Annotated in this window: 53 protein-coding genes and 3 pseudogenes (2 of these 56 running past the window's edge); 51 read left to right on the forward strand and 5 right to left on the reverse strand. The window is 39.4% G+C overall.

Annotation, left to right across the window (positions count from 1 at the left end; translation table 11 throughout):
* From QNH43_RS11355 to QNH43_RS11415, 13 genes are all read left to right on the forward strand, one after another.
* A protein-coding gene (locus tag QNH43_RS11355) for a transporter substrate-binding domain-containing protein (RefSeq protein ID WP_283917905.1) crosses the window boundary here: on the forward strand, positions 1-211 show its final stretch. It extends 1763 nt beyond the left edge of the window; the window shows 211 of its 1974 coding nt (coding positions 1764-1974); its start codon lies off the left edge, out of view; the stop codon is at positions 209-211.
* Between the two features lie 19 nt (positions 212-230).
* Positions 231-1586, forward strand: a complete 1356-nt coding sequence (locus tag QNH43_RS11360; protein WP_076368922.1) for a sigma-54-dependent transcriptional regulator — start codon at positions 231-233, stop codon at positions 1584-1586.
* Positions 1587-1936: 350 nt separating this feature from the next.
* Positions 1937-2881, forward strand: coding sequence for a formimidoylglutamase (hutG, locus tag QNH43_RS11365; protein ID WP_283917906.1), 945 nt, complete (start codon positions 1937-1939; stop codon positions 2879-2881).
* Between the two features lie 5 nt (positions 2882-2886).
* Entirely contained in the window at positions 2887-4080 is a 1194-nt protein-coding gene (gene gltS, locus QNH43_RS11370) for a sodium/glutamate symporter (protein WP_076368924.1), read from the forward strand.
* Positions 4081-4450: 370 nt separating this feature from the next.
* Positions 4451-5065: a HutD/Ves family protein gene (locus QNH43_RS11375; RefSeq protein WP_283917907.1), complete on the forward strand. Its 615-nt coding sequence runs from the start codon at positions 4451-4453 to the stop codon at positions 5063-5065.
* Between the two features lie 707 nt (positions 5066-5772).
* The gene (locus QNH43_RS11380) at positions 5773-6960 is read left to right on the forward strand and encodes a hypothetical protein (RefSeq protein ID WP_076368926.1); all 1188 of its coding nucleotides are present in this window, start codon (positions 5773-5775) and stop codon (positions 6958-6960) included.
* Positions 6961-6977: 17 nt separating this feature from the next.
* A complete protein-coding gene (locus QNH43_RS11385) occupies positions 6978-8204 on the forward strand; it encodes a Zn-dependent hydrolase (protein WP_283917908.1) in 1227 nt (408 codons plus the stop codon).
* Positions 8205-8206: 2 nt separating this feature from the next.
* Positions 8207-9382 carry a M20 family metallopeptidase gene (locus QNH43_RS11390; RefSeq protein WP_283917909.1) on the forward strand — a complete coding sequence of 392 codons (1176 nt, stop codon included), beginning with the start codon at positions 8207-8209 and terminating at the stop codon, positions 9380-9382.
* 728 nt (positions 9383-10110) lie between these two features.
* Positions 10111-11349, forward strand: coding sequence for an amidohydrolase (locus tag QNH43_RS11395; RefSeq protein ID WP_434060195.1), 1239 nt, complete (start codon positions 10111-10113; stop codon positions 11347-11349).
* A 118-nt stretch (positions 11350-11467) separates the two neighbouring features.
* Positions 11468-11656: a twin-arginine translocase TatA/TatE family subunit gene (locus QNH43_RS11400; RefSeq protein WP_063236065.1), complete on the forward strand. Its 189-nt coding sequence runs from the start codon at positions 11468-11470 to the stop codon at positions 11654-11656.
* Between the two features lie 87 nt (positions 11657-11743).
* Positions 11744-12466 (forward strand): twin-arginine translocase subunit TatC, encoded by a 723-nt coding sequence (gene tatC, locus QNH43_RS11405; protein ID WP_283917910.1) that lies wholly within the window; start codon positions 11744-11746, stop codon positions 12464-12466.
* A gap of 295 nt (positions 12467-12761) precedes the next feature.
* On the forward strand, positions 12762-13529 hold the full coding sequence (locus QNH43_RS11410) for a DeoR/GlpR family DNA-binding transcription regulator (protein ID WP_283917911.1): 768 nt from the start codon (positions 12762-12764) through the stop codon (positions 13527-13529).
* A 490-nt stretch (positions 13530-14019) separates the two neighbouring features.
* Positions 14020-14421, forward strand: a complete 402-nt coding sequence (locus QNH43_RS11415) for a YybH family protein (protein WP_283917912.1) — start codon at positions 14020-14022, stop codon at positions 14419-14421.
* 161 nt (positions 14422-14582) lie between these two features.
* On the opposite strand, the gene QNH43_RS11420 is transcribed toward QNH43_RS11415, so the two are convergent.
* Both QNH43_RS11420 and QNH43_RS11425 read right to left on the reverse strand, forming a co-directional pair.
* Positions 14583-16016, reverse strand: coding sequence for an aldehyde dehydrogenase family protein (locus QNH43_RS11420; protein WP_076368931.1), 1434 nt, complete (start codon positions 16014-16016; stop codon positions 14583-14585).
* Positions 16017-16043: 27 nt separating this feature from the next.
* Positions 16044-17678: an acetolactate synthase large subunit gene (locus QNH43_RS11425; protein ID WP_283917913.1), complete on the reverse strand. Its 1635-nt coding sequence runs from the start codon at positions 17676-17678 to the stop codon at positions 16044-16046.
* A 432-nt stretch (positions 17679-18110) separates the two neighbouring features.
* Here QNH43_RS11425 and QNH43_RS11430 point away from each other — a divergent pair, with 432 nt between their 5' ends.
* The 21 genes and pseudogenes from QNH43_RS11430 to QNH43_RS11530 all read left to right on the forward strand — a co-directional run bounded on the left by QNH43_RS11430 (position 18111) and on the right by QNH43_RS11530 (position 35077).
* Positions 18111-19094 (forward strand): tRNA dihydrouridine synthase, encoded by a 984-nt coding sequence (locus tag QNH43_RS11430; RefSeq protein WP_283918339.1) that lies wholly within the window; start codon positions 18111-18113, stop codon positions 19092-19094.
* Between the two features lie 1052 nt (positions 19095-20146).
* On the forward strand, positions 20147-20632 hold the full coding sequence (locus QNH43_RS11435) for a peptidoglycan-binding domain-containing protein (RefSeq protein ID WP_283917914.1): 486 nt from the start codon (positions 20147-20149) through the stop codon (positions 20630-20632).
* A 97-nt stretch (positions 20633-20729) separates the two neighbouring features.
* Positions 20730-21356 (forward strand): annotated as a pseudogene (locus QNH43_RS11440) (amidohydrolase family protein); the annotation flags it as partial.
* A gap of 225 nt (positions 21357-21581) precedes the next feature.
* Positions 21582-21785: pseudogene (locus QNH43_RS11445) on the forward strand (IS1595 family transposase); the annotation flags it as partial.
* Positions 21786-21928: 143 nt separating this feature from the next.
* The gene (locus QNH43_RS11450; protein ID WP_283917915.1) at positions 21929-22420 is read left to right on the forward strand and encodes a DinB family protein; all 492 of its coding nucleotides are present in this window, start codon (positions 21929-21931) and stop codon (positions 22418-22420) included.
* Positions 22421-22937: 517 nt separating this feature from the next.
* Entirely contained in the window at positions 22938-23198 is a 261-nt protein-coding gene (locus QNH43_RS11455; protein WP_076368937.1) for a metal-sensitive transcriptional regulator, read from the forward strand.
* Between the two features lie 39 nt (positions 23199-23237).
* Positions 23238-23543, forward strand: coding sequence for a monooxygenase (locus QNH43_RS11460; RefSeq protein WP_283917916.1), 306 nt, complete (start codon positions 23238-23240; stop codon positions 23541-23543).
* A 112-nt stretch (positions 23544-23655) separates the two neighbouring features.
* Positions 23656-24135 carry a DsrE/DsrF/DrsH-like family protein gene (locus tag QNH43_RS11465; protein WP_283917917.1) on the forward strand — a complete coding sequence of 160 codons (480 nt, stop codon included), beginning with the start codon at positions 23656-23658 and terminating at the stop codon, positions 24133-24135.
* A gap of 28 nt (positions 24136-24163) precedes the next feature.
* On the forward strand, positions 24164-24532 hold the full coding sequence (locus tag QNH43_RS11470) for a rhodanese-like domain-containing protein (RefSeq protein WP_283917918.1): 369 nt from the start codon (positions 24164-24166) through the stop codon (positions 24530-24532).
* Positions 24533-24550: 18 nt separating this feature from the next.
* Entirely contained in the window at positions 24551-24847 is a 297-nt protein-coding gene (locus tag QNH43_RS11475) for a rhodanese-like domain-containing protein (RefSeq protein WP_076368940.1), read from the forward strand.
* A gap of 54 nt (positions 24848-24901) precedes the next feature.
* On the forward strand, positions 24902-25474 hold the full coding sequence (locus QNH43_RS11480) for a sulfurtransferase TusA family protein (RefSeq protein ID WP_283917919.1): 573 nt from the start codon (positions 24902-24904) through the stop codon (positions 25472-25474).
* Between the two features lie 28 nt (positions 25475-25502).
* The gene (locus QNH43_RS11485) at positions 25503-25898 is read left to right on the forward strand and encodes a DsrE/DsrF/DrsH-like family protein (protein WP_283917920.1); all 396 of its coding nucleotides are present in this window, start codon (positions 25503-25505) and stop codon (positions 25896-25898) included.
* A gap of 48 nt (positions 25899-25946) precedes the next feature.
* The gene (locus QNH43_RS11490) at positions 25947-27074 is read left to right on the forward strand and encodes an MBL fold metallo-hydrolase (protein ID WP_283917921.1); all 1128 of its coding nucleotides are present in this window, start codon (positions 25947-25949) and stop codon (positions 27072-27074) included.
* A 42-nt stretch (positions 27075-27116) separates the two neighbouring features.
* Positions 27117-27343 (forward strand): annotated as a pseudogene (locus QNH43_RS11495) (sulfurtransferase TusA family protein).
* A gap of 51 nt (positions 27344-27394) precedes the next feature.
* The gene (locus QNH43_RS11500) at positions 27395-28174 is read left to right on the forward strand and encodes a sulfite exporter TauE/SafE family protein (RefSeq protein WP_283917922.1); all 780 of its coding nucleotides are present in this window, start codon (positions 27395-27397) and stop codon (positions 28172-28174) included.
* 532 nt (positions 28175-28706) lie between these two features.
* The gene (locus tag QNH43_RS11505; RefSeq protein WP_283917923.1) at positions 28707-29606 is read left to right on the forward strand and encodes an ABC transporter ATP-binding protein; all 900 of its coding nucleotides are present in this window, start codon (positions 28707-28709) and stop codon (positions 29604-29606) included.
* A complete protein-coding gene (locus tag QNH43_RS11510) occupies positions 29599-30849 on the forward strand; it encodes an ABC transporter permease (RefSeq protein ID WP_283917924.1) in 1251 nt (416 codons plus the stop codon). The genes QNH43_RS11505 and QNH43_RS11510 overlap by 8 nt, the downstream gene beginning before the upstream one ends.
* Positions 30850-31002: 153 nt before the next feature.
* Positions 31003-31305, forward strand: coding sequence for a hypothetical protein (locus QNH43_RS11515; RefSeq protein WP_283917925.1), 303 nt, complete (start codon positions 31003-31005; stop codon positions 31303-31305).
* Between the two features lie 720 nt (positions 31306-32025).
* Complete coding sequence (locus tag QNH43_RS11520; RefSeq protein ID WP_230303800.1) at positions 32026-32364, forward strand: metal-sensitive transcriptional regulator; 339 nt, start codon at positions 32026-32028, stop codon at positions 32362-32364.
* Positions 32365-32380: 16 nt separating this feature from the next.
* The gene (copZ, locus tag QNH43_RS11525) at positions 32381-32587 is read left to right on the forward strand and encodes a copper chaperone CopZ (protein ID WP_283917926.1); all 207 of its coding nucleotides are present in this window, start codon (positions 32381-32383) and stop codon (positions 32585-32587) included.
* Between the two features lie 75 nt (positions 32588-32662).
* Positions 32663-35077 carry a heavy metal translocating P-type ATPase gene (locus tag QNH43_RS11530; RefSeq protein WP_283917927.1) on the forward strand — a complete coding sequence of 805 codons (2415 nt, stop codon included), beginning with the start codon at positions 32663-32665 and terminating at the stop codon, positions 35075-35077.
* A 191-nt stretch (positions 35078-35268) separates the two neighbouring features.
* Here the strand turns inward: QNH43_RS11530 and QNH43_RS11535 are convergent, their stop codons facing one another.
* The gene (locus QNH43_RS11535) at positions 35269-35772 is read right to left on the reverse strand and encodes a DinB family protein (RefSeq protein WP_283917928.1); all 504 of its coding nucleotides are present in this window, start codon (positions 35770-35772) and stop codon (positions 35269-35271) included.
* Between the two features lie 786 nt (positions 35773-36558).
* Here QNH43_RS11535 and QNH43_RS11540 point away from each other — a divergent pair.
* From QNH43_RS11540 to QNH43_RS11550, 3 genes are all read left to right on the forward strand, one after another.
* The gene (locus QNH43_RS11540) at positions 36559-37479 is read left to right on the forward strand and encodes a patatin-like phospholipase family protein (protein WP_283917929.1); all 921 of its coding nucleotides are present in this window, start codon (positions 36559-36561) and stop codon (positions 37477-37479) included.
* A 696-nt stretch (positions 37480-38175) separates the two neighbouring features.
* Entirely contained in the window at positions 38176-38760 is a 585-nt protein-coding gene (locus QNH43_RS11545) for a hypothetical protein (protein ID WP_283917930.1), read from the forward strand.
* 24 nt (positions 38761-38784) lie between these two features.
* Positions 38785-39141: a hypothetical protein gene (locus tag QNH43_RS11550; protein WP_283917931.1), complete on the forward strand. Its 357-nt coding sequence runs from the start codon at positions 38785-38787 to the stop codon at positions 39139-39141.
* A 222-nt stretch (positions 39142-39363) separates the two neighbouring features.
* On the opposite strand, the gene QNH43_RS11555 is transcribed toward QNH43_RS11550, so the two are convergent.
* Complete coding sequence (locus QNH43_RS11555) at positions 39364-39693, reverse strand: DnaA N-terminal domain-containing protein (RefSeq protein ID WP_283917932.1); 330 nt, start codon at positions 39691-39693, stop codon at positions 39364-39366.
* A gap of 188 nt (positions 39694-39881) precedes the next feature.
* Positions 39882-40049 carry an aspartyl-phosphate phosphatase Spo0E family protein gene (locus QNH43_RS11560; protein WP_082352106.1) on the reverse strand — a complete coding sequence of 56 codons (168 nt, stop codon included), beginning with the start codon at positions 40047-40049 and terminating at the stop codon, positions 39882-39884.
* A gap of 477 nt (positions 40050-40526) precedes the next feature.
* Between QNH43_RS11560 and QNH43_RS11565 the strand changes: the two genes are divergently transcribed.
* From QNH43_RS11565 to QNH43_RS11630, 14 genes are all read left to right on the forward strand, one after another.
* A complete protein-coding gene (locus tag QNH43_RS11565; protein WP_283917933.1) occupies positions 40527-42269 on the forward strand; it encodes an alkaline phosphatase D family protein in 1743 nt (580 codons plus the stop codon).
* Positions 42270-42339: 70 nt separating this feature from the next.
* Positions 42340-42552, forward strand: a complete 213-nt coding sequence (locus QNH43_RS11570; protein ID WP_283917934.1) for a twin-arginine translocase TatA/TatE family subunit — start codon at positions 42340-42342, stop codon at positions 42550-42552.
* A 147-nt stretch (positions 42553-42699) separates the two neighbouring features.
* Entirely contained in the window at positions 42700-43401 is a 702-nt protein-coding gene (gene tatC, locus QNH43_RS11575) for a twin-arginine translocase subunit TatC (protein WP_397222494.1), read from the forward strand.
* 591 nt (positions 43402-43992) lie between these two features.
* Entirely contained in the window at positions 43993-44625 is a 633-nt protein-coding gene (locus QNH43_RS11580; RefSeq protein WP_283917935.1) for a YitT family protein, read from the forward strand.
* A gap of 381 nt (positions 44626-45006) precedes the next feature.
* Positions 45007-46419, forward strand: a complete 1413-nt coding sequence (locus tag QNH43_RS11585; protein WP_283917936.1) for an amino acid permease — start codon at positions 45007-45009, stop codon at positions 46417-46419.
* A 169-nt stretch (positions 46420-46588) separates the two neighbouring features.
* Positions 46589-47044 carry a hypothetical protein gene (locus tag QNH43_RS11590; RefSeq protein ID WP_283917937.1) on the forward strand — a complete coding sequence of 152 codons (456 nt, stop codon included), beginning with the start codon at positions 46589-46591 and terminating at the stop codon, positions 47042-47044.
* 93 nt (positions 47045-47137) lie between these two features.
* Complete coding sequence (gene phnX, locus QNH43_RS11595) at positions 47138-47968, forward strand: phosphonoacetaldehyde hydrolase (RefSeq protein ID WP_283917938.1); 831 nt, start codon at positions 47138-47140, stop codon at positions 47966-47968.
* A 175-nt stretch (positions 47969-48143) separates the two neighbouring features.
* On the forward strand, positions 48144-49907 hold the full coding sequence (gene xsc, locus QNH43_RS11600) for a sulfoacetaldehyde acetyltransferase (RefSeq protein WP_283917939.1): 1764 nt from the start codon (positions 48144-48146) through the stop codon (positions 49905-49907).
* 133 nt (positions 49908-50040) lie between these two features.
* Positions 50041-51393: an aminotransferase gene (locus QNH43_RS11605; RefSeq protein ID WP_283918340.1), complete on the forward strand. Its 1353-nt coding sequence runs from the start codon at positions 50041-50043 to the stop codon at positions 51391-51393.
* 149 nt (positions 51394-51542) lie between these two features.
* Positions 51543-52274, forward strand: coding sequence for a PIG-L deacetylase family protein (locus QNH43_RS11610; RefSeq protein WP_283917940.1), 732 nt, complete (start codon positions 51543-51545; stop codon positions 52272-52274).
* Positions 52275-52336: 62 nt separating this feature from the next.
* A complete protein-coding gene (locus QNH43_RS11615; RefSeq protein ID WP_283917941.1) occupies positions 52337-53389 on the forward strand; it encodes a YeiH family protein in 1053 nt (350 codons plus the stop codon).
* Between the two features lie 267 nt (positions 53390-53656).
* Positions 53657-54364, forward strand: coding sequence for a GntR family transcriptional regulator (locus QNH43_RS11620; RefSeq protein ID WP_283917942.1), 708 nt, complete (start codon positions 53657-53659; stop codon positions 54362-54364).
* A 625-nt stretch (positions 54365-54989) separates the two neighbouring features.
* Positions 54990-56402 carry a sigma-54 interaction domain-containing protein gene (locus tag QNH43_RS11625; RefSeq protein ID WP_283917943.1) on the forward strand — a complete coding sequence of 471 codons (1413 nt, stop codon included), beginning with the start codon at positions 54990-54992 and terminating at the stop codon, positions 56400-56402.
* A gap of 440 nt (positions 56403-56842) precedes the next feature.
* Positions 56843-57671 carry the 5' portion of a CitMHS family transporter gene (locus QNH43_RS11630; protein WP_283917944.1) on the forward strand. Its footprint extends 476 nt past the window's final position, so 829 of the gene's 1305 nt are visible here — the first part of the coding sequence; the start codon lies at positions 56843-56845; its stop codon lies off the right edge, out of view.

Genomic DNA, 57671 nt, shown 5'->3' on the forward strand with positions numbered 1-57671 from the left:
GTTCACTGTCGTTGAAATCGAGGATGAAGGCATCGGCATTTCGGAAGAAGACATTGATAGGATCTTTGAACCGTTTTACACCAGGAAACCGAATGGGGTCGGGCTTGGGCTTTCTATTTCGTATCAGCTTGTCAAAGAAAACGATGGTACTATTGAGACAAGAAGTGAAGTAGGAAAGGGTACAGTAGTGACCATTTGTTTACAGCATTAATACAGAAAGGGTGAAGACGATGCACGATATCATGATTATTGATGATGAGCCAACCATTTGCCAGTCACTAACGTTTGCATTGGAAGACCAGTATCGCGTTTATTCGTTTACAGACCCACGTGAAGCGCTTCCACTTCTCGAAAGAGCGGAAATCGCCATCGTTTTGCTGGATTTGAAAATCGGGGAATACAATGGGATGGAAGTGTTAGAAGAAATCAAGCGCCTCTCCCCCTCGACAGTCGTCATCATGATGACGGCCTATGGTACCATTCCATCTTCCGTGGAAGCAATGCGTAAGGGGGCGTTTTCCTATGCAACAAAGCCTCTTCATATTGATGAATTGGAAGTGCTGATGCAAAAAGCAGAAGAAGTGTATACGCTTCAGTCCAAAGTGAAATGGCTGAGTGAAGAATTGGATAAGGTGGCAGGTGTGAACGGCCTTATCGGTGAAAGCTTGTCAATGCGCAAAATATTCTCCCTAATCGAAAAAGTGAAGGATATCGATTCTAACATTCTCATAGAAGGGGAAAGTGGAACAGGTAAAGAAGTCGTCGCCCGAACGATCCATAATCAAAGCAAGCGCAGAAACAAAAAGTTTCAAGCCATTAATTGTGCCGCCATTCCGACTCACCTGTTGGAATCAGAATTATTTGGATACGAAAAGGGCGCATTTACAGGGGCGACACAGCGGAAGTATGGACTTTTTGTGTTGGCGGAAGGAGGAACAATCTTTCTTGACGAAATCGGTGAGATGGATTTGGCGCTGCAAGGTAAAATTTTGCGCGTTCTACAAGAGAGAAAGGTAATGCCCGTTGGAGGGATGGAAGAAGTCAGCATCGATGTCCGTATCATTGCTGCGACAAACAGAGACTTGGTCAAAGAAGTAAAAGAAAATCGATTTCGTGAAGATTTATATTACAGATTGAATGTGATTCCGATTCACCTTCCGGCTTTACGTGAACGAAAAGAAGACATTCCATTGTTGTTGGAATTTTTCATTGCCAAAATCGGCGATAGAATGGGAAAACCTGTAGAAGGAATTTCCCATGAAGCGCTGCAGCTTTTACAGCAATATGACTTCCCAGGAAATATTCGGGAACTCCAGAACGTGATTGAAAGGGCCATTGCGCTTACGAATGAGTCTTATATACAGAAATCCGATTTACCTTCCGATATCCAAAAAAGTTCGCGCGCATTTTTCGGCAACACTTTGATCCCTGTCTATGTCGGCGAACCGCTTGAAGAAATCGAAAAAAGAGTGATTCTTCATAACCTTGCCGCTTTTAACGGTCATCAAAGGAGGACGGCGCAAACAATTGGCATCGGGGAGAGGACATTGCGAGATAAGTTGAAGAAATATCGGGAAGAAAAGTAGGCGGAAATTGCCGAGCGGCAATTTTCGCCTACTTTTTATTTTGAATATATCTTAATTATCCACTGTTTTTAAGGCGATGAACCTGGCATGAAACTTGCTTAATTAATATTGCAGTACAACCATTAAGCAGAATGGAGGGAATATAGATATTACACCATAATGGTTTACAGTGCTGGACTGGGAGTTACTGTGCAGCGGAAGTGGGATGTGCAAATAAGTCACTAGCCTATCAACGTTTAACGAAAACTAAAAGGAAAAGCCATTGCACCAGATCTTTTATTATTGTACAACCCGAAATTGATTGGCGATTGCACATATGAAGTATTTTTATTTATGGGGAGGAAAAATAAATGTATGCGTTACCAAATATGGATTTATGGAAAGGCAGAACAGATAGTCTAATAGATAAAGATGAATTTAGGATTCATCAAATAGTTAAAGATAATCAAATAACTTCAATAAATAATGGATGTGGAATAATAGGGTTCTCTTGTGATGAGGGCGTACGCAGGAATAAAGGAAGACTTGGAAGCAAAGAAGCTCCCGATGAAATACGTAAATCCTTATCTTCTTTGTCTTGGCACGGCCAAGCAGAGGATAGTCTAGTTGATTTCGGAAATATCATTTGTGAAAATCAACAGTTAGAAGCAGCACAAGCTGAATTAGGGAGTCACGTAGAGAAAATATTAACTAAAAATATGTTTCCTGTTATATTGGGGGGCGGACATGAAACCTTTTATGGTCATTATCTAGGGATCAGGTCGAGTGTAGGACCCGAAGCCAAGATAGGCATCCTTAACATTGATGCTCATTTTGACTTACGCTCATATGAAGAAATAACTTCTTCTGGAACGATGTTTAAACAAATATTAGATCATGATCCTCATGCTAGTTATTTGCCTATTGGTATTCAACGTTATGGAAATACAAAAAAATTATTTGACACTGCAACTTCACTTGGTTGTTCTTGGATATTGGAAGAAGAATTGGTGGATGGAATTTCGGAGGAAAATGAAAATGAAATTCTGAATTTTATGAATCAACATGATCATATTATTTTAACGCTTTGTATGGATGTTATTAACGCTTCGGAAGCACCAGGTGTTAGTGCACCTTCCTCATTTGGTCTTTCTGGAAAAATGGTTAGGCAGTTAATTCGTAAAATTATTTCACATCCGAAAACCATTTCATTTGATATCTGTGAAGTAAATCCATCATTGGATAATGATAATCGCACTGTAAAACTAGCTGCAAACTTAATAAATGAAGTATTTTTGTGTGTGGAGAGGAGATAGGCAATATGAACATCGAGATTAATCAAACGATCACTATTTTTTTAGCGGTACTGCTTTTAGCACTAGGCGGGATTATCGTTAGGAATGTCAAAATATTTAAACACTTTTGTATCCCTGCACCTGTTGTAGGGGGATTACTGTTTGCGATAGTCGCTACAAGTCTTAAAACCTTTCTAAACGTAACCATTTCATTAGATACGACACTCCAGGGATTATTTATGTTAACGTTTTTTACGACTGTTGGATTGGGTGCCAGTTTTCAATTAGTAAAAGTCGGCGGTAAATTATTATTAATATATTGGTTGTTATGTGGGTTTCTGGCATTTGCACAAAATCTAATTGGAATATCTTTAGCACCCGTTTTTGGGATTGATCCATTGATTGGTATGATGGCTGGAGCAATATCCATGGAAGGTGGCATAGGTGCGGCTACAGCATTTGGGGGTACCATTGAATCGCTAGGAATTCAATCTGCCCAAGCAATTGGAATAGCAGCAGCTACTTTAGGGTTAGTATTTGGTGGATTAGTTGGAGGTCCAACTGTAAAATATCTAATTAATAAACACAAATTAACACCAAGTAAAAAGGATATTGAAATTCAGGAAAAGAAAGAAATGGAAGACAAAATAGAATTGAATGCAGCTTCATTTATGAAACAAGTTTTAATACTGACATTTTGTATGGCTTTAGGTTCATATTTAGGAGAGTTGTTTTCGGCGAAGACAGGTTATGTTTTACCGAATTATGTTGGAGCAATGATAGTGGCTGTAATAGTCCGGAATATTTTGGATAAAATAAATGGGAAAATCATCGAAATGCCTAGTATAAATTTTATTGGAGATATTACTTTAGGTATTTTCTTATCAATGGCATTAATGAGTATAAAACTATGGGAAGTTGCTGACCTTGCGTTACCTATTATTTTAATTGTGGTGATACAAGTAATCTTCATTATACTTTTAAGTATATTCATCATGTTTCGTTTTCTTGGCAAAAACTACGATGCGGCAGTTATGGTTGGAGGATTTATCGGACATGGTATAGGGGCTACACCAAATGCGATGGCCAATATGTCAACGATCACTGCTAAATATGGACCTTCAAGTAAAGCGTATTTAATCGTTCCGATCGTGGGTGCATTTCTTATTGACGTTTTTGCCATGCCGATTATCATAATAAGTATTAATCTATTGAAATGATAATTTGTTCTTAATGATGGAATGAATTTCAAAATTAATAGTTTATATGCAAAGCCTGATATGGTCAAAGTATAGTTAGATATAGTGTTGATACCGAATGTTTTTAGTAGTATCAAAAACATTCGGTATTGTCTTTTTTCCGAAATTGCCCACATAGTAGGTAATTCACACTGGTTTGTTTAGTAATGCACCGGAACACCATCAATTTCAGGTTATGCTACGATGATCAGAGACCAGTACACCTAAGCTCAATCATGCCTCTCTGTTAATCGTATCCACCCTAATGGAAATGAACAATTTTTTTGTTCTGCACTCTGGTCGAAATTGTTTTCAACTGAAGTAAAGTAATAATTAAAAGGGGAGAAAATAGTTGTCATATTCTCTAAATGTAATAAGAAAAAGTGAACAAACCTCCAGTCTTTGGTCAGGTGGTAAAACAACTCAACTTGCCATTTATCCTGAAGATGGAGATTATTCGAAGCGTGATTTCAAATGGCGGATAAGCACCGCAGATGTCGAGGTGGATGAATCCTTATTTACTCACCTTCCAGGCATTCAGAGGATCATCATGATCCTTGATGGTGAAATGTCGCTGGAACATAAAGGAAAGCACCGGGTGCATTTACAGCCATTTGAACAGGATCGGTTTGATGGAGGCTGGACAACCCGAAGTATTGGGAGGGTTACGGACTTTAATTTGATGTTAGCAGAAGGGTGCGAAGGAGACCTTGGCACGATTCATTTGAATGATGGAATTCATTCTGAAGTGTTGGATAATGGGGATTCTGCGAAAAGATCCGACGCCTATTATTGTTTCAAAGGAAAAAGCAGAATGAGTATCGATGAAAAAGAGTCTATTGTTTTAGGGCAAGGTGACTTGGTGATCTTGAACATGGATCAATTCTGCAACAATTTAAATATAAAGTTATCCAATTACGAAGACGGCTCATCTGCAACAATTATTAAGGTAAGTATTTTTTATTGATGGAAATTCTGGGTTGCCAAAGCATTCATCCTTCTCATATATAAATTGATTGCGCCCCAATGATGAGATTTGACGTCAAGCGTTCACTGCCAAATGGTTTCCATCTCATACCTTTTATAGATTAATAGTGCCAGATACATCCAAGATTATGAGTTACTTTATTCAGATTATATACAGTAAAAAGTAAACAGGAAATTGAATAATCATTAATCAGAGCTGTCTTTAGACAGCTTTTTCTTTTTGGCTCTTTTCGTAAAGATTGTTGTTTTTAAAACGAAACGATTTCAGGTTGATTGAAGCGCAAGTGCGAGGCTCCTGCGGGAGCAGCGGGACAGGTGAGACCCCACAGGCGTTTACGCCGAGGGAGGCTCACCGCCAGCCCCGCGGAAAGCGAGCATCTGGAGGGGTAATCAACCACACCGCTTTACTTGGTAAATAGCAACAAAGTATGCGAAAACAGCCTTCTTTTTAAAATAAATGGTACAGATTAGTTGGTATTGATAAAAAGTCTCTAGAGATAATTTTAAAATTATTTTGAAATACCCAATTTGGGAATGTTCGGTATGTGAAACCAGAATTAAAACACTTACATTTCCTATTATCCGCGAATAATTACCTGAATATATCAAATTATCTTTAAATTCAAACGATTTAATGTTATTATTTTAGAATATTCAAACTATTAAATTGGAAGGTGAGGAACTCATATGTCACAGATGTTGGCTTTAGTTATTGTTATTCTGATTTTATTTGTAGGAGACATTGTGGCGGTCCGGACAAAAGCTTGGGTACCTTCCGTTTTCGTTTCCGCAATCCTGTTTCTATGTGGTTATTGGACGTTCTTCCCGCAAGACATCGTTTCGATAGCAGGTGTTCCACCGGTAGTGGCAACCATGATGATGTACCTATTGATCACGAATATGGGAACATTGCTTTCAATAAGAGAGTTGGTGAATCAATGGAAAACAATTGTCATCTCCTTATCTGGCATTCTTGGTATTGTTGCACTATTATTCGCAATTGGCACATTTATATTTGATCTGCAAACTGTCCTTGTAGCGATTCCACCTTTAGTGGGCGGAATGGTATCTTCAATAATCATGTCAGAAGGAGCGGCAGACGCAGGACTTACGAGTTTGTCCGTTTTTGCCATTGTTATTTATGTAATGCAAGGCTTTGCTGGATATCCTTTAACTTCAATTGTGTTGAAGAAAGAAGGGAAGAAGCTTTTGGGGCAATATCGCAATGGGCAATTAACGGTAAAAAAGAGTGATACTGCAGACGCTTCAGAAGGTATGACGGAACTTAAGCTGTTTAAAAAACTTCCTGAAAAATATAATACGGAATATTTTAAATTTTTCAGACTTGCGATTGTTGCTTTTCTGGCTTACCTTGTTTCGACTGGATTAGAGCCCATTATATCAATAAATGCATTTGTTCTTTGCTTACTATTCGGGGTTGTCGGAAAAAGTATAGGTTTCTTGGAAAAACAGACTCTGCAAAAAGCAAATGGATTTGGATTTGCCATCATGGCCCTTATGCTTTTCGTCTTTGACGGATTGAAAAGTGCAACACCAAGTATGATGATGGAGATTCTTTACCCACTTATTGTTTGCATTTTCCTAGCTGTTATTGGCATGTATATATTCTCATTCATTGCAGGTAAATTGTTAAAAGTCAGCAAAGAAATGGCCTTCGCTGTATCTTTAACAGCATTATACGGATTTCCTGCCGATTACATTATCACCAATGAAGTCGTCAATTCATTAACAAAAGATGAAAATGAAAAAGAAGCATTGCTAAGCCATATGCTGCCGCCGATGCTTGTTGGTGGATTTATATCGGTTACGATCGTGTCGGTTATTTTGGCGGGAATATTTGTACAATTCTTGTAAAATTGGAGGGATTCTAAGTGAGTCTTATCGAACGTATAGAAAAGCAAATAAATGATTTGAACGAATTCACATCAACACCCGGAAAAGGGACAACCAGGCTTACGTATAGCAAGGAAGACTTACTTACACGCAATTATATTAAAAATAAAATGATGGATTCCGGTCTAACAGTAAAGGAAGATGGACTTGGAAATATTTTTGGAAAGCTTGAAGGTACTTTAAAAGATGCACCAAGCATTTTGATCGGTTCACATTTTGATTCCGTACCAAATGGCGGTGCGTATGACGGACCAGCCGGTGTAATTGTCGCTCTTGAAGTGGCCGCCCTATTTGCAGAAAATCAATTAACACCTAAATATCCATTGGAAATCGTTGCCCTGATTGAAGAAGAGGGTGCTCGTTTTGGCGGAGGACTAATGGGGTCGAGAGGAATAGTGGGAACACTTAGTGAGGAAAGTTTTAAAAACTTAAGGGATAAAGAAGGTATCACAACAATTGAAGCGATGTCAAAAATTGGTCTGGATTCATCACTTCCGAAAAGGAGAAATCCTAATAGCATTAAAGCATTTCTCGAATTGCATATAGAACAAGGGCCAATCCTTGAAGAGAAGAATATCCCCATTGGTGTTGTAGAGGCTATTGTTGGTTTAACTCAATTTGAAGTAACCATTGAAGGAAAGGCAGGACATGCAGGCACAACCCCGATGGATCGCCGTACGGATGCATTGGTTGCAGCCGCCCAGATTATTTCTCAATTACCGAGCTTTGCAATTGAGGAAGGTGAAGGAACGGTTATCACGACAGGGCGACTACATGTTTTACCAAATGGAGCCAACGTCATCCCAAATAAAGTCGAATTTTCGGTAGATATCCGATCTAGCAAGGAAGAACATATTAACAATGTCATCAAGCGAATGAAAGAATTAATAGAATCCTACCATGAGCAGGGAATCCATACAGCTGCGGAACAGGTGTTATATATGCCGCCAAAGGTATTGAGTGATGAGATAAAAGCTTTATTAAAGGATAAAAGTTCTGATTTGGAAATTCCATACTGTTCCGTTAATAGTGGAGCAGGTCATGATGCGATGGTTTTTTCCGATGTGACTGATGTTGGCATGCTCTTTGTTCCAAGTAAAGCAGGACTAAGTCATTGTCCAGAAGAATGGTCTGATGCACGTCATTTAGCAAATGGAGTGCAAATATTTTACGAAGTGGCTAAATGTTTAACGGAGGTAGAATGAGGATGATTAATCAAACGATAAAAGAAGCGATTCAAAATAATAGTGATGAATTAATTGAAATACGTAGAAAACTTCATAGCGAACCTGAGTTATCATGGGAAGAAGAAAATACAACGGCCTTTATTTGTGACTACCTTGATAAATTAGAAATACCTTATCGCAAAGCAGAACCAACAGGTGTCATTGCAGAAATTAAAGGCGGTAAGGCAGGAAAGACGGTAGCATTAAGAGCGGATATGGACGCCCTATCTGTTGAAGAATTAAATAAAGACTTGCCGTATGCTTCAAAAGAAGAAGGGAAAATGCATGCATGTGGTCATGATGCACACACATCCATGCTATTAATTGCAGCGAAGGCACTAAACGGAATAAAAGAAGAAATACCTGGGAATGTGCGATTAATCTTTCAGCCAGCTGAAGAAGTGGCAACAGGTGCAAAGGAAATGGTTAAACAAGGGGCTGTCAAAGGTGTTGATAATGTTTTTGGCATACATATTTGGTCGCAAATGCCAACAAACAAGGTTGCTTGTACTCAAGGACCTTCATTCGCTTCAGCAGATATCTTTACAGTAACGTTTAAAGGAAGAGGGGGACATGGTGCCATGCCTCAGGATTGCATCGATGCAACCATTGTGGCCTCTTCATTCGTCATGAATGTACAATCTGTCGTATCAAGAACGGTCGACCCACAGAATCCCGCAGTATTGACAGTTGGAAAAATGGCCGTGGGCACACGATTTAATGTCATTGCAGAAAATGCCGTCATTGAAGGGACTGTCCGTTGTTTTGATCCTAAAACACGTGATCATATTGAAAAACAGCTCCAGATTTATGCTGAAAATGTTGCCAATATTTACGGTGCGACCGCACAGGTTGAGTATTACCGTGGAACGCAAGCTGTCATTAATGATGAATACAGTGCCAAATTAGTGCAAAAAGTTGCTTCAAATGCGTTTGGGGAAGACTCACTATATAATGAAAAGCCAACAATGGGTGGAGAAGATTTTAGTTTCTATTTAGATGAAGTACCTGGAAGCTTCGCTTTAGTTGGATCAGGAAACCCTGAAAAAGATACGGAATGGGCCCATCATCACGGGAAATTCAACATCGACGAAGATGCGCTTGCTACAGGTGCAGAACTTTACGCTCAATATGCCTGGGCATATTTGCACGAATAATGGTCTGAAGAAAAGAGGGAATCCAGTAATTACTAAAGGGTGTTTGAACGCCAGAAGGCCGCCAATTGGCGGCCTTCTGGTGTTAAGGTTTAAATTTCACTAAAAGGGCTTTGCACACAGTCAAAAAGGGAATGGATTTTACCATTCCCTTTTTGTTTTCCATTAATAAGGAATGAAACAACAAAGCTTCTTTTGTCGAAAACAAAAGTGAGAAATCAATTAATCATCTACAAAAAACTTAAATTAACTTAAATTAATGCAGAATTCATTGCTATTAAAAATAAATAGACTTATAATTGGATCTATAGGGTGAAATCATGTAAATGGACGAGTGACTATTTCGACAAATATGAAAATGGATTGATATCGAAACAATTTGTTAAAGAAATAATAAATCCAAAAACACCACTAGAAGAGATATGAAAAATTGGAAGATAAGAGAAAACTCAATCAAATACAGGATGGTTGCCTCTTGTTTTCCAATGAAGTCTATTAATCATGATCATCTTAAAATACAAACGTACTAGAGGAGGATTTTACAGGTGAATCAGGATAAGGAAGGTTTGTCCCGCAGAAAGTTTATAGGTAACGTCTGTAAAATTGGAAGCGCTTCCGCGGTTCTCGGTGTCACGGACACGATGGGATTGTTCATGCCTGAGATGGCAAGTGCGGATACCGAGAAGAAGGCTGGCCATAACACCAAAAAACCAGGAAAGAACAGTTCCTACATGTTGATGAATGTTCGATTGGAAAGTGGATACAAGTATAAAAATGGACAGGTCGTCGCAACCGAAACCGTATTGAGGAACCTCCATATTGTTAAAGGCACCATTACCAGAATACTAGATACCAATTCCCCTTATGGAAAAGGTATCGATTGCTACGACGCGAAAGGCATGCTGCTACTTCCATCTTTTAGAGATATGCATATTCATTTGGATAAAACCTATTATGGGGGACCTTGGAGAGCAGCTGCTACGAGGAAAAATGGCATTTTTGACATGATTACCTTGGAGCAGACACTGCTACTGGAGCTCCTTCCAACAGCCCAGGAGCGTGCGGAGAAATTAATTGAACTAATTCTTGGCTATGGCTCGACATATGTCAGAAGCCATTGCAACATCGATCCAGTCGTTGGCCTAAAGAATCTTGAGAAACTCAATCGGGCCTTAGCAAACTATTCAGATAAAATATCACATGAAATTGTTGGCTTTCCTCAACATGGCTTGCTTCGTTCAAATGCTCAGGGACTGATACGCGAAGCCATGCAGCTCGGAGTTACACATGTTGGCGGACTAGATCCAACCTTAGTTGACGGTGATATGGAAAAATCGTTGCAAACAATGGTACAGATCGCAGTGGACTACAAAGCAGGTATTGATATTCACCTTCATGAAGGTGGCGAAACGGGATTGAAGGCAATTCGTCGATTGGCTGACCTGACTGAGGAAGCCGGTTTGCAGGGGAAAGTGACGATCAGTCATGCGTTTTCGCTCGCTTCGTTAGGGGATGGAGCCGATATAGAAATGGCAAAACGCCTTGCATCGCTGGGTATTTCCATTGCCTCAACCGTTCCAATCGGCAAAGACGTAATGCCGATTCCGCTGCTTCAGAAGCATAAGGTGAACGTCATGCTTGGTAATGATAGTATTACTGATCACTGGTCACCATTCGGGATTGGCGATACGCTGCAGAAGGCACATCTCGCTGCAGATTTGTATGGATGGTCAAACGAATACAACCTGTCCCGCTCACTTTCCCTTGCAACAGGCGGCCTTACACCGCTAGACGAGTCCGGTAAGCAAATATGGCCAAAGGTAGGGGATGCCGCGACCGCCGTACTCATTCCGGCAAGCTGCTCGGCCGAAGCCGTAGCCCGCCTGCCTAAGCGTGCTGCCGTATTGCATAAGGGAACTCTGTCTTCGGGTTCTCTGGATAGCGTGAAGCCTAAGCTTCATATCAATTAAAAGGGTATGACATCGTTAGAGAACCTTGTTAAAAAAGAATTGGGGATAAGTTCGATGAGCACATAAACGTTTAACGTTTTAAAGGAATTACAAAATATAAATACCAATGGGGGAAGTTATGCTACAAAATATCGGAATACCAGGATTGATGCTAATTTTAGTGATAGCCCTAATTATTTTCGGCCCTTCAAAGTTACCGGAAATTGGAAGGGCGTTTGGCTCAACATTAAGAGAATTTAAAAAGTCTACCAGAGACCTTGTAGCAGATGACACGAATGCAGATGTGACCAACAAGAAAGAAAGCTAATCAAATAAATGAAGAGGGGATGTAGGACCTGTCTTACATCTTTTTTTCCTGGAGTGATGAAGTTGGAAAATCAAAAAAAAAGCGAGCATGATTCAGCACCTTGAGGAGTTACGTAAACGTATTATTATCACTTTAGTCGTTTTCACGCTGTTCCTCGTACTGACATTTATATATGTTCAAGATATTTATAATATTATAGTTAAAGATTTGCCGTTTAAGCTAGCTCTGTTAGGACCGAGTGATATCATACTCGTTTATTTAATTATTGCCACCGTCGTTGCCATCGCGGCTACTATACCGGTTGCTGCGCACCAAACTTGGCTGTTTGTACGTCCAGCGTTAACACCAAAAGAACGCAAAGTTACTAGCGCTTACATACCAGCACTATTTATTCTATTCATACTGGGAATCAGTTTTGGTTACTTCATTTTATTTCCGCTAGTACTAAATTTTTTAATGTCTCTATCAAACGACATGTTTACAAATTTCTTTACAACGGAGAAATATTTCCGATTTATGCTTCATATGACACTGCCTTTTGGATTTCTGTTTGAAATGCCGGTTGTCATTATGTTTTTAACAAGTTTAGGAATAATAAATCCATACCGTTTGCAAAAAATCAGGAAATATTCTTACTTTATACTAATAGTTATTTCAATTTTGATTACTCCACCTGACTTTCTATCAGATATCCTAGTTACGGTACCTTTATTACTATTATATGAAAGCAGTGTAAGCTTATCCAAATTCGTATATAAGCGACATCAAAGGGAAAAAGAAGGTAAAAATGAGATGTATGAATCTATCTAAAAAGGGCCTGGCACTAAGACAGTATCATCTCCATGTTAGGGTAATTTTATTCATACACCGAATATACCCCTTCCAATGGTCAGGATAATTATATCTATAATTTGGTGGACTAACCGTCATGTTTAATCCTTGGTTAATATCCCCGATATGGAATTCTGATAACTAAATATATTGATTACAGTGTTCAGTATTTACTAATAATCTACCCTCGAAAGCTTAATTATCCTTAATATAATTCAGGTTTCGTTGTGAATAAACTTGGATTAACTTATAATTAAATCTATGAGGTGAGATCATGCTACAGGATGAACGACTAGACGCCATTGTTCAATATTTAAACGAACATGAACGGATTGATATTGAAACAATTTGCAATATAAATAATGTATCTAAAGATACGGCCAGAAGAGACTTAATAAATTTAGAAGAGAAGAGGAAGATCATTCGAATACGGGGTGGGGCGAAAAAGGCTCTGCTTTCAAATGAAGTCCATAATTATGGTGAGCGCATGAACATGGCATCGGAAGCTAAAGGTAAGATCGGAAAATTTGCAGCTTCTTTGATAAACGATGGTGACCATCTTATTTTGGATGCCTCCACAACAGTTCAATTTGCAGCTAAATATTTAACGAGCCGGAATAATACTGTCGTGACAAATTCGATTAACATTGCCAGTGTACTAAGCCAAAGAGAAGATATAAAAGTTAATTTATTAGGAGGAACATTAAGCACTAGACACCAAGCCATTTATGGTTCAAGAGCCATTAGGGATGTCCAGGATTATAAGGTGAATAAATGCATCATTGGCACTTGCGGAATATCTTCTGAAGGACTGTCTACTTCCATAGAGGAAGAAGGCCTCCTCGTTCACGAAATGATTAAACGTTCTGACCAGGTCATTGTGATTGCAGATTCAACTAAATTTAATAAAACTTTTTTTCAAAAATTATGTGACTTAGACGCCGTTGATATAGTGATTACAGACAAAGAAGTACCAAAAAACATGCAGGAAATCCTAAATAAACATGTGGTGGAAGCCATTGTGGTTCCAGGTCAAGATTGAGTATTAGAATTTTGGGCTCGAGTTTAAAAACTACTCCTCTGATAAAAAAGTATCAGTAAACCTTGAATTTCTTGGTTTCAGCCTGAGATAGTGTTGGACGAAAAGCAACAAGATATGTTTGTGAATCACCTTGAAAAATAATTCATGAAAAGGAGCGCCAAGAGGTGCTCTTTTTTCTATGTATTGATTGTAATTAACTTTTTTAAAGGTGAGAAGCTGTTTACTCCACATTGCTGATAAATGCAAATAAACCTTTTGGTATTTACGTTCTGTAATCATTTCACTTTGCTTCAAGTTGAAAGTTGCATGAAACATACCGTAATGAGAATGAACCATGGTAATCCATTATCTATAACCCTAATGTGCATTCAACTTTTATTTAAATGATTTAAACATACTCTTTTCTCTTAATGAGCAGGAAACCCCGTCATGGCAGTCGAACATCAATTAGTAACAGAGCGGTCTAATTAAGCTGAATAGGAGGGTGAATATGCAGAATCATGAGCTGGAACAAGTCATAAAAAATGCGGACAGGGCAATAAACAATGAGGATTTCGATCATTTAATGGAGTTTTATTCAGAGGAAGCGACTTTAGTTGTCAAACCTGGAACATTCGCAAAAGGGAAAGAGGAAATTCGTCGTGCATTCATTGCTATCGCTGAATACTTTAATCACAGTTTAATCGTCAATCAAGAAAAGATGGCAATAATCGAAACGGGTGATACGGCATTGGTTGTGGCAAAAGCCCAGCTTAGTGCCAATCAAAAGGACGATTCCGAATACTCAATGGAAAGAACTGCGACTTATGTTTTTAAAAAGTATTCCACGGGTACATGGCGCTGCATAATCGACAACTCTTATGGTGCTGAAATAATTGAAGAATTGAAGTAATTGGTGAAAGCTGCCGTTATGGTGGCTTTTTATTTTTTCAAGACAGCAAATATATATCTTCTATAACTACAACAAAAAACAATAATTTACGAAAAAACAAGAAGGCGATATCTTTAAGATATCGCCTTCTCATATACTTCGGTTTAAAATTTTTCTTGTGTTCATTCGTCGCTTATTTTAAAGCTGATAAACTTCTGCTCCATCATTTCCTGCATCGCATATTTGACGCCTTCCCGGCCAACACCGCTGTCCTTCCAGCCGCCATAAGGCATATTATCAATTCGGTAAGTTGGGATATCATTGATTACGACCCCACCTGTTTCCAAGCGTTCCGCCGCATAAAAAGCTCGTTCTATACTCGGTGTCATCACTCCTGAGTTCAATCCGTAACGCGAATCATTTGCATCATTGATGGCATCATCCAGCGTATCGAAGGGGAAAATGCAGACAATTGGACCAAATACTTCGAAACGAAATACCTTTGAGTCACGATTTACATTGGTTAAGACGGTAGGCAATAGTACATTGCCTTCCACTGTACCGCCGCACTCAATTTTTGCTCCTTCCTGTACTGCCTCGTCGATCCAACTTTGTAACCGTTCCAATGATTTTTTTGAAATAACCGCTGTAATATTTGTATTTTCCTCCAGGGGGGAACCGATGACAAGCTGTTTTGTGGCACTGACGAATCGATCTAAAAATTGTTGGTATAGCGATTTGTGGACATAAATTCGTTGAATCGAGATGCACACCTGCCCATTATTCGTAAATGAACCCATCACACTTCTTTGAATAATTTTATCGATGTCGACACCTTCATCAACAATGAAAGGCGAGTTGGATCCGAGTTCAAGTGTAAGCTTGCGGAAGCCTGCCTGCTGCTGGATAAGGTGTCCGACCTCTACACTGCCTGTGAAAGTCACTTTTTTTACATATGGATGGGTCGTCAACGCTTCACTTAAAACATCCCCTTTGCCCGGTATGATGTTCAAAACTCCATCCGGCAACCCTGCTTCTTTAAAAATATCGGCAAGAACCAGTGCACTCAACGGGGTTTGTTCGGCAGGTTTTAACACAATCGAATTTCCAGCCGCAATAGCTGGACCAACTTTATGGGCGACCAGATTAAATGGAAAGTTAAAGGGTGTGATCGCGGTAACGACGCCAATCGGGGTGCGAACCGTGAATCCAAAACGGTTTACCCCACCAACTGCAGCATCCATCGGGATTTGTTCTCCATAATTGTTCTTTGACGCTTCTGCAGCAAAACGATAGGTCTGAACCGTACGATTCATTTCTTCACGAGCATTTCGAATCGTTTTCGCAGCCTCCAGAGAAATGATTTTCGCAAGTTCTTCACTGCGTTCTTCCATGATTGCTGCAGCTTTAAATAAAATTTCCGCTCGTGCATGAGCCGGGTAGGATCGGTATTTCTGAAAAGCTGCATTTGCCTCGACAATCGCTTCAATGGCATCTGCTGGTTCAGCCTGTCCGATTTGTGCAATTTCTTCGTTTGAATGGGGATTATATAATGGCTCATATGATTTAGCCTCCCGCCATTTACCACCAATCCACAATTGCCACTTTTTCTTCATCTGAAATCCCTCCAATAATATCTGCCTTTATAATTTACAAATATAATCACCTAATGTTTTAGAGAGCTTTACATTTTCCGAATAATCGACATCCACATCAATCAAGACAATTTCCTGACTCGAAATCGCTTCTTCCAATGCATGAAGCAATTCATCGGAGTGGGTTACTTTCACTCCTTTAACACCAAAACTTTTTGCGAAGCTTAAAAAGTCTGGGTCTGTAAATTCAATCGCATTCGTACGATCAAATTTATTCAATTGCTTCCACTCAATTAGGCCGTATTTTGAATCATGGAAAATGACTATCACGAAGGCAATACCTAGACGTTTTGCAGTTGCCAATTCAACCCCATTCATCAGAAATCCGCCATCTCCTGTAACCGCAATGACAGGTTTATCAGGTTTTGCCAGTTTGGCTGCAATTGCGCCAGGAATGGCAATTCCCATCGATGCAAAGCCATTAGAAATGATGGTGTGATTAGGCATTTCCGGCTGATACATCCGGGCCATCCATAATTTATGGGCTCCCACATCCGAAATGACAATGGCATTGCCTTTTTCCGCCCTTTTCAAATCGGCGATAATTCGCTGAGGAATGATAGGACTTCCTGAAACATCATCCGAAGAATGAAATTTTTCTATGATTTGAGACCTTAACCTTTTCACTTCAGGCCAAAGCTCCTTTTCCACTACACCAGTGGACAACGCTTCAAGTCCCTCCGTAACGTTCCCGACCAATTCGGCTTGGACGGGGTAATAAGCATCAATCTCAGCAGGTCGAGCATCAATATGAATAATCGGATTCATTGCCTCATCGTTCCAATACTTTGGCAAATACTCGACGAAATCATAGCCGACGGTGATAATAAGGTCGGCCAAATCAAACCCGCATAGAACATAATCCCTTGCTTGCATTCCTACTGTAAAAAGGGTCAATGGATGGTTGGAAGGTAAAACTCCTTTGGCCATGAACGAATTCACAACGGGAATTTGCTTCTCTTCTGCAAATTTCCTCAAGGCCTCAGCAGCTCCATCGCGGACTACGCCATTACCAGCTAGAATAATAGGCTTTTTTGCGCGATTTATTAATTCGACGGCTTTTTTGATTTCTTCCTCTGCAGGGCGGGATCTAGGAAGTGGTGTAACCGGAAGAGGTTCACCTTCAGTATCCATCATCGCAACATCTTCGGGGAGTTCGATATGAACAGCTCCCGGCTTTTCTATGACTGCAGTTTTAAATGCTTTACGGATAATTTCCGGAATCGTATGCGGCACCTTAATTTGTTGATTCCATTTCGTTACTTCCTTAAAAACCCCAATAATGTCCACATATTGATGCGACTCCTTATGAATTCGATCAAGGCCCGCCTGACCTGTAATCGCGACAACAGGGGAATAATCCAGATAAGCACTTCCTATCCCTGTCAATAAATTTGTTGCCCCCGGTCCCAATGTACCCAAGCAGACGCCAGGCTTTCCAGTTAGCCGGCCATAGATGTCTGCCATAAAAGCTGCAGCTTGTTCATGATGAACCAAGATGAATTTAATATCAGAGCTTATTAGAGAATCAATAAGATCCGTATTTTCCTCACCAGGTATCCCAAAAATATACTGAACCCCTTCATTCTCCAAACATCTTATAAACAAATCAGATGCCTTCAAATTATTCCCTCCTCGACGATTTCGATTTCTTCATTTCTTTCCCTATATGTTGGCTTTGTCTACTGGAAATTATGTACTTGCGTATTGTTAAAACCATTTAGAACATTGGCAACTCTATAATACTTTTGCGATTTCGGGGGCCTTTTTCTGTTAACCCCTTGTCAATCCAGTGTTCTTCCAATTTTCTTTTCAGTCTTTTTTAGCAAAACTTTATTTTTACTCGAACAGTGGAATGTTGGTTGATGGGGTGGATTCAGCAGAAGATATTTTGGTTTTACAGAGATTGTGAAGTTAAAATAAACATTTCCGCAGTTTGATAAAAAGTGCTTAATCATGGTATAAGTGTAAAAGAAGCAGGGACATTTTGCTTTTTAATTTTGGGATAAGGGGTTGGCCTGGTATCCCACATCATGAGAGGATTTGAATTTGAAGATGATAGATAATTTTTGGCGTGATTTACCACGACCATTTTTTATATTGGCACCAATGGAAGATGTGACGGATGTAGTTTTTCGCCATGTAGTGAGTGAAGCAGGCAGACCTGATGTGTTTTTTACAGAGTTTACAAACACGGAGAGTTATTGTCACCCAGAGGGCATCCGTAGTGTGCGTGGGCGTTTGACTTTTACGGAGGATGAACAACCAATTGTAGCCCATATATGGGGGGATAAGCCTGAATACTTTCGGCAAATGAGTATTGGTATGGCGAAACTAGGCTATCGGGGTGTGGATATCAATATGGGCTGTCCTGTTCCTAATGTGACACAGAATGGGAAGGGAAGTGGCCTTATCCGTCGTCCAGAAGTTGCAGCAGATTTAATACAAGCAGCAAAAGCAGGAGGATTGCCCGTAAGTGTAAAGACTAGGCTTGGTTTCACGGATGTAGACGAATGGCACGACTGGCTGACACACATATTGAAACAAGACATTGTTAATCTTTCCATTCATCTGCGTACAAGAAAGGAAATGAGCAAAGTAGATGCTCATTGGGAACTAATCCCGGAGATTAAGAAACTTCGTGACCAGGTGGCACCAGATACACTCTTGACGATCAATGGGGATATCCCTGACCGTCAAACTGGCTTAAAGCTCGCTCATCAATACGGCATTGATGGGATTATGATTGGGCGTGGTATTTTCAATAATCCATTTGCCTTTGAAAAGCAGCCGAAAGATCATAGTAGTAATGAATTGCTAGATCTCTTAAGGCTGCATCTGGATCTCCATGATAAATATTCAAAATTGGAGCTGCGTCCGTTCAAGGCTCTTCATCGCTTTTTTAAGATTTATGTCCGTGGGTTTCGAGGGGCAAGTGAATTAAGAAATCAATTGATGAGCACGGAGTCAACAGATGAAGTGCGTGCATTGCTCGAAAACTTTGGGTCAAAGAATCTTGATGGAATGGGGGAACAGTAGAAATATCCCAATTCAAGGTAAAAGCGAAGTAGGATGTTAAACTGGCCTGCCCACAAAAAGTAGGGTTTATACTAAGCAGTTAATTGGCTAATGTGAAGGCGGTACTCATTCCCGCCAATTTTTGCTTTATATGTTTGTTATTATAGTAATCTATGTAAGGTTATGAATTTAAAAGGAAGTAAATGGGGTAGACGATTATTTTCTTCAATATTTTAGATGAATTATCAGCTTACAAGTATAAAACACAGATAAAATGGCGTCTTAAATGAAATATTGCTAACGGAATCAGGTGATACTGGTTCCGTTAGTTTTTTTGTAAAATCACCAACACCACTTGTGTTGTCAATTACAGTCCACGCACGTGGAGGTATAGTAAAAAAAAACCCTACCTTTCATCTCATTAATATTTATGATTGCATAGAATTTCTATGAATCTATTTATGCAAAAGTACTGTATAAAAGATATTTTAGAAAATTGACAGGGAAAGGGTCGTGGATTCGAATCCCTCACAGGTCATCACCTACCAAAGGCTCAAATCCTTGATATAACAGTGGTTTGTGCCTTTTTTATTTTGTCTTGTTGGATGCGTTTAGATCAACTATAGTGATTTGCTCACATTTTGCTAACGGGACCTCTTAAAGGAGTTGTGGAAAATATCAGCCACTTCCATCTTGGTTTGGCATCATATGGGCGTAATGCTCTAACGTGATGCTAGGTTTCGGATGTCCTATAGAGTTTGTACGTTGACGATATCTACCCCTTCAGAAATCAAGACGGAAGTGTGTGTGCCGGATATCGTGAAACCGAATGGGTGTTACGTTAGCCTCTTAAAATGCCATCTTTATTTCCTATACAATTATTAATTGCAAGACCATGATCCCGTTATCATTGGCCCGAATAAAAGGTTTGATCGGGATGTCGGTGATTAGCTATGGTTCATTACTGTTTGTTTAGCATGTTCAAAACAGGACATTGGTCGGAAGGGAAATATAAAATCCGAGGGGAAATGGTAAGGGAGTTCGGATGTACAAAAGAAGAGGGAGATGGAGCTATGAAGAAATTACTTACTAGTTTAGTAGTATTAGCAATGGCCCTTGGGATATCTTTTTCCACTGCTTCAGCATCAGCTGGAGGGTTTCACCATCCCGAAAGCTGGGATAAAAACTCTATTTTGCGGAAGGACTCTCATGGGGTGGAGATCAGAAATATGCAGTATATCCTGAATGTCATGGGTTTTTATACGGATTCAGCAGTGGTTGACGTTGATGGAATTTTTGGACCAAAAACCGAAGCTGGTGTAAAGAAATACCAAAAAGAAAACAACTTGAAAGTGGATGGTGTGGTTGGCCCCCGGACTTGGGATAGCTTCTCGCAATATATTAAGAAGTTTGGTAATGAAACATATGGAGCAGGCGGAAACATGGGACTAAGAATTAAATGGAAGTACGACAATTCTTCCTATACATCCGGTTCTAAAGCCTATATTTACGGTAATGGGGATACATTAAGCGACCAATATCGCTTGTACGCGAATTGAGATACGTGAAGGACCAATGAAGCTCCCCCTCATATGAAAAACGTGCCTATAAATAGGCACGTTTTTATTTTTGGCTTTCACGAGTTGACTTTTATGTTCTACACATGCACTCATAGAACTTGCAGCTGAAGCGGATGCAGATATAGATTTGCATTTACATGAACCTGGTCACCTGGGAATTTATACGATGAAACGATTGGCAAAACTTACAGAAGAAGCAGGCTGGCAGGGAAGAGTTACAATTGGACATGCGTTTGGACTCGGGGATGTTCCCGTTGAAGTGGCAGCCGATGCGGCGGAAACTTTAGCTCAAGCGGGTATTTCAATTGCTTCCACTGTACCTATCGATATTCCCACAATTCCAATCCCATTGCTTCATGAAAAGGGTATAAATGTCTCGCTTGTAAATGACAGCATAACGGATCATTGGGACCCATTTGGCACAGGGGACGTGCTTTACAAAGCTAGTCTGATGGCTGAACGTTTCGCTTGGATTGATGAGTGGTCTTTAGGACGAGCCCTAGGTTTTATCACTGGCGGGAAAATGCCTCTTAATTCAGAGGGGGAGCGAGTTTGGCCGACCATTGGTGATAGAGCGGATGCTGTTTTTGTGGAAGCTAGTTGTTCAGCGGAAGCAGTCGCAAGACGTGCAAGGCGCCGAGCGGTAATGCACAAAGGGAAAATTGTTTCAGGTTCTTTCAATCAAATCTTAGCAAAAAATTAACATAAAAAGCGTAAAAACGCTATTCTTTTTGTAGAAATATACAGAAATGATGGAGTTTATGAGTTTTGCTGTTCTTAGATGAAAAATTGAATCTATTTTCAAGAAAAACCTCTTATGGTGCCAAAATAATTGAAGAATTGAAGTGATTAGTGAAAGCTGCCGTAAATGGTGGCTTTTATTTTTTAGGCTTTGATAAAGAATAATTTGCTCAAACGGTTTTTCTGTAATGAACTAAATTACCGAGAGCGAGTGAGTTTTAATGGTGTAGCGGCTAAATATCTAGACCATTATTTGAGCTGGTTCCAATTCTTAGACACCATCAAACATATAAAAGATAACTTTACGATAACCAAAATGGTTTTAGACAGTTGTTCTTTCTCAGTTAACACAACTTATGATAAACTAAGGTTATCAGAATTTTCCAAATAACGGAATGTTCATTGTTCCGTTAAAGGGCCAGTTTAATTGAATTGGCATGACACCTTAATTAGTGACCTTTCTTCAACAAGCCGCAAATGAATTTTGACCAAAGGGATTATCCAGTAAAGGGTTTAAATTGGAGGGAATAGAAAATGGATGTAAAAACACTTTTATCACAGCAATGGGCAAGCTGCTTAGATGAAGAAGACTGGTTTCCACCACTTGAAAAAGTGCTGGAGGACATCACTTTTGAACAGGCAATTTGGAAACCAGCTGATGGGGCAATGAATTCCATTTGGGAATTAGTTTGTCATTTACTTTTCTATGAAAAGAGATATCTGATGCGATTTCTTGGTGAAACAGCGAATGAACCACAGGCAGAAAATAATGACTCTACATTTCGATTACCAACTGAGACGTTAGAAAATTGGAAGGAAACAAAACAAGAATACTATTATGTTCATCGTGAACTTGGAAAAATTCTAGCAAAATCAGAACATGAAGATTTGTATAGACAGATTCCAGGAGATAATTCATTAGTGCTTGAACTGAAGAGTTTAGCAATGCACGACGCATACCATATTGGGCAAATTGTATTTCTTAGTAAAATGCAAGGTGCTTGGGCAGGGAAACGAAGCTTTTAAAAAAGCTTCATTAGCTTTACAGTTATTCCATTATAGGGGGCTTTAATGGAATAAGAACATAGGGGGCTTTAATGGAATAAGAATGGGAACGTCCAAATCGGACGTTCCCATATTTGATACCTGAAAAACAACAATACTTACCAAAGCCATTTTTTAATAAAGGTGTGAATTAAACGGCTTGACAATATACCCCTATAGGTATAATATGAACTCACAAGTTAAAAATGCGCAAATTCACGAGTAAAACGTGCAAACTTACGAGTAAAATGCGCAAATTCACGAGTAAAGCACTCATACTCACGAGTAAAATGTGCAGACCCACGAATAAAGCACGCAAATTATGGATATTAGGGCTCAATAGCGTGAGAATGTTGATAAAGAGGCTTTGAATATTCCTTAAGACTATTTGAAGCGTTAATTTGGACATGAACTTGGGGCTGCTTCTTAATCGGATAAGGTAATAAGGTAATCAGTTGAGTTTAGTAATTTCATTTGTAAAAAGATGGGTGGACAGATTATGGAGTATGATAAAAGTGTCATTAATCGCCTGAAGAGGATTGAAGGACAAATCAAGGGTGTTCTTGGTATGATGGAGCAGGGACAGGATTGCAGGGAAATCGTCACTCAATTGTCGGCTGCACGTAATGCCATCGATAGGACCATGGGTGTTATCGTAAGTGCCAATCTTGAGCAATGCGTTCGGGAAAACGTTGAAAAAGGCGAAGGCACTGATCATCTAGTCAAGGAAGCGGTTGAGCTACTGATAAAAAGCAGGTAAAAGAATTTGACCTGACCTTTAGAAAAAGGAGTGTTATTCATGACTTATATTTTACAAGTGGATTTTAAAATGGAGGGACCATTTGGCCACGAAATGGTAAAAGAATTTACTGTTTTAGCAAAAAGCATTAATGAAGAAGAAGGCTTGATCTGGAAGATTTGGACCGAAGACAGAGGGGCAAAGGAAGCTGGTGGCATTTATCTGTTTGAAACGAAGGAATCCGCATGTAAGTACTTGACTATGCACACAGCTCGGTTAAAAGGGTTTGGTATCGAGAAGGTTAACGGAAAAATTTTCGAAGTGAATGAAGTTTTGACTTCAATCAATCATGGACCAATAAAATAAAGAAAAACCTTCATTTTTTTAGTGAAGCAGGTTGACGAATTATATTTTTTAGAATAATATATACCCCGTAGGGTATAAAAAGAAGCGGACTATCGATCAGGGGGAAAACATAATGACTGAAAAGAAAAGAACGACGATCATATTATTTAGTGGTGATTATGATAAGGCAATGGCTGCTTATATCATTGCAAATGGGGCGGCGGCTTACGATCATGAAGTGACCATTTTCCATACCTTCTGGGGATTGAATGCCTTAAGGAAGGATGAGACGGTTTCATTGAAAAAGGGTTTTCTGGAAAGAATGTTTGCAAAAATGATGCCGCGTGGTTCAGATAAAATGGGTCTATCCAAGATGAACTTTGCTGGGATGGGTCCTAAAATGATCAAACATGTGATGAAAAAGCATAACGCCATGTCACTCCCAAATTTAATTGAGTTGGCCCAAGAACAGGAAATCAAACTAATAGCCTGTACGATGACAATGGATTTATTGGGCTTGCAGCAAGAGGAATTAATGGATGGAATTGAGTATGCAGGTGTTGCGGCTTATTTAGCTGAAGCAGAGGATGGAAATGTAAACTTATTTATATAATTTTGGGTTCGGGAGGGATGATGTTCAAATGGGAACTATATTTAATCTCATCATATTAGGTTTCATCGTTTGGTTATTATATCAGCGATTTGTCCCGGCAAAGGGGATAAAAAATATAAATGCGGCAGAGTTAAAAGCTGAGCTGAGTAACAAAGGAAATAAGCAATTCATTGATGTCCGTACTCCTAATGAATATAGGGGCAATCATATTAAGGACTTTAAAAATGTACCTTTAAGCGAACTTGGCAAAAGGGCACAAGAACTTTCTAAAGATAAAGAAGTGGTTGTGATCTGCCAAAGCGGGATGCGGAGCAGTAATGCATGTAAAGCATTGAAAAAACTAGGATTTAAAGAAGTCACTAACGTAAAAGGCGGCATGAGTTCTTGGCGCGAATAAAAGGAGGATCTTAAAAATATGAAAGATATTTTACCGAATGAAGTGAACGCATTATTGAAGGGAAACTCGCCAGTCCACATTATTGATGTGCGGGAGGTGGAGGAAGTAAAGGCAGGGAAAATACCCAATGCTTTGAATATCCCGTTGGGTCTAGTGGAATTTAGAATGCAGGATCTGGATAAATCAAAAGAGTATATCATGGTCTGCCGGTCAGGGGGCAGAAGTTCAAGGGCCGCACAGATACTTGAGGATCATGGATATAAAGTGTTGAACATGGTGGGTGGTATGAATGGATGGGAAGGTCCCACAGAATAAATTTTAAATTAGAATATACCCCCATACCTATTAAGGGAACAAGGAGGATATAAAATGATTAAAACAAATTCCGTTTTGGATGCTAAAGGTTTAGCTTGTCCAATGCCAATCGTAAAAACGAAAAAAGCCATGAGTGGCCTGGAAGCAGGGGAAGTGCTGGAAGTTCAAGCGACTGATAAAGGGTCAACTGCCGATATGAAAGCGTGGACGGAAAGTACAGGTCATCAATATTTAGGTACAGTTGAAGAAGGAACCACACTAAAACATTATCTTCGGAAAGCGAGCGGAGAAGAAACAGAAGTGAAGAAGCATGAAAAAATCATTTCAAATGAAGAACTTCTTCAAGTCATGGAAGAAAATCGAAATATGATCCTTCTGGATGTACGAGAATCCGCAGAGTATGCTTTCCATCATATTCCAGCATCAATATCCCTTCCAATGGGTGAATTGGAACAACGTATGGGTGAACTTGATAAAGAGTCAGAGATCTTCGTGATTTGCCGTTCTGGCAGCCGAAGTGATCTTGCTGCACAAAAGCTGACGTCGGCTGGATTTGAACAGGTATTCAATGTTGTACCTGGCATGAGCCAATGGAACGGACCTACACAAAAATCCGTTAAAGAATAAAGGTGACTCTAAAATGGAGGAAAATATCATGACTAACAAAGTAGCTATAATCGCAAGTAATGGTGGTGTATTTGACGCATATAAAGTGTTTAACATCGCAACGGCAGCAGCAGCAACAGATCAAGAAGTGGCCATTTTCTTTACATTTGAAGGCTTGAATTTAATTCATAAAGAAATGAATGGACAGCTTCCTTTGCCTGAAGGTAAGGAGCATTTTGCCAAAGGTTTTAAAAAGGCTAATGTTCCTTCCATTCCGGAATTAGTTACTATGGCACAGGAAATGGATGTCAAGTTTATTGGGTGTCAAATGACCATGGACGTTTTGGGGATGGAAAAAGAAGCTTTAGTTGACGGTATCGAAGTAGGTGGGGCAATCACATTTTTAGAGTTCGCTAAAGATGCCGATGTTACATTAACCTTTTAATGAAGGTAAAAATTTTTGGAATTTTTAATACTATAGGGGGTATACAGGATGACGTTTAAGCAAATGACAGCCGCTGAGGTTTCAATGAAGGTAATCAAAAAAACAGACTTATTTATTTTGGATGTTCGAAATGAAAGTGACTTTAATGATTGGAAAATTGAAGGGCAGAACTTTGAATTCCTTAATATCCCTTATTTTGATCTACTGGATGGCGTAGAGGAAATCCTCGATCAAATCCCGGCCAATAAAGAAATCCTGGTAGTATGTGCAAAGGAAGGCTCATCTGTCATGGTAGCTGAAATGCTATCTGAAGCTGGATTGGATGTTTCTTATTTAAAGGGCGGCATGAAAGCATGGAGTGAACACTTGGAACCAGTTAGGGTCGGCGAATTGACCAATGGCGCAGAAATTTACCAATTTGTTCGACTTGGTAAAGGCTGTCTATCTTACATGGTCATCTCCAATGGTGAAGCAGCCGTTATTGATTCTACAAGAATGATAGATGCCTATCTTGATTTCGCCGATGATATCGGAGTGAAAATTACACATGTTCTGGATACGCACTTACATGCCGATCATATTTCTGGTGGAAGACGAATAGCGGAAGTAACAAATGCAGCCTACTGGCTGCCGCCAAAAGATGCGGCTGAAGTAACTTTTGAATATCAGCCATTAGAAAGCGGTAAAGTGATAACGATCGGTCATACAGCGATTGATATCCAAGCATTATACTCACCGGGCCATACCATTGGATCCACTTCATTTGTGGTCGATCAAAAATACTTGCTTTCCGGGGATATACTGTTCATTGATTCCATTGGAAGACCGGACCTAGCTGGATTGGCTGAGGATTGGGTAGGGGATTTGAGAGAAACACTTTATACACGTTATAGAGAATTATCGGACGAGTTAATTGTATTGCCATCACATTTCATGATCATCGATGAATTGAATGAAGACGGAAGTGTCGCTAAAAAGTTGGGTGCGCTGTTTGCTGACAATCATGGATTGAACATTACAGATGAAACGGAATTCAGAGAGCTGGTAACAGGTAATTTACCGCCTCAACCAAACGCTTATCAAGAAATCCGCGAAACCAATATGGGAAAGGTCGAGCCTGATGATGAAAAACAACGGGAAATGGAAATCGGACCAAATCGTTGTGCGGTTCGCTAATACTGATAAAAATAGAATCCAAGAAAATAGGAGAGATGAAATATGAATTCAGATAAAGTGTTAGACGCTAAGGGACTTGCATGTCCAATGCCGATAGTTAAAACGAGAAAAGCGATGAATGATTTGCAAACCGGGCAGTTCTGGAAATACATGTAACCGATAAAGGAGCTAAAGCCGACTTAGCGGCTTGGTCAAGATCTGGTGGCCATGAACTGGTGGAAACGGCTGAAGAAAATGATATACTGAAATTTTGGATCAGAAAAGGCTGATAAAGGGAAGGGAACCATTAGGGTTCCCTTCTTTTAAGGGAGGCACTTATAATGGATATCACCTTTATTTTGACCATCTTTTTGATTGGTTTTATAGGTTCATACATTTCTGGAATGCTCGGCATCGGCGGCTCGATAATAAATTATCCAATGCTGCTGTTCATTCCTCCGATCTTTGGTTTAGCGGCATTTAGTGCCCATGATGTGACAGGCATAAGTGCTGTACAAGTCTTATTCGCTTCCATCGGAGGTATATGGAGTTATCGGAAGAGCGGACATTTAAATACAACGCTTATTCTCTATATGGGGATCAGTGTGTTAATCGGAAGCGTGGTAGGAAGTTTTGGATCACAATCGATGTCGGAAAACGGAGTGAATATCGTCTATGGCGTTTTGGCGTTGATAGCGGCTGTCATGATGTTCATACCGAAGAAAGGGATAGATGACATTCCTTTGGATCAAATTACTTTCAACAAATGGCTTGCGGCCATCCTTGCCTTAATCGTTGGTTTAGGCGCTGGTATAGTCGGTGCCGGAGGGGGATTTCTATTAGTTCCGATCATGCTTATCGTTTTAAGAATTCCAACCAGGGTAACGATTGCGTCTTCATTAGCCATCACTTTCATTTCATCCATAGGTGCAACAGTAGGGAAAATCTCAACGGGACAAGTCGAATACTATCCGGCATTAATCATGGTTGTTGCTAGTTTAATGGCATCTCCGCTTGGGGCAATGGCCGGTAAAAAAATGAAGGTAAAAGTTCTGCAAGTCATACTGGCCCTATTGATTTTAGCGACGGCTGTGAAAACCTGGGTGGGTATCATGTCTTGAGGCACTTTCTTGCAGGAAGTGGTGGGTCCTGGGGAGAGTTCATCACGGTCATCAAATTTTTTATTTATGAACCAGTTATATAAGGGTTACCAAGGATTGTACCACTTCTAAAGAAGTGGTATTTTTTATTGACATTTTTTGTGATTGTAAGCTCTTGTTAGGGATCTTCAAAATAAGTTTAATCAAGTTTGAATATTTGGAAGCAAATCTTGATTTTTCCACTGTTTTGTCTTTTTCAAGGGCGTCCTGTTTGTGCTGCGAATTCAACTCTAATGTTTAGGTTGTATCAATTTTTAGTATTTACCCATTAATTAAATATAAATTTCGTGAGTAATTGAAAATACGCATATGGGTACCTGCAGAAATCAGCTAAGGTATTTTGGATCTCCATGCAATCTGGGGATAGGGCATTTTATGAGGAAATTTGCATATAATCGAAGGGAAAAAGAGTTATATAGTCCTGTGTGATAGTTGAAATTGGAAAACCTTTCCGGTAACATATAATGAGAATCATATAATAGGAGGTTGTCCATTGGCTTTACAAATTAAAGAAGTTACGAAAAAATTCGGGGAATTCACTGCTGTCAACAAGCTTGATTTAACTATCCCCGAAAAAGAAATGTTCGGCTTTTTAGGCGGGAACGGAGCGGGGAAAACGACTACGTTCCGAATGATACTCGGCCTGCTTGACCCGACTGAAGGGGAAGTGACCTGGGATGGTAAAAAAATCGATTATACGACCAGTTCATTGATTGGCTATCTTCCTGAAGAACGCGGACTATATCCAAAACTGAAGGTGCGCGATCAAATTGTGTATTTGGCTAGATTAAGAGGGATGAACAAAAGGGATGCTTTGAAAGAATTGGAGTATTGGCTGGACCGCTTTATGGTTCCTGAATATATCGATAAGAGAGTTGAAGAGCTTTCAAAGGGAAATCAGCAAAAAATCCAGCTAATCGCATCCATGATCCATAAACCTGAATTACTTATCCTTGACGAACCCTTCAGCGGCCTGGATCCAGTGAATGTGGAAATACTGAAGAAAGCCGTCATCGACTTAAGGGACAGCGGTACGACAATCGTTTTCTCTAGCCATCGCATGGAGCATGTTGAGGAGATGTGTGAGCATCTTTGCATCATGCATAAAGGTTCTCCTGTTGTGGCTGGAAAATTAAAAGAAATCAAGCGTTCTTTTGGTAAAAAGAATGTGTCAATTAAAGCTGATTTTGATTTATCCTTTTTGGATAATTATTCAGGTGTAACAAAAGTAAAGAACACGATGGAAGGAAAGATTCTTCAAGTCACTGGTGAAGATGTGGCTGAGAACATGATTCGTGATCTTGTTCCAAGAGGTTTCGTCAGGAAGTTCGAATTGGAAGAACCATCGCTGACGGATATTTTCATTGAAAAAGTGGGTGCCGTCTATGAATAACTTTTGGATTGTCCTTTCCCATACATATCTATCAAAATTAAAAACGAAATCCTTTATCATTTCTACAATCATTATGATGGCCCTGATTCTTGTCCTTACGAATATTTCGAATCTTATTGATAAATTCGACAGTGATGATCAGGAAAAGGTTGCCGTCATCGATCAAACTGAAGGTAGCTTATTTGATTCTTACAAAAAAGCGGTAGCAGGTGTGAACGACGACCTATCGATAATATCCGCCCAGGATGAAAAGGAAGCGGAGAAAATGGTCAACGCGGAAGATATCGTTGGGTATTTGTTAATCGAAAAGGATGAAACCGTCGGCTTCAAGGGAACGTATAAAGCGAATCAAATTTCAGATTCTGCGGTAAGTAATGATTTGCTTTTAGCGCTTACCCAATTGAAGGGTCAAATAACTGCGAAGGAATTGAATTTGACAGAGCAGCAAATCGCTCAATTGAATACGCCGCCAGCATTTGATACGATTGCGCTTCAGAAAAATGCAAAAACGGAAGAGGATCTCAATCAAGCACGAGGTCTCGTGTATGTGCTCCTATTCGTCATTTACTTCGGTGTATTGATGTATGCAACGATGATTGCAATGGAAGTGGCTACGGAAAAAACATCACGGGTCATGGAAATCCTGATTTCAAGTGTCCCGCCAGTAACACAGATGTTTGCCAAAATAATGGGTGTTGCTTTGCTTAGTCTTACGCAAATGATTTTATTTTTTGGAGTGGGCTATTTCTCGATTAAACAAAACTTGACAGGTATGGATGAAGGATTCTTTTCATTTTTCGGTTTCGGAAGCACCGATATCTCAACTATCATTTATGCAATCATCTTCGCTTTGCTTGGTTATTTTCTTTACGCGACTCTTGCGGCATGCCTTGGGTCCGTTGTCAGCAAAATTGAAGATGTCCAGCAAATGATTTCACCGATGACCATGCTAGTCGTCATTGCATTCATGATTGCGATGTTTGGACTGGGGAATCCGTCAGCGAGTTATATTACGATTACATCTTTCATTCCATTTTTCACGCCTATGATCATGTTCTTGCGCGTAGGGATGCTTGAAGTTCCATTCTGGGAAATCGCCATCAGCATTGCTGTGTTGATCTTAACCATTGTTTTACTTGGAATTATCGGAGCAAAAATCTATCGTGGTGGAGTCTTGATGTACGGAAGCTCAAAATCACTGAAAAGCATCAAGAATGCATTGCAACTATCAAAGAAAAATTAACATGCAGCCTGGATCCTTCATTTCTGATGGAGGTATTCAGGTTTTTTACTAAGTTAATAATTTCAATTTATGAAAAAGGAACGAAAAGCAACATAGATATAAAGGAACATTAATATATTCCAGTTAGGCAACCACGATTAGGAGTGAATTATTATGAGCAATCTGGTAACGTTGACGATAGCTTCAGAAGCGTTTCTCTTGCTATCCTTCATCATTATTATTTTATCAAGCAGGAATCTGAAAATGAATGTTCTCTGGGTCATCCTCCTCATAATTGGAGGTGCACCGCTTCTATATTTAGCCATTGATCATGTGAAAAACGATTATATGGATGCAAATATCGGGTTGGGCCTCGCCTTTATGTTTACCTGGATATATAGCGCTGTAGCCTTTATCATTGCCATCATTCTTTTAGTGAAGAAGAAAAGGAATAATAATATTTCAAAAGAACAGTAAACATTACATTTTGGCATCGTAAATTAAATGAAAATAAAAAGGCTGAGGATGCATGAGTATCCTCAGTCATTTTTTTTGACATTCCTGGTTCGGAATGCTCTCACCCTGAACCAGGAATGTTGATTTCCTCTCCAGGCACTCGCTTTCCGCGGGCGGTCCGGGAGCCTCCTCGACGCTTCGCGCCTGTGGGGTCTCCCTTGGACGCGCTTTTCTAAGCAGGAGTCTCGCACACCCGCTCCAATCAACTTATTCAGATAAAAACACTTTTGTCTAAAAAAGGGGGCTGAAGTAGCTCACCCCGAATCCTTTTTTAAATTGTTTGTCCTTCATGTTTTTACCTTTTTATACGGGGTGAAATCTCATTAGATTGAAAAAATTTTCGACACACCTGTCGAAAAACTGGCTAGCCGAGACACCACAGTCGCTTGCTTTGATGAGGCTTGGCAGACAGTCGACTTCTGTAATCAACTGAATATTGTTTGTCATCAGTGTTTTTATGTTAACTGGTTGAATAAAACATACTATCCTTTTCTTAGGCAAATAGGTTCTTGGCGGTCTATGTCCATGATAGTACAACTCATAAAATGTCCGTTTCTTAGCTTAAGAATAGAAAACATTATTAAACGAATAGTAATAAATAAGGAACATAAATCTTTTTCTTTGCATAGGGTAGTAGGGTATGGTATATTAATTTTCGAGGAGGGATGGGAAATGGATGAAATGTTGAATGGTAAAGATTCTGTGAATGAAGAAGAATGCTGTACGACCTCTTCCCACGGCCGAAAGAGTCATCACTCAGAAGCAGTAAAAAAGAATTTAACGACCCGGTTGAATCGAATTGAAGGTCAAATTCGCGGTATAAAGGGTCTTATTGAAAAAGATACGTATTGTGATGATGTGATTACCCAAATAGCAGCTACACAAAGCGCGATGAATAGTGTAGCCAAGATATTATTGGAAGGCCATCTAAGGAATTGTGTGGTCGAACGCCTGAATGAAGGGGATACAGAGGTTATAGATGAAGTGCTTGTAACGATACAAAAATTAATGAAAAAATAAAGGAGCAGATGTTGAAATGGAAAATGTAACATTGAGTGTAAGTGGAATGTCTTGTGGTCATTGTGTGAATGCAGTTGAAGGGAACGTAGGAAAACTTGCAGGTGTTGAAAGCGTAAAAGTGCATTTGGACGCAGGAAAAGTAGATGTAGCGTTTGATAAGGAAAAAGTATCACTTGAGAAAATAAAAGAAAAAATCGATGATCAAGGCTACGATGTCGAATAAGTCATGTGAGTGCTGTTAAGCACTTTTTTTTACAAAAAAATATACCCCATAGCGGTATAGGAAGGCGGGGATGATGTGAGCGGCCAAACAAAAGAAACAACCTTACAGATTACAGGTATGACTTGCGCTGCCTGTGCTAACCGGATTGAAAAAGGGTTAAACCGAATGGAAGGCGTTGAGGAAGCCACCGTTAATTTGGCTCTTGAGAAATCTGTCATTAAATATGATACGGAAAAATTAAGCAACAAGGACTTTGAAAAGAAAATTCAAGACCTTGGCTATGATGTAGTAAAAGAGAAAAAGGAATTTACGATTACGGGCATGACCTGTGCTGCCTGTGCTAACCGAATTGAAAAAGGGTTAAATAGGCTGGATGGAGTAAGCATGGCCAATGTGAATCTTGCGCTCGAAAATGCGACAGTCGAATATGATCCTTCCGAGGCCTCCCCAGTTGACATCATTCAACGGGTGGAGAAGTTAGGGTATGGGGCGATCATCAAGGAAGATAACCAGGAATCCGCGGATTTCCGTCAAAAAGAAATTCAAAAACAAAAGAATACATTCATTTTTTCGGTCATATTATCATTTCCATTGTTATGGGCGATGGTAAGCCATTTTAGTTTTACTTCGTTTATCTATATGCCTGATTTCCTCATGAATCCTTGGGTGCAAATGGCATTCGCCACCCCCGTGCAATTTCTGATTGGTAAGCAGTTTTATGTGGGGGCTTATAAAGCCTTGAAAAATAAAAGTGCCAACATGGATGTATTAGTCGCAATGGGAACATCCGCTGCCTATTTTTACAGTGTTTATCAGGCGATCATCTCGATGGGATCCCATCACAATACGGCACAACTTTATTTCGAAACTAGTTCGATTCTTATCACCCTCATTCTCTTAGGGAAGCTTTTTGAAGCAAAAGCAAAAGGACGTTCTTCCGAGGCCATCAAAAAATTGATGGGGCTTCAGGCCAAAACGGCACTGGTGTTAAGGAACGGGGGAGAACATGAAATACCACTTGAGGAAGTCATCGTGGGAGATACGATTTTGGTGAAGCCGGGTGAAAAGATCCCTGTCGATGGAGAGGTATTCGAAGGGAACTCTGCCGTTGATGAATCCATGTTAACGGGTGAGAGCATTCCGGTGGATAAAACAAATGGGGATACTGTGATTGGCTCAACATTGAATAAGAATGGGTTTCTCAAAATGAAAGCGACAAAGATCGGAAGGGATACCGCTCTTTCCCAAATCATAAAAGTGGTCGAGGATGCTCAAGGGTCCAAAGCCCCGATTCAACGTCTTGCTGACCAAATTTCCGGTGTCTTCGTTCCCATTGTTGTCGGAATCGCCCTTTTAACTTTTCTGGTTTGGATGATATGGGTTAACCCTGGAGAATTCACACCAGCTTTTGAAGCGATGATTGCAGTGCTAGTCATAGCCTGTCCGTGTGCTTTAGGTCTGGCCACTCCCACATCCATCATGGCAGGATCAGGGCGGGCCGCTGAATTCGGTATTTTATTTAAAGGCGGGGAACATTTGGAAACCACACACCATATAGATGCGGTCATTTTGGATAAAACGGGAACAGTGACAAATGGTGCCCCTGTGTTGACCGATGTCCTCATCGAGAACGGTATGGAAGAAGAACAGTTTTTATCTCTAATCGGAGCAGCTGAAAAACAATCTGAACACCCTCTTGCGCAATCAATCGTTCAAGGAATTCAAGCAAGACAGATATCACTTGCTGCGATAGAGGAATTTGAAGCGATTCCTGGATACGGCGTGAGAGCTGTAGTGGATCAAAAAGTGTTATACGTCGGAACGCGTAAGTTGATGAAGCAAAATAACGTGGATATTACTAAGGCATTGACAGCGATGGAAGCATTTGAAGAGCAAGGGAAGACAGCAATGCTCGCTAGCATTGATGGGGAATATGCAGGACTCATTGCCGTTGCCGATACGATAAAAGATACCTCGCTAACGGCGATTAAAAGGTTGAAAGCAATGGATATCCAGGTCATCATGATAACCGGGGATAATCAAACGACAGCAAATGCCATCGGCCATCAAGTGGGCATTGACCAAGTGATTGCAGAAGTCCTTCCTGAAGGGAAAGCGGAAGAAGTGAAAAAACTGCAGTCCGCAGGTAAAAGAGTGGCAATGGTCGGAGATGGGATAAATGATGCTCCAGCGCTGGCATTGGCCGATATAGGAATGGCTATAGGAACCGGGACGGACGTAGCCATGGAAGCCGCCGATATCACTTTGATCCGGGGGGATTTGAACAGTATTGCAGATGCAATCCTCATGAGCCGGAAAACGATGCGGAATATCAAACAAAACCTTTTCTGGGCTTTTGCCTATAACGTAATCGGGATACCAATTGCGGCAATCGGACTGCTTGCCCCCTGGTTGGCTGGTGCTGCCATGGCTTTCAGTTCTGTATCAGTCGTATTGAATGCACTTCGCCTTCAACGGGTAAAGCTCTAAAGATATAATGAAGGCATTTGTACTGACTTAATATAACCATGCCACGAGCGTTTGGATTTTCATTCCAACAAATAAAAGCCGATGATTCCTTGGCAAGTGAATCATCGGCTTTCATCTGGAATAGCCGTGCTTTTATATGTTAATAGCGACTCCTAACTGATGTTCCTTCATACTTTCGGTTGCCAAACCGATTATTTTAAACAATAAAATACATAATCCGTTGGTGCGCCACGCTCGCCTTGCTGATGGAGCATCGCTGAAACATTACCGCGATGATAGGTCCCATGATTCACTACATGATGGATGAGGTCGGCAAGTATAAACTCACAAGCCCCCATTTTGGGATGTTCGGTCACAATGGTCCGTTCAAGATCAGGCTGAGAAGTAAAAAAATTATCATAATCCTTTGCAAGTTCATCATAGGAGGATTCAAGTTCATGTATTGAGAACCCGTCCACTTCTTTCCGCCGCTGTTCAACTTTCTTAAAAGTATCTTGAACGGTGCTTCCTTTCATTATCTCCAACCAGGTAATATCTGTTGCGTAAAGGTGAACAAGGACTTCCTTGATGGATGGAAAGACACTTTTTATCGTGTCGCCATAGACTCCGTCCGGTAATTGTTTTAGGTTTTGGAACACTTGCTGATTAGCCCACACGTGGTAATCATACATTTTCCTTGCACGGTTCATTTCCATTTTTTCACTCCTTCAATTGTTACATATCCTTTTCGACATAATTTAAAAAATACCTCTATAAAAAATAACGGTCATCCTTTAAAGAAAAATTACTTTTTTGATAAGTGAATAAATTGGTTTTTCAGCAAAAAGTACTTGTTTATAGAAAGTTTTTCATATGGGCAGCCTTTTTACTGGATCAGTCTAATAAGTTTAGTAACACAAGCAATAAAATAAAGTTTAGCAGAGCCTTAATAAAAGAAGTAATGGCTAGACACTTTACTATTTTGGTACCCATTTTGAGGCATTAGTTCAACAATCTAAACATTATTTTTGATTAGATGAAGTTTTTTAAAAGGTATCTGATAATTTGTCCATGCAAATGCCTCGTTTTATACATACCATGATAGAAGATGCCATCCTACTAATGTTATTACGTTGATTACCATCAATGTCGCTTTCACCACTGTTAGAATGTCTATCCACTTTAAGATAGTAGTAGAGCCAGAGTAAATGATTAAGGCTTTCCACAAGTAGGGAATCCACAGACATGAAGTAATGGTAAAAGGTGATATAAAATAAAAAAGAAAAAACGGTTGGATATGTAACCAATAGTCATTCAGGGATGGAAAGCATAAACTAGCGAATTAATTTGTTAGAAAAATAGAACCGTCAGCCATCGATAACAAGCGGTTTTTATTCTTCAACTGTCGGGCTGATTTTTGGAATCTAAGAGTGTGCAAGTTCGCTTTATATGAAATTATTGTTAATAATTATAATAACTCTTATCGAGAGAGGTGGATAAAAATGAAAGCAGATGCCGTTTTTGAAGGTGGGGGGGTCAGGGGAATTGCTTTTATTGGAGCGATTCAAGCAATGGAAGAGGAAAAAGTAGAATGGGAGAGACTTGCGGGGACATCAGCAGGAGCAGTAATCGCAGCTCTTTTGGCTAGTGGCTATAAAAGCCATGAAATTAGAGAGCGGTATAGTGAAATCAACTACTCAAAGATTCGAGGCAGGACATTTCTGAATCGAATTCCCATTGTGGGCTTCTTTTTGGAACTTATGGTTCATCTTGGGATTTTCAAAAACGACTATTTGGAAAAATGGGTGGATTCTCTTCTTTCAGAAAAAGGGATTAAGACATTCGCGGATCTTCCAGATGGAAAGTTGAAGATAATTGCGTCTGATGTTTCGAATGGCCAGATGCTTATTTTGCCAGATGATTTGGTACGCTATGGTATGTCACCTGCTGATTTAAAAGTTTCAACTGCCGTAATGATGAGTGCCTCTCTGCCATTTTTCTTCCGTCCGGTTATCTGGAAATCAAAAGACCGGAAAAAATCCTACATTTTAGATGGTGGTTTACTTAGTAACTTCCCAATATGGATTTTCGATACAGAAAATCCTCGCTTTCCAACATTCGGATTCCATTTTGTGAAAGATGAAGTTAACATAGATCCGGTTATACCAACGCCAATCCACCTTTTCAAAAATATATTTAAAACGATGCTTCAAGCCCATGATTTACGACATATGGACGAAGAAACGATTGAACGCACGATTCAAATTCCTACTGGCGGCATCGACGCAACGGACTTTGAACTGAATGAGGAAGAAATCGACTTTCTCTATCAATCAGGCTATACTTCTGCAAAAGAATTTTTGTCTAAGTGGGATTTTGAAAAATATAAGCTCAAACGGATGCAAAGAGTAAAAAATAAGTAGGAGAATCATTACGCTATCGTTTCAAAAGGGTGAAAGAGGGGGACGAGGAGCTGTTACAACGGCTCTTTTTCTTATTGAATGAACGAACCAATCGTTTAATTCAAAAGCAATAAGTGGAATTACAATCATAAAAAATTAATATAATATATTATTTTGATATTGGTTAACAAATATTATAAAAGCATTTAAATGTATGAGGAAATGAGACTTTTAAAAATTATTAGATGACATAATAAATAGTATCTTTTACGACGTCTATGTGAACCAGTCAAAGAATTGACCGAACATAAAAAACTACTTCTTTCGAAAAAAATCTTGACTGAGACATATTTCAAGTCTTGAATGAAGTCATAAAATCCCACAGCTTCTAAAAGAGGTAACGATAATTTGGATAATGATTCTTCAGACCCTTTTTTATATATATTTTTATAAAAATAAAATAAATCTAGTTATATTTTCATACTAATGTTAATATAAAGTGGTAGATAATACCTAACCATGGAAAGGAGAGGATTTTATAAAAAGATATAGAAATCGGAATTGTTCCTGCCTCAGCCTTCAGCCTTCAGCCTTAAACCTTTGTCCTTCAGCCTCTACTTAGATCACTCCATAAACAGCATCTTCTATGAGAGAATTTATTTCTTAAATGTAGGAAAAATGTTAAGAAAAAATCTACTAGAAGGGGAATAGAATATTATGAAAAATATATTTGCCTTTTCATTATCGTTGATTATTTTATTTAGTTTTGTAGCTCCTTCATTTGCAAGTATAGAAGTTAGCAACGAGACATCGACACAACAAGAAGTAAACGAACATGCCTATTCTTTTAATGAACTAGAAATAATAAGTAATACAATTTTAACGGAGCAAGAGATTGAAAATCTATATAATGAAGTTATGAGTATTAATACACTTAACTCTGGTGGTATAACTGCATATGGACCTATTTCAGGTGGATCAACAATAACTGAAATAGCTCCTATTTATAGAACCTACAAAAATACCGGTGTAAATGAAGCCAAAAATCTAATTTTTGCATATATGATGAAAAAGATTCCTAAAAAACTGACAGATAGTGTATTCGCTAATTGGCTTTTTGTAAAGTTAAATAGCTGGTCCAAAATTAGTCCAACTTACGTGGGTTCTTGGGTATCAAGTTCATATAGCACTGCAGAAAAGAAAAGAAATTATCATGCGACAGTGGTTCATTATGGCAAAAGTAATTACACATCACCTAAATCAGTTCAATATTTCCAATGCAATTACTGGTTTGGGAAATAATAAATCGAGGAAATGGGGAATAAGATGAATTTGAAAATATTATTGAGAATAGGTATCTTTTTATTATTTTCTTTTCTAATGATTTTTGATTATTTCCCTCATCTCGTTTTCAAAGACATTCCTAAAACTGCACTGACAATTGGAATGATCTCATTAGCGGTTGTCTATATTATCATTAATCGAAAGACTGAAAAAGATTGTGAAAATGCATTAATTGGAGAAGCAGTATTTATTTTTTATATGTTAGTGCTAATAGGATTATTAACGGTAATGGGCGGAAAATCTACTGTAGGAATTTCTTTGAATAATCCTATGCTATGGTTTGTTTTATTATTGACAATCGTTGATATGACCGTAAGATATAGGAAAATGAATGCTTAGAAAACGCTAAACTTATGAAATTGGGAAATTCCGGACGAAAAAACAGCCAGTTGACTGCCTATTTACTTCATATTATCTCAGACTAAAGCTTTAGGCACATAACATGTACTTTATTATTTTCTTATAACGAACGAAGGAGCCTTTATAGCTTCTTCGTTTGGTTGGTTAAGAGTTCCCTTATTTCATAATAAATCGAATCGTATAATCTTTTCCATTGATACTCTACAGCAAGAATTTAATTAATTCTGCGTACCTTTCCTCAAGCCAATCTCGAGCGAATACATTAGGTGCAACTAATGTCATTCGGTCACTTTCAATAGAAGAAAAGTACACATCTTTCATCCAAGCCTCATAGCTCGGTTTAGAGATCTTTTTCTGCATTTGTAATTTAACAAGGGAGAATATATCTTTATCGTCCAACAATTCATTATGTATTGACACATCTTTTAAAGGAAGTACAGCCTCTTGATCCGGGTTTAAATGATCTATTATTTGAGTGACACGATTTAATTCATGTCTTAGTGAAAGTTTTAGCTTTAGTAACTCCTGCATTAAAAAATCTTAGATTTATCATTACTATCCATTGTACGTCCCCTTGATGTCTGGTTATCTTTCTATTATAACTTTTTTATGTTCTATTCCCATGGCGAATTCTACACGAAATAAGGTAGAAAACTATACTAGGAAGCAATAGGTAAAAGTCCAAGAAAGATCCATGAAGTATTAGTTCATGGATCTTTTTAGACATATTCTAAATCATTTGGTTCTTTTTCATTTGTAAGTAAATTCAACAGTTCATCTAGTTCCTGGCTTTTATGTAATGTTTTTGGGGCAGTAAATCCATAAATCAATCCGGTGGTTATTAGTTCTTTCCTCAATATCTCAATTTTTTCAAATAATGCTTCCATACTCTCCAATGCAGAATCCCTCAAGTACTTTCATTTTTTATTTTGAAACCATTATTACATAAATTAGGATGTTTTTAAATAAAAAGTGAGTAATTACTCATGAATTTTTCAGACATTCGTTAGTCTGATATCGACCATGCTATTATTCTAATTATTCACAGACTTTACATAAACAGATTAAATACTATAAGTTTATTGAAGTTTTTCCATTGTTAAAATAACCCATGGCAGTTATTTGTAACGATTAAATAAATGATTCATGAAGAGAAGTAGGATGAAAGACTGTCGGTAAATGTAAAAGTTTGTAGGTCAATGTAATTGTATGAGTGAATCATATCTCTTTTTGTGTTCGATGGGGACCATTAGTCCTGATTGAAAATTCCTAAATGGGAACTTATTGATTTACACTTCTTCATACACCTTTAAAAATGCCCTTCTATACTTGAACCAGATTCAAATATTAGGAGGGAAAGATCAATGAATAATGAAAGAGCAATGGATGATTTAATTAAGAATTGGAGCGAATTAGGCAAGAACATGGACCGCAGAAACTTTATCCAGGGAGCAAGTAAGCTTGCCGGACTTTCATTAGGTCTTGCCCTTGCTCAATCAATGGGCGGGATTGAAGTGAATGCTGCCCCGAAATTCAGTGATTATCCATTTACTCTCGGTGTAGCTTCAGGTGATCCGCTCTCGGATAGTGTAGTTTTATGGACAAGGTTGGCACCTGATCCGTTGAATGGCGGAGGAATGCCAAATGAAGCCATTTCCGTTAAATGGGAAGTGGCAAAGGATGAGAATTTCAGAAAGATTGTCCAGCAGGGCAAGGAAATAGCCAGGCCGGAACTTGGACACTCCGTTCATGTGGAAGTAAGCGGGTTAAAACCTGACAAGGTCTATTTTTACCGTTTTAAAAGCGGAGGGGAAGTAAGTCAGACTGGGAAAACGAAAACTCTTCCGCCAGTAGGTTCAAGTGTTTCGAGCTTGTCATTCGCGTTTGTTTCATGCCAGCAATTTGAGCATGGTTATTATACGGCATATAAACATTTGGCAAAAGAAGATCTGGATATTGTCTTTCACCTTGGCGATTATATATATGAATATGGACCAAATGAATATGTTTCATCTACAGGTAATGTCCGTGTACATAGTGGTCCGGAGATCATCACGCTTGAGGATTATCGAAATAGATACGCACAATACCGCTCTGATACCCATCTAAAAGCGGCACACGCAGCTTTCCCATGGGTCGTGACATGGGATGATCATGAAGTTGAAAACAATTATGCAAATGTCATCCCGGAAAAAGGACAATCGGTAGAAGCATTCATCAAGAGAAGGGCCGCCGCCTATCAGGCTTACTATGAGCATATGCCCCTTCGTAAATCGTCTTTGCCTAAGGGAGCGGATATGCGGTTATACCGAAATTTCACATATGGAGATCTGGCCTCTTTCTTTGTATTGGATTCCCGTCAATACCGCGATGATCAGGCAAACGGCGATGGAAGTTCCCCGCAAACGCCTGAGTCACTTGATCCGAAACGGACATTGCTAGGTCCAGAGCAGGAACAGTGGCTAACTGACAATCTATCAAAATCAAATACGAAGTGGAACGTTCTGCCTCAGCAGATTTTCTTTGCACAACGGAATTATGGAACACCAACCGCTCCCAAATTCAGCATGGATTCCTGGGATGGGTACCCGGCTGCACGCGATCGTTTAATTGATGTAATCAAAGGAAACAACCTGGAAAATCTGGTCGTGTTGACCGGTGATGTACATGCTAGCTGGGCAGCCAATCTAAAGGCGGATTTCGATGATCCAAATTCAAAGATTTTCGGTGTGGAGTTTGTCGGAACTTCCATCACATCTGGTGGAAATGGAGCGGATAAGCGTGCGGATACTGATAAAATACTAAGTCAGAATCCACATATAAAGTTCTTTAATGATTACCGGGGATATGTCCGTTGCAAAGTAACCCCAGAACAATGGAAGGCTGACTACCGTGTAGTTCCATTCGTGACAGAACCAGGTGCGGACATATCGACAAGAGCATCCTTTGTTTTTGATAAGGATCAAACAGGGCTGCGTAAGGTTGCTTCAGCAGCGGTTATGGAAGGTGTACAAAAAACGAACGAAGTTGAGGAAGATCGGACGCGTGCCCATAATCGCGCACACGAAAAACAAAGAATGAAAAAGCAGGGGAATGTGACGAATTGATAGGGAACCATAATGATGCTTGACAAGAATATGGCGAATAAAAATGAGAAAATCAGAGGAGTGAATAAGTATGCTTTCAAATATAGGAATACCCGGTTTGGTGATTGTCCTCGTGATTGCACTGATTATTTTTGGACCGTCCAAGCTGCCGGAAATCGGCCGTGCATTTGGCCGGACATTGTCCGAGTTCAAAAGTGCAACAAAGGGATTGGTGAATGATTCAGAAAAAGAGGATGAAAACGAGAATAAAGCTGCGTCAAGAGCTGTTAAAAAAGAGGGATGAATTTAATGGGATAGAGCGGGCGGAAAGACTCGCCTGCTTCTTTTCATGAAAAGAGTTCGAGGGAGATGCTATTTGCAATAGTGCAAGTAAAATGTCTAAAAAGGAGGAGTGAAGGTGGAAAGTAAGGATTTACACGTTATTGAGCATATGGAGGAACTCCGAAGCAGAATCATTAAAACACTGATAGGTTTTCTGGCTTTTTTCATAGTGAGTTTCATATTCGTACAGGATATTTATGAACTGCTCATTAAGGATTTGGAAGGAAAGCTTGCCGTGCTGGGACCAAGTGAGATCCTTTGGGTTTACATGATTATCGCTGCGGTTTGTGCAATAGCTGCAACGATTCCGCTAGCAGCCTATCAGTTATGGCGCTTTGTGGCTCCAGCGCTGAAACCGGAAGAGAGAAGAGTTACATTTCGGTTCATACCCGGGCTCTTCATTCTATTCATCACCGGTATCTCATTTGGATATTTTGTTTTGTTTCCAATCGTGCTGGGTTTCCTCACTTCCCTATCGGCCGGGCAGTTCGAGATGATGTTCACAGCTGAAAAGTACTTTCGGTTCATGATTAATTTGATCTTACCTTTCGGGATTTTATTCGAGATGCCGCTTGTGGTCATGTTCCTGACCAGATTAGGCATCATCAATCCAACAGTGTTGAAAAAGTCACGTAAGGTTTCTTATTTCGTCCTGGTTGTCATCTCGATCCTGATTACGCCTCCAGATTTAATTTCGGACATTTTGGTCATCGTCCCTTTACTTGTGCTTTATGAAGTGAGTGTACAACTGTCCAATATGGTTTACCGAAAAAGGCTAATGAAAGATGAGACGGCATTACCTGTAACGTGAAATGGCTGATCCAGATCCTTTAGAAAGAAACATTTCTTAGTAAATAGTTATTGAACACTAAAAAGTTGAGGGGCATATCCCTCAACTTTTTTATTGCGGAATAATAATTGATGATATAAATAGGGGAATATACTTTCCATACCTAAACAGTTTTCTTTTCTTTTTTGTCAGGTTTTGATGTCGGACTAAGTCTATTTAAGCGAGATTATAAATAGCCTTTTCCTTGTATAAACCTTTGGGGATTTATTGGAATGCCTTATTCATTCAGGTAAACTCAAAGGCTTCTGAACAGCGTTAAGTTGTTCAAGAAATCTGCATTGCTTAAATGTTTATATAGTAAACATGAACATCCTCAAGTTTTAAGGAGGATGTTTTATTTTATTTATTAGAAGGAGAGAGGATTCTGGTTAGCGAATTATTGTAATCACTTGAACCAAAAATATGCATTCTTCATAAAATCATTCAAAAATAACGAAAGGGAAAAGGTTCGAATAAATGGTTGTAAGAGGTGTGTATCTTATGGTTCAAGTATAAATATATATTTAAGGGGGGAGACATTATCAAAATATTGAACGGGATGGTGAGAAGTTTATGAAGGATTTAGTGAAAATTATCGCAGGAAACATTTCCATGACCTTTGCCTATGCTTATTTAATCGTTCCCAATGAAATTATCAATGGCGGGGTAACTAGCTCGGCATTATTATTGAATGCATTATCGGGTTATAACATTGCCATGCTAGCCAATTTCGTAACAGGATTACTGTTAATCATTTGTTTAGTTTTTCTAGGGAAAGAATACTTTTTCAAGTCGATTGTAAGTTCGCTTAGCTATATGGTTTTTTTCAATTTTTTTTATTCATTGAAGATTAATTTCGAAATAAATATCGCTTTAGTGATTATCATTTCGTCGATTTTGATAGCGATAGGATATTATTTATGTATAACAGCAAATGCCTCCACTGTTGGCTTTGACGTGATCGCCTTAATTTTACATCATAAAAATGAAAAAATAGATATTGCAGCGACAATAAGGATTATCAATCTTTTCGTACTGATATTGGGACTTCTTGTTTACGGTTATACATCGATCGTTAAGGGAATTGCGTTTACATTGCTTTTTTCATACCTTCTGAAGAAAATGCTGGATAGGAAGCAGAATACCGTAAAATTAGCAACGGAAAGTGTGTTAGATGAATCCTCCAATGTGAAAGAAGTAAAATGAAAAATATTTGAGGTTTTCAGTATTAATGGGCACCTTTTTTATTTGAAAATTTTCATTTTGTTATCTAAATATTCTGATTTTTAAATTGACTTTAAAAAAATCAGAGTGTATTATACACATAGTAAGTGGTCCTAACATCATGACGTAGTGATGTTGGATCCGCTTCGAATGTCAAAATAGCCTTAAGGAAGGGGGAATAGGGTGATATAGAATCTTAAGTTCATAGCGTCATCTCCTGTGTTGTTTTTAAAATGCCATGTTTCCAAGTTCCCACTATCTTTGTGAAAGTGTAAAGGACAGGCAGTTGAAAAAGCTTGTTTTTACATGCAAGTAGCGATTATTTTAGTTGATTCCCCAAAATATTGAAAGTTGGTGGAGGATATGAAACATCAACAGGAAGAACTGAAACCAGGCCTGAAACAAAGACATTTAACGATGATATCCTTAAGTGGTGTCATAGGCGCTGGTTTATTCGTAGGAAGCGGTATCATTATTGGTCAAACGGGCCCCGGGGCGATATTATCATATGTTTTGGCAGGCTTGATCGTTGTTCTAGTCATGAGGATGCTTGGGGAAATGGCCACAGTGAATCCCAATACTGGATCTTTTGCCGTTTATGCAAGAGAGGGGATTGGTGAATGGGCCGGTTTTACAACAGGTTGGTTATATTGGTTCTTTTGGGTTATCGTCATTGCCTTGGAAGCAACAGCGGGAGCTGCAATCATACACAGCTGGCTTCCTTCCGTTCCCGTCTGGGTCATAAGTCTATCTTTGATTATCCTATTGAAACTGACGAATATTTTTTCCGTAAAATCGTTTGGTGAGTTCGAGTACTGGTTTTCAATCATTAAAATAATCAGTATCATACTATTTTTGTGCCTGGGTGTAGCAGTGATATTAGGGTTTATCCCAACGATAAAACCACCTGGTGCTTCCAATCTTTTGAATTTCGGCGGTTTTATACCAAATGGGCTAAGTTCTGTACTTGTTGGCGTCGCAATTGTATTTCATGCATTTGTTGGAGTGGAGATTCCAGCGATTGCCGCGGGTGAAACAAGTGATCCGGTAAAGTCAGTTAGAAGTGCATTGAATAGTGTAGTATGGCGAATCCTGATTTTCTATATTGGGTCCATCGCTATTCTAGTGACGCTATTACCTTGGAATTCGGCTTCCCTGCTGAAAAGTCCATTTGTTGCCGTACTTGAAATGATGGGAATCCCTTCTGCTGCCCTGATCATGAATATAGTGATTCTCATTGCCTTGCTTTCTTGTTTGAATTCGGGTTTATATACGAGTTCACGCATGTTATTTTCACTTGCACAAAAGGGCGATGCCCCAAAGTTATTTTCAAAAGTGAGCAAGAACGGTGTCCCTATATTAGCTGTCGTCGGCTCTACATTATTTGCTTTTATCAGCACCATTTTCAGTTATGTCTCACCTGATAAAATCTTTTTCTTTTTAGTGAATTCCTCGGGTGGAGTGGGAATTCTTGTTTATCTGGCCATTGCGGTTTCCCATCTCAGATTAAGGAAGAGAATGGAGAAAGAAAATCCCGGAATTTTCAAGATCAAAATGTGGTTATTCCCTTATTTGACTTATGTAACCATACTTTCCATGATTTCCGTGTTGATATTAATGGCATTTATCGATTCGCAACGTCCACAGTTTATCTTTACCATGCTATTTAGCTTGATCGTTATCTGTTCATTCTTTTTCCTTCGGCGAAAAAGGGCGAAGTATATGGAGAATGAATTAAATATTATTTCTGGTTCCCCTAATTCTGAAAAACTATAGCTTTTGCTCTATACCATTTTAAGGCAATGCTTCATTTACTTCTATGGAACTCCTCAGACAAAATTCTTCAATCACTAATCAGCTAGAATATGACTCCCATAGAAAAAGAGAGCTGTACCAACAGGTGCTTGGCGCCATCTGTCTTTTAAATCATGAAGGAGGGATTATGTTGAATGGTTTCCGTGTAATGACTAGTGGGGTTATCCTTGGAGCCATGTTGCTGTCAGGCTGCAGCAATTCAAGTGAACCGGACGAGGCTCAACAAGAAAAAAGTCCAGCCATGAATGAAAATCCGGATTCAAATACGGGTGAAACCCAAAATGCAGAGGTTATTAAAAAAGGTGTCGGCGATGTGATTCAATCCATAAAAGGATTGGAATCAGAAATAAGTGCAGAGGCGGATTCAGGGGAAATTCAAGAAATGGGCAAAGAGATCAGTTCTACATGGGATTCGATAGAAAAGCAAGTGGAAGATGAATACCCCGATTGGTATGAACGGATTGAGAAAAACCTTTACCCATTAATTGGGGAGTCCGGGAATGCGGATAAGGACCTTGAAAAAATGAAACGTCTCTCTGAGGCTACTAAAGAAGATTTACAGTTATTTTTGGAAAAAGTGAAATGAATTCTCTTTATACCCAGGTTATCACCAGTGGGGAATTTATGGGTTTAGCAAGTTTGTGATTTTATAGGGGTAAGGATGAGGAGGGAACATAGGTTGGAAAGTGCAAAAGAATGCAAAGAGGTTCAGGCAGTGATCTTTGATTGGGCAGGAACGACGGTGGATTATGGTTGTTTTGCACCGGCCCAAGCATTCGTCGAGATATTCAGGATAAGGGGAATAGATATTACCGTTAAGGAAGCAAGGGAACCTATGGGTTTATTGAAAATGGATCATATAATGGAACTCCTGAAAATGAAACGAATCTCCAATTTATGGATTGCTAAATTCGGGAAAGAACCGGACGAAAAGGATCTAAAATCATTATATATGGATTTTGAGGCTTTGCTTTTTAAGGTTCTAAAGGAAAATGCCAAACCGATGCCAGGCGTAATTGAATTAGTCAGCCGTTTAAGGCAGCAAGGAATAAAAATCGGTTCGACGACCGGGTATACTCGTGAAATGATTGATGTTGTTAAACAAGAGGCGGAAAAATGGGGCTATCAACCAGATTCCATCGTTGCGTCTAACGAAGTGCCTGCAGGAAGGCCTGCCCCTTGGATGTGCTTTAAGACGGCGATGAATCTCCAAGTGTATCCACTCAGCAAAATCGTTAAAGTCGGCGATACGATCAGTGACATCAAAGAAGGCATTTCTGCGGGAATGTGGACTGTTGCCGTATTGAAAGGCGGCAGTGAAATCGGCCTTTCAGAAGCGGAAATCAACGAAATGGACCCATATGATCTGCAAAAAAGGATGAAACATGCAGAAAATCGTTTTTGGAATGCAGGAGCTGATTTCGTAATTGATGAAATAGGTGATTTATTGGAAATCATCGATAGGATCAATTACAGATTGACAGAAAAAAAGGATATATTTATTGGTTAAAAAACGCTTCAAATACATGAGTTAGTGACTATGATGGCTAGAGATGTGAAATAAATTCAAAATATTCAATTTATTTATTGACTGTTTCATCCAATGGTAGTATTATACAACTTATAACTGGTACGGACGTCGCAACGTCATTATCAGAAATAACTATAATTAAGGAGAATGTGCTATGGTCGAAACAAAAATGTTAAGAGGAACGAAAGTTAAAATGACACCAAGTGAAGCCATCGTTGAGACATTAGTGGCCGAGGGAGTTAAACATATCTCGGGAATTCTGGGATCCGCTTTCATGGATATGCTTGATTTATTGCCAACTGCAGGCATCCGTTTCATTGGTGTCCGCCATGAACAAAGTGCAGCACATATGGAAGATGCCTATTGTCGTGTCTCTGGTGTTGCAGGAGTCGTCATCGGACAAAACGGACCTGGAATGACGAATATGGTCACCTCTGTTGCAGCGGCCAATCAAGCTCATACTCCAATGGTGGTCATATCACCATCTGCTGGTACACCAACGGTTGGATGGGATGGATTTCAAGAATGTGATCAGGTTTCCATCTTCAAGGCCATCACTAAGGAAACGGTTAGAGTGACACACCCAGGTCGGGTCGCTGATTGCCTTAGGACAGCATTCCGGATTGCCTATGCCGAGAGGGGACCGGTTTTATTCGATATCCCCCGTGATTACTTCTATGGTGAAGTGGAAGATCAAATACTACAACCACATCAATATCGCGTAGATGAACGTGGCTGCGGATCTTCTGCATCCTTGGATAGAGCGGCAGAAATCTTAGCTGAGGCTGAGTATCCTGTCATTATTTCCGGTAGGGGAACGGTCGATTCAGATGGCATTGAGGAAATTAAGAATATTGCAGAATATTTAACAGCTCCGGTAGCTGTCTCCTATATGCATAATGATGCCTTTCCTGCAGATCATCCATTGTCAGTCGGCCCAATCGGTTACATGGGTTCGAAGGCAGCCATGAATACACTAAAGAAAGCGGACGTCATCTTGGCGGTCGGTACAAGATTATCGGTTTTTGGAACGTTACCATGCTATGACATTGATTATTTCCCTAAGGATGCACAAATCATCCAAATAGATATTAATCCAAGGCAAATAGCGAGGACACACCCTGTGGAAGTCGGGATCATCGGAGATGCCCGTGAAGCGAGCCATGAAATCTTGAAACGGTTGAAGGCTAATAAACCTAACCTAAAACAAGAAAAAAAGCGGATGGTCGAGGTAACGAATGAAAAACAAAAATGGGAAGAAGAATTGGTGAAACTTGCGATGATCGAAGGAACGCCGATCAATCCGCGTCGAGCCCTTTTGGAATTGACTAAAGTGTTGCCTGAAAATGCCATCGTTACTACGGATATCGGTAATGTATCGTCAACTGCAAACGCTTACTTAAAATTCAATCAAAGCCGCAGGCATATCGCTGCGCTTACATTCGGGAACACGGGATTTGCTTACCCATCTGCACTTGGTGCCAAGTTAGCTGAACCGAACACGCCTGTTTTAGCCATTGTTGGAGATGGCGCGTGGGGCATGAGCTTACATGAAGTGAGTACGGCCGTTGAAGAAAACATACCGGTCATAGCATGTGTGTTCAATAATAATGCATGGTGTGCAGAGAAAAAGAATCAGGTCGATTTTTATAATAATCGTTTTGTAGGGGCGGATATCCAAAATCCTGATTTCGCAGAAGTTGCCCGGTCAATGGGTGCTGTTGGTATTAGAGTGGAAAAACCTGAGGAGTTAGGCACTGTCATTGAAGAAGCAATAAAATCAAACAAACCGACGGTCATTGATATACAAGTGGATGGAACACAATTAGCTCCTCCATTTAGAAAAGATGCATTAAAAATGCCTACTAGATTATTAGAAAAATATTCACATCTAGATCATAAAAACTGGGATAAATAATGGCGGTAAAAGGTGATATGACAGGTGCGATGACTTATTTTGGTCATCGCACCATCACCAATGAGGTCTGTAACAGCATGGGAACTTAACTTAATTGCGTTCGATGAAAAATAAGGGGGTTTCAATTGTGAAGATGGAAACTGAAACGAAAGACCTTGTTCAAATGGATAAAGACCATTTATGGCATGCGATGCATCGCTATAATGAGAAGGATGCTCCCATGATGGCTACAGAAGGATCCGGCTCATGGTTCACAGATACTAAAGGTGATAAATATCTAGATGGGGTTTCCGGTTTATGGTGCTTGAACCTGGGTCACGGGCGAAAAGAGATTGCGCAGGCAGCCTATGAACAAATGATTAACTTATCTTATTTCCCTTTAACGTTAAGCCATCAGCCGGCAATCGAATTATCTGCAAAAATAAGCGAACATTTAAAGGGCTCCTACACAACGTTTTTTACGAACAGCGGCTCTGAGGCGAATGAGACAGCTTTTAAAATAGCCAGGCAATATCATTCCCAAAACGGCAATCAGGGTAAATACAAATTCATCTCAAGGTACAGAGCTTATCATGGCAATACTTTTGGCGCGCTAAGCGCAACCGCACAGGCAAATCGGAGAGTGAAATATGATCCTGCGGTTCCAGGCTTCCTGCATGTGCCTCCGCCGTATAGTTATCGGAGTCCGTTTGGGGAAAACGTTGAAAGCTCAGATTTGCTTGCAGCTGAATATATCGATCAGGTCATTAATTTTGAAGGGGCTGAAACGGTAGCTGGTGTTATTCTTGAACCATTCATCTCTGGTGGCGGTGTCCTTATTCCTTCGAAAGAATACTTAACGAGGGTTTCGGAAATCTGTAAGAAGCATGATGTTCTTTTAATTGTGGATGAAGTGGTTTCAGGTTTTGGAAGAACTGGAAAAATGTTTGGGTTCATGCACTCCGATGGGGTTCAACCGGATATTGTTACAATGGCAAAGGGGTTGACCAGCGGTTATCTTCCCCTTGGAGCAACGGCGGTGAATTCGAGGATTTATGAGAAATTCAAAGAGAACGGAAATTTAAATCATTTCAGGCATGTGTCAACATATGGAGGCCACCCTGCATCTTGCGCAGTTGCGCTAAAGAACATTGAAATCTTGGAAAATGAAAAAATCGTTCAACGTGTATCTGAGCTTAGTGAATCGACACTAAGTGAGCTCTTTGAATTGACAGCCCTGGATAAAGTAGGGGAAGTTCGGGGAGTCGGGTTTTTATATGGCATTGAATTAGTGGAAGATAAAAAGACAAAAACGCCTGTTTCCGATGAGTTCATGGGTAAAATAATCGGGGCTTGCAAGGAAAAGGGTCTTATCATCGGCCGTAATGGTGATACAGTTCCTGGATATGGAAATGTATTGATCATTGCACCCCCTTTATCTTCGACCGTTGAAGATCTTCGCTTTGTCATAGAAACGGTTAAATCCGTTTTATATCAATTATGTTAATAAAAATAGATGATTGAGCTTTAGGGACAATATATAGAGACGAAAAATGAAGATGGGCATGATATGTCTAACCGTTATGACATCCATGTCCATTTTTTCATGGTGGGTCTAACAGGGGGAAAACTGGAGATTCCGAAGTAGGAGGAAATATGCAATCACAACATAGGTTATTGGTGGTTCTTGCACATCCCGATGATGAGTCATTCCTGTGTGGCGGTACAATTGCCAAAATGTCTGAACGAGGTGTTCATATTACATTACTATGTGCGACAAAAGGTGAAATGGGCAGGCGCATGGGAAATCCCATCATTACAACAAGGGAGGCATTGCCTAAACTAAGGGTAGAGGAGTTAAAAAGAGCTTGTGAAGAATTGGGGATAAGCGACCTGCGATTTTTAAACGTAAGGGATAAAACGATTGAATTTGAATGCTTCGATTTATTGGCGGTGAGAATCGTAAAGGTGATTCGTGAAGTTCAACCGGATGCACTAGTAACATTCCACGGGAAATATGGGGGGCATCCAGACCATTGTGCGATAGGCCGTGCTGCCGAATTTGCTTTTCTAAAATCCGGTGATCCCGATTTTTATCCAGATCCAGTATTTTCAGCTTTTAAGGTTCAAAGTCTGTACTTTGTCCTTTGGCATGCTTTTTATGATGAATGGATAAAGGAAAACGGGATGAGCAGTATCGAAAGAGTGAATATAGCAGGGACATTACAGAAAAAGATCCGTGCCTTAAGGGCCCATCGTTCCCAGACCCTGGCAGTTTCTGAATTGTGGGGGAATCAAAATCCAAGCTTGCCTTTTTTAAAGAAATCCGAGTGCTTTATCAAAGGGAATTCACCTACCAATATAGATGAAACCGTTTTTTTCAAATGATTGAAAGGTTGGGATGATACGTAATCTGGGCTTTAGTTTATCTGGAAAGGGGGAAGGAATATATGGAATTACAAAAATATGAGCCACTGGAAGAAACACCACAAGAGCAGCAAAAGTTGCTTCAAAACAGGGTGGTTTTGTGGCTGAGCGGTATCGCATTCACCTTTTTTATTGCCCTCTTAGGCTTGGGGCTGTCCAAGATTGCAGGATTCAATCGAATCGGTCCACTTGCTTGCTCGATCATCATTGCCGTGATTTATCGACAAATTGCGGGATATCCAGAAAAGTTCAGGACAGGAATAGAATTTTCCGCAAAAAAACTTTTGCGTTTTGCCATTATTTTATACGGGTTGAAATTAAATATCGATGTGATTTTCAATCAGGGTCTGCCATTGTTGGTACGTGACATAGGAACAGTGACTTTTGCAATAGTCGTGATGGTCCTGATTGCAAAGTGGTTTAAGGCAGATGCCTCCATTTCCCTTCTTCTTGCTGTTGGAACTGGGATATGCGGTGCAGCTGCCATCGCGGCAATATCTCCTATCGTGAAAGCGAAGGAAGAAGATACAGCAATAGGCGTCGGGATAATCGCGTTAATGGGAACACTTTTCTCCATTGTTTATACACTTTTACGTCCGATCCTTCCGTTATCTGCTTTGGATTATGGAATTTGGTCTGGGATCAGTCTTCATGAAATCGCGCATGTTGCATTGGCGGGAGCGCCGGCTGGTGAAGATGCGCTAGCGATTGCACTTCTTGCAAAATTGGGCCGTGTCTTTTTACTTATCCCATTATGTTTCATTTTTATGTATTGGATGAAAAAACGCACATCCGGGAAAATGGGCCATGATGCCAAAATTGATTTTCCATGGTTTCTCGTCGGTTTTATAATCATGAGTCTAATAGGAAGTTATGTGTTTGGAAAGTATATCACGGTGTCTACTCTCGTAATGGATGGTATTTCCAAATCGACTACATTTATATTGACAATGGCCATGATCGGTCTTGGACTGAATGTTAGCCTGCAGGCACTGCGGACAAAAGCCATGCGTCCTCTTTTAGCCATGACCATAACCTCTTTGCTGCTCTCGATAATCTCGTACTTTATCGTTTAATAGATAAGCTTTACTATTTTTGCCCATTAAATATGCCTGAAACGTGATAAAGGTTGCATATAGGATAAGCCCTGAATACTTAAATCTATTCAGGTTTTTTTCATCTAAAGAAACGTTTTATTGGAAAAGAAGGAGTGGAAAAATGGTAAAATACTAATTTAAGGAAAAAATCGGCCGTCAGCATGTTTGAATATTATAATTATTTGGTTTACAATATAATAACTGATACGAACATTATGATGTCTTTTTCTGTTTGGAGGAAATTTTATGGAGTTAGACTTTAAAAATCCAATCCCTTTACATGCTCAATTGAAAACCATATTGGAAAATCAGATTTTGGAAGGTTATTATAAAGATAAAATCCCGAGTGAAAGGGAACTCATGGATATGTATTCTGTCAGCAGGAGCACTGTGCGGGAAGCAGTATCCATTCTGGTTCGTGAGGGGATATTGGAAAAAAGGCATGGTAAGGGAACGTTCGTTTCCCTTAAACCTGTACAAGAATGGCTTAAGATGATAAGTTTTACGGAAACCACTAAAAGCATGGGCATTGAACTACTGAATCATGGCCGTGTAATGACACCTGAAAATATAGCTGATGCAAATGGGTTTGAGGATGAATCTTATCATATTAAAAGGTTGCGGTTGCAGGGGGATGTCCCAATAGCCATAGAATTGCATTATTATTCTTTGGACCTAGGAAAAAAATTGACGAAATTCGATTTAAGTACAACCGTATTGTATGATGCACTCGAAGGTGATCTAAACATTGACTTTTGTGAAGCGGAACAAATCATAACCTGCGGCTTCCCAACAAAAGAAGATGCAGAACATTTAGGTATAGCCGAAACGATGTGCTTGCTGATCACAGAACGAATGATTTTTGATTCTGATGGTAACTTAGTAGAATATTATAAAGGGTTATTCCGATCGGATATGTATTCATTCGCAATGAAAATGTCTCGGAAGAATTGATTTTGCACATAAAGTGACCTAAGCCTTTCTAAGATGCAGAGAGGCTTAGGTCATTTTCGCTTCTATATCGCTTCTATATCATTGAGTTAGTCGATCTTGAACCGGATTAAAACGCCAGTCAAGACTTTCTATAAAAACCCGATTAGCTATAATATGATTTACCACCGGGTTCAACGTAGTTTTAGGGTAGAAAAATGGCTGATTTAGTTGAGACAATATTTAAAGTAAATCTATCATATTCAACGTACACATTGATTGGACTTTATGATAGGATTGGCTGTTTCTTGAAATAACTGCCTCTTCAGTCTTTCAAGACAAATCGTCCCCCCAGACGCTCCAAGTCAAATCCTTAAAAGCCTATTTATGCATACTGGTACACAAAGATAAAACGATTCAAAAACAAAGGTAGTCAATAAGATTGCACACAATGACAAATAGACGCACAACGTCCATTTCTTATTATGGTCAATGGTTGGCAGCGACTAACCTCTCCAGACATGCCAAGTGACACATAACAACCACAAAGCAAATTACCACGAATGGGCAGTTTAGAGATAAAATTAAAGAAATGATCCAGGCGGAAAAAGCTGAAATATGGACTATAAGGGTGAAAGGAGTTAATTCCTTGAAAGAGCAATCAAATAATAAAAACAATGCTTCAATTAGTGATAATAGCATAGGCTGGTGGAAAGCAATTATAGAATCAATCAATGATGGTGTTTTAGTGATTGATCATAATGGGTATGTAAGGATGATCAATCCTGAATATACACGTATTACTGGTGTTACTGCTGAAATCATAGGGAAGCCACTGGTAAAATATCGGCCCGGAGCGCAACTTACAAAAACACTAAAAGATTGTCAGTGTCGTGTTGGAGTCTACCGAAAGACAAAAGACCGAGAATATGTGGTCGATATGGCTCCAATTATTCTCAATGAACAGGTTGTTGGCGCTGTGTCCGTCTGCAAAAGTTTAACTGAAGTTCATAAATTGTCAATTGAACTTCAAAAACAAAACGAGAAAGTCCGGCAGCTTAAAAAGCAGATGAATTCGCTTTATCAAGTAAAATACACTTTTGATGACATCATCGGAAAAGATGGCGGGTTGAAGGACGTTGTGTATGTGGCAAAACGGGTTTCCGATTCCAACTATCCAATTTTAATTATCGGCGAGAGCGGAACAGGAAAAGAATTATTCGCACAGGCTATTCATCATAAAAGCCATCGTGGTAATAAGCCTTTTATTCCAGTTAATTGTGCGTCTATTCCACCATCTTTATTAGAAAGTGAGTTATTCGGCTATGGAGATGGGGCCTTTACCAATGCAAAAAAAGGCGGTAAAATCGGTTTATTTGAAATGGCAGACCAGGGTACGCTCTTTTTGGATGAAATTGGTGATATGTCATATGATCTTCAGGCTAAGTTACTCAGGGTGTTACAAGAAAGTAAGATCAGAAGAGTAGGAGAAACAGAAGAGCGAAATATTGATGTCAGGATTATTGCCGCTACACACCGTGATCTACAACAGCTTGTAAATAAAAATCATTTTCGCGGAGATTTGTTTTATAGACTTAATGTTATAGGTTTAAAGATAGCACCTCTTCGAGAACGAAGAGAGGATATCCCTGAACTGGTTCATTCATTGCTTCGTTCGTCATTAACTCCATCTAAGGAAGGTTCTATGTACACTATTGACGAACAAACTTTAGAATTTTTACGCTCATATGAATGGCCTGGCAATGTTCGAGAATTGAGAAATGTGATCGACTATGCAACTTGTATGGCAGAAAGTATGGAGATAAAGATCCAACACCTACCTGATGTATTGATGAAGCTCGAATTGAATCGCTTAGATTCTACTCTAAAACCAAACGGTCAAACACTAAAGGACATAACGGAAGAAGCAGAATCAAAATTCATTCAAGAAATTTTGGGGCAGTTTGGAAATGATATGGAAGGAAGAAAAAAAACCGCAAATTCTCTAGGGGTGTCCTTGGCAACCTTATATAATAAAATGAAAAAATACCGTATTATTTAAAGCGATTTCTAAAAAATTAGAATAATATCCATTGATTTCTAAAAAATTAGAAATCAACCAAGGCTATAGAATTAGGGGATAAAGTAATTTATTTGAGAATCTTAGTAATATTTTCTAAAGAATTAGAATTTGAATCCACTATAAATGAAAGCGCTAGCAACAAAGTGCTTTCTTTTTTTTGTTTTTAAAATTTTTAAATGAGTACTTAAATAACTGATAAATCAGCATTAGAGTGAACAAACACCCAAGAAAATCAAACTGCAATAATAATTTAAATATTACTTTCTTTGTTTAGGCATGGTTCTTGCAAAAGTATAGTACACAGCAAAACTCTTATAGAAAGGGCAATGAAATCCTTGGTGAATATGCCTCGTGGAAAAATCTTTTCATCTGAGCTATGTCAGTAAACATTCAATTTACGACTCATTGGGAGGGATTATATGTTAGCTATTTTAGGTTTCTTGACAATAGGAGTTTTCCTTTACCTCATTATGACAAAACGTTTATCAGTCTTAATTGCTCTGGTGTTGGTGCCAATCGTTTTTGCTTTGATCGGTGGATTTGGCTTGGGGATAGGAGAAATGATGCTAGCGGGTATCGAAAAGGTTGCTCCTACCGGAATTATGGTGGCTTTTGCTGTTTTATATTTTGGGCTGATGATGGACACGGGTTTGTTTGATCCAATCGTATCTAAGATGCTTCTTATCGTGAAAGGAGATCCCTTAAAAGTGGTGGTGGGCACGGCCGTTATCACGATGCTTGTATCCTTAGATGGGGATGGTGCTTCTACTTTTATGATTACTGTTTCCGCCTTACTTCCTCTTTATAAGAGATTGAAGATGAACCCTCTCATTTTAGCAGGTGTAGTGGCTTTGGGCGCAGGTGTCATGAATCTTGCACCATGGGGCGGTCCAACAGCAAGGGCGATGGCAACTTTGAATGTCACTTCTGCTCAACTATTTAATCCTATTTTACCTGCTATGGTTGCAGGTATCCTATGGGTGTTGTTTTCATCCTATTTACTTGGAAAAAGAGAAAGGGAAAGAATGGGGATTATAGATTTGGAGGAAAAGGACAACATAGCTTTTCAAGAATTAGCGGCAACGACGTTAGAATTTAAGCGCCCCCAACTTTTTTGGTTCAATCTAATTTTGACACTGATTCTTCTCATCGCTTTAATCAAAGTATGGCTTCCACTTCCTACTTTATTTATTATTGCTTTTACAATTGCTTTATTGGTGAATTACCCAAACCAAAAACAGCAGATGG

The sequence above is a fragment of the Peribacillus simplex genome (assembly GCF_030123325.1).
Lineage (GTDB): Bacteria > Bacillota > Bacilli > Bacillales > DSM-1321 > Peribacillus > Peribacillus simplex_D.

Bases quoted from the DNA above. Each gene is read 5' to 3' on its own strand.
- QNH43_RS11450 (WP_283917915.1), top strand. From the start codon at position 21,929: ATGGATGTAAAAACACTTTTATCACAGCAATGGGCAAGCTGCTTAGAT.
- QNH43_RS11500 (WP_283917922.1), top strand. From the start codon at position 27,395: ATGGATATCACCTTTATTTTGACCATCTTTTTGATTGGTTTTATAGGT.
- QNH43_RS11520 (WP_230303800.1), top strand. From the start codon at position 32,026: ATGTTGAATGGTAAAGATTCTGTGAATGAAGAAGAATGCTGTACGACC.
- QNH43_RS11535 (WP_283917928.1), bottom strand. From the start codon at position 35,772: ATGGAAATGAACCGTGCAAGGAAAATGTATGATTACCACGTGTGGGCT.
- QNH43_RS11510 (WP_283917924.1), top strand. From the start codon at position 29,599: ATGAATAACTTTTGGATTGTCCTTTCCCATACATATCTATCAAAATTA.
- QNH43_RS11620 (WP_283917942.1), top strand. From the start codon at position 53,657: ATGGAGTTAGACTTTAAAAATCCAATCCCTTTACATGCTCAATTGAAA.
- QNH43_RS11455 (WP_076368937.1), top strand. From the start codon at position 22,938: ATGGAGTATGATAAAAGTGTCATTAATCGCCTGAAGAGGATTGAAGGA.
- xsc (WP_283917939.1), top strand. From the start codon at position 48,144: ATGGTCGAAACAAAAATGTTAAGAGGAACGAAAGTTAAAATGACACCA.
- QNH43_RS11565 (WP_283917933.1), top strand. From the start codon at position 40,527: ATGAATAATGAAAGAGCAATGGATGATTTAATTAAGAATTGGAGCGAA.
- QNH43_RS11460 (WP_283917916.1), top strand. From the start codon at position 23,238: ATGACTTATATTTTACAAGTGGATTTTAAAATGGAGGGACCATTTGGC.
- gltS (WP_076368924.1), top strand. From the start codon at position 2,887: ATGAACATCGAGATTAATCAAACGATCACTATTTTTTTAGCGGTACTG.
- QNH43_RS11475 (WP_076368940.1), top strand. From the start codon at position 24,551: ATGAAAGATATTTTACCGAATGAAGTGAACGCATTATTGAAGGGAAAC.
- QNH43_RS11545 (WP_283917930.1), top strand. From the start codon at position 38,176: ATGAAAAATATATTTGCCTTTTCATTATCGTTGATTATTTTATTTAGT.
- QNH43_RS11560 (WP_082352106.1), bottom strand. From the start codon at position 40,049: ATGGAAGCATTATTTGAAAAAATTGAGATATTGAGGAAAGAACTAATA.
- QNH43_RS11610 (WP_283917940.1), top strand. From the start codon at position 51,543: ATGCAATCACAACATAGGTTATTGGTGGTTCTTGCACATCCCGATGAT.
- QNH43_RS11580 (WP_283917935.1), top strand. From the start codon at position 43,993: ATGAAGGATTTAGTGAAAATTATCGCAGGAAACATTTCCATGACCTTT.
- QNH43_RS11360 (WP_076368922.1), top strand. From the start codon at position 231: ATGCACGATATCATGATTATTGATGATGAGCCAACCATTTGCCAGTCA.
- QNH43_RS11485 (WP_283917920.1), top strand. From the start codon at position 25,503: ATGACTAACAAAGTAGCTATAATCGCAAGTAATGGTGGTGTATTTGAC.
- QNH43_RS11605 (WP_283918340.1), top strand. From the start codon at position 50,041: ATGGAAACTGAAACGAAAGACCTTGTTCAAATGGATAAAGACCATTTA.
- QNH43_RS11380 (WP_076368926.1), top strand. From the start codon at position 5,773: ATGTCACAGATGTTGGCTTTAGTTATTGTTATTCTGATTTTATTTGTA.
- QNH43_RS11465 (WP_283917917.1), top strand. From the start codon at position 23,656: ATGACTGAAAAGAAAAGAACGACGATCATATTATTTAGTGGTGATTAT.
- QNH43_RS11540 (WP_283917929.1), top strand. From the start codon at position 36,559: ATGAAAGCAGATGCCGTTTTTGAAGGTGGGGGGGTCAGGGGAATTGCT.
- QNH43_RS11570 (WP_283917934.1), top strand. From the start codon at position 42,340: ATGCTTTCAAATATAGGAATACCCGGTTTGGTGATTGTCCTCGTGATT.
- QNH43_RS11420 (WP_076368931.1), bottom strand. From the start codon at position 16,016: ATGAAGAAAAAGTGGCAATTGTGGATTGGTGGTAAATGGCGGGAGGCT.
- QNH43_RS11515 (WP_283917925.1), top strand. From the start codon at position 31,003: ATGAGCAATCTGGTAACGTTGACGATAGCTTCAGAAGCGTTTCTCTTG.
- QNH43_RS11615 (WP_283917941.1), top strand. From the start codon at position 52,337: ATGGAATTACAAAAATATGAGCCACTGGAAGAAACACCACAAGAGCAG.
- QNH43_RS11395 (WP_434060195.1), top strand. From the start codon at position 10,111: ATGTTGATGAATGTTCGATTGGAAAGTGGATACAAGTATAAAAATGGA.
- QNH43_RS11390 (WP_283917909.1), top strand. From the start codon at position 8,207: ATGATTAATCAAACGATAAAAGAAGCGATTCAAAATAATAGTGATGAA.
- QNH43_RS11435 (WP_283917914.1), top strand. From the start codon at position 20,147: ATGAAGAAATTACTTACTAGTTTAGTAGTATTAGCAATGGCCCTTGGG.
- tatC (WP_397222494.1), top strand. From the start codon at position 42,700: ATGGAGGAACTCCGAAGCAGAATCATTAAAACACTGATAGGTTTTCTG.
- hutG (WP_283917906.1), top strand. From the start codon at position 1,937: ATGTATGCGTTACCAAATATGGATTTATGGAAAGGCAGAACAGATAGT.
- QNH43_RS11400 (WP_063236065.1), top strand. From the start codon at position 11,468: ATGCTACAAAATATCGGAATACCAGGATTGATGCTAATTTTAGTGATA.
- QNH43_RS11470 (WP_283917918.1), top strand. From the start codon at position 24,164: ATGGGAACTATATTTAATCTCATCATATTAGGTTTCATCGTTTGGTTA.
- QNH43_RS11490 (WP_283917921.1), top strand. From the start codon at position 25,947: ATGACGTTTAAGCAAATGACAGCCGCTGAGGTTTCAATGAAGGTAATC.
- QNH43_RS11555 (WP_283917932.1), bottom strand. From the start codon at position 39,693: ATGCAGGAGTTACTAAAGCTAAAACTTTCACTAAGACATGAATTAAAT.
- QNH43_RS11415 (WP_283917912.1), top strand. From the start codon at position 14,020: ATGCAGAATCATGAGCTGGAACAAGTCATAAAAAATGCGGACAGGGCA.
- QNH43_RS11480 (WP_283917919.1), top strand. From the start codon at position 24,902: ATGATTAAAACAAATTCCGTTTTGGATGCTAAAGGTTTAGCTTGTCCA.
- QNH43_RS11585 (WP_283917936.1), top strand. From the start codon at position 45,007: ATGAAACATCAACAGGAAGAACTGAAACCAGGCCTGAAACAAAGACAT.
- QNH43_RS11410 (WP_283917911.1), top strand. From the start codon at position 12,762: ATGCTACAGGATGAACGACTAGACGCCATTGTTCAATATTTAAACGAA.
- tatC (WP_283917910.1), top strand. From the start codon at position 11,744: ATGATTCAGCACCTTGAGGAGTTACGTAAACGTATTATTATCACTTTA.
- QNH43_RS11550 (WP_283917931.1), top strand. From the start codon at position 38,785: ATGAATTTGAAAATATTATTGAGAATAGGTATCTTTTTATTATTTTCT.
- copZ (WP_283917926.1), top strand. From the start codon at position 32,381: ATGGAAAATGTAACATTGAGTGTAAGTGGAATGTCTTGTGGTCATTGT.
- QNH43_RS11430 (WP_283918339.1), top strand. From the start codon at position 18,111: ATGATAGATAATTTTTGGCGTGATTTACCACGACCATTTTTTATATTG.